The sequence below is a fragment of the Streptomyces sp. NPDC006339 genome (assembly GCF_040612775.1).
Lineage (GTDB): Bacteria > Actinomycetota > Actinomycetes > Streptomycetales > Streptomycetaceae > Streptomyces.
The window spans coordinates 1-55566 of record NZ_JBEXQW010000017.1 but is presented as its reverse complement, the minus strand read 5'-3'; the positions used below and the strand labels follow the sequence as shown (position 1 = coordinate 55566).

Below are 55566 nucleotides of genomic sequence, written 5' to 3'. Positions count from 1 at the left end.
GTCGCCCACCTCGTCGAGCGCCACGCCGGCGCCTTCCCGGCCTGGCTCGCGCCCGTGCAGCTCGTCGTCCTGCCCGTCTCGGACGAGGCCGTCCCGGCCGCCGCCCGCCTCGCCGACCGGTGCGTCGAACGGGGCCTGCGCGCCGAGGTCCTCGCCGCGGACCGCGGCAGCCTGGGCGCCCGGATCCGCGCGTCCCGCCTCGTCCCGTACCAGGCGGTCATCGGCCCGAAGGAGGCCGCCGCCGACCGGGTCTCCGTCCGCCTCCGCGACGGGCGACGGCTCGACCCGCTGCCGGCCGCGGAACTCCTCGACCGGGTGGGTGCGATGGTGGCGGCGCGCTCGACCGGGCTGTGGGACTAGGACGCGGCTTCCTCCGGGAAGAGCGGGGCCAGCGCGGTCATCAGGCGCGTGGTCAGGTCCTGTCGTACGGACGCGGTGTCCGGGTGGTCGTGCGGGAAGCCGTCCCAGTCGACCTCTCGGGCGGCCCTCTCGAACATGCCGAGGTTCAGCGACTCGTTCCGGTAGCCCGGCCACTCGTCCGCCTCGCGCAGCACCGTCTCCAGGAGGCCGAGCGGCATCGTGCAGCTCTCGGCGAGGAGGACGGCGTCGTAGAGGTCCTTGGCCTGGGGGTACGTGTCGCAGCTCAGCCACATGAGCTTCCAGGCCAGGGAGAGCTCGCGGTCCGCCGCCGTCAGCCGCACGCCGGCGACCTCGGCCGGGCGGGGCGGGACGGGGAGGCGCTCGTTGAAGACGAAGTCGAGCTGGACCTGGCCGCCGGGGAGGCCGGGGGCGCTCCAGGGGATGACGAGGCGCCGGCCGGGGACCCGCTCGTACGTCCAGATGTCCTCGGACACGGCCCCCTCGGCGGACAGCCGGATGTCGCCGCGCCGTTCCCGGGCGAGCCGTTCGGCGGCCTCGGCGATGCCGTCGAGGAGGGCGCGGGTGCGGGGCTCCTCGATGTGCCAGGTGTCGGGGACGACGACGAAGTCGATGTCCTTGGGCGCGCGGGCGGCGTCCCCGAACCAGGCCGACATCAGCATGCTGCCGCGCAGCACCAGGGAGTCCGCCCACGACGACCCGGCGACGGCCGCGAGGACGAGGTCGAGGGCCGTACGGCGGGCGGCCTGCCAGCGGGCCCGCAGCGCGGGGTCCTCGACGACCTCGTCGGTGGGCTGGAAGGCTTCGTCGAAGTGCTTGAGGGCGGGGTCGAAGACCCGGTGCCGGACGGCGGCGTCCCCGATGCCCGCGGTCAGGGTGCGGGGCAGCTCTTCCCTGCGGCTCACGTACGCGGCGCGGCTCTCGCCGGTGGTGCCCGGCCCCGCGGGGTTCTCTGTCATGCGGTCTCCTCCAGCCATCCCTCGTCCACGGACAGGTCGCTGTCCGAGAGCACGAACTCCCGCTCCTCCGCGACCACCTCGTATCCGGCGGCCACCAGCGCGGCCAGCAGCCCGTCGCAGGCGCGGCCCGCGGCCGGCGCCGGGCCCGGATGCCGCTGGGTCACGAAACGCTCGTGCCGTCCGCCCGGGCCCGGCAGGACCCGGCGGGCGTTCCACGAGACGTGCGCGCCGTGCGGCACGACGAGGGCTTCGAGCGCGGCACGGTCGTAGGCGGCGGGCAGCGCCAGCTTCAGGTGGTGCTCGTAGTAGCCGCCGCCCGGTCCGGCGGGCTCCTCGCTCCACGGCACCGTCTCGACCTTGACCCGCACCGGTTCGAAACCGGCCGCCCGCAGCCCGGCCACGACCGCCGGATGGCCGGTGCGGTCGGGCAGGGTCAGCATCGGCTGGACGGGCATCCGGCCCCGGGCGAGGACGATGGTGGTCACCTTCAGCCCCCGCTCCGCCGCCCACCCGTCGAGCCGGGCCCGCTCCTCCTCGGTCCGGCAGCGGACCGTCACATGCGTCTCGTACACCTCGCCCCCTCGTACACCGGAGCGAGTGTGTCAGACGGGCCGCCGGCGGATCATCCGGGTTTCCGCGGCCGGCCGTAGGCTCACAGCCGACGGACGACAGGAGATCGGCATGTGGAAGCGGGCCCTCGACCGGGCCGGGATCGGCGCACCCCGGCTGCGACGGGACTACACGGAGCAGCGGCGGGCGGTGCGGCGGTACCGGCCCGCCGAGTACGCGGCGGCGCGGCTGCTGCTGCCCGCCGGGCTGCTGCCGCACGTCGTGGCCGCCGTCGCCTTCATGCACGAGACGGACGACCGGATCGACCGGGGTGCCGAAGAGGAGCGCGCGGGCGCGCTCGCGGAGTGGGAAGGGCTCGTCCGGAAGGCGTTCGCGGAAGGCGACTCGGGGCTGCCGGTGCTGCGCTGCCTGACGCGCACCGCCGAGCGGCACCCGGAGGTGCGCGGGCACGTGGAGGAGTTCCTGCGGGGCAGTGCGCGCGAGGTGGCGTGGCGGACCCTCGCGGACGACGAGGACCTGGAGCGGTACGTACGGGAGTACTCCCTGCCCGGGCTGATGCTGACGGCCTGTCTGCTCGCGCCCGCGGAGCCGTCCGCGCGGGAGGCGTTCACCGCCCACTGCCATGTGCTCATCCGCTCCATGCAGCGCCTCGACTTCCTGGAGGACCTGGCCGAGGACGTGCGCGCGGGCCGGCCCGGCGTCCCGGCCGACGCGGTGGCGCGGCACGGCGCGGACCTGACGCGGCCGGGGCCCGGCCTCGGCCGGCTCGTCGAGGAGCAGGCGGACCGGGCCGCGGCGGACCTGGTGGCGGCGGCCGCGCTCGTGGGCGTGGCCGCTCCGGCGTACCGGCCCTTCGTCCGGGCCCTCACCGGGGTCCAGCGCCTCCGCCTCGACGCGGTGCGCCGCGCCGGACCGGCGCTGGCCGCCCGCCCGTCGGGCCCGCCGGCGCTGCGGGCGGCCGCCCTGCTGCTCCGCGAGACGGCACGGGCCCGGCTCGGTCGGCGGAGCGTGTAGCCGGACGCGGGGGCGGGGGTCCGGGCGGGCCCGGACGGGGGCGTGGACGAGGGCGCGGGCCGCAGCCCGTACGCCCGCGTGATCCCCCCGCCCGGCCGCCCGGCCGCCCGGCCGCCTGACCATCCGGCCGCCTGACCGGCTGACCGCCCGGGACCGTTCCGGCCCCGCCTACGCCCGGGCCGGCTCCAGGACGTCCGCGAGCTCCTCCAGGAGGCGGCGCTTGGGGCGGGCGCCGACCATGGACCGGACGGGCTCGCCGGACCGGAACACCATCAGGGTCGGCATCGACAGGACGCCGTACCGGGTGACCGTCTCCGGGTTGGTGTCCGCGTCGATCTGGACGACCTTCAGCCGGCCGGCCTCCTCCCGGGCCACGGCGCTCAGGACCGGGGCGAGCTGGCGGCAGGGGCCGCACCAGTCCGCGGTGAACTCCAGGAGGACCGGCAGGCCGGCGCCAAGCACCTCCGTCTCGAAGTCGGCGTCGGTGACCTCGGCCACGCCTTCCGCTCGGATCATCGTCCTCGTCCTCCCGTTGTCAGGGGTCCCGTTGTCGGGGGTCCGGGCGCGCTCTCGCGTCCGGTGGGGTGTTCGTGGCCCAGTTGGCAGAGCGGCTCGGGGCCGCCCGGCAGTTCCGCCTCGGCCCGCAGCAACTGCGCGCCGACCTGGGCGCGCACGGTCCGCAGTTGGTCGATGAGCCCGTCGAGCTCGGCGAGCTTGCGCCGGTAGACGGCGATCGACGCGGGACACGCGTCGCCCGCCGGGTGGCCGGCCCGCAGGCACTCCACGAACGGCCGGGTCTCCTCCAGCTCGAACCCGAAGTCCTGCAGGGTCCGGATCTGCTGGAGGAGCCGCAGGTCGTCCTCGTCGTAGTCGCGGTAGCCGTTCTCCGTGCGCCGTGCGGCCAGCAGGCCCCGGGACTCGTAGTAGCGCAGAGTCCGCGTGGTCGTGCCCGCCCGCTCGGCCAGCTCGCCGATTCTCATGTCCCCGAACGTAAGCCTTGACGCCGACGTCAAGGCAAGCAGGGAGGGCTCAGGTCCACTCCCGGAGCAGCGGGAGCACCTGTTCCTCCTCGTACGCGAAGTGCTCCTCCAGCTCCTTCGCGAGCCGGTCGAACTCCCCGCGCAGCGCCGCCGGGTCCGCCTCGTCGAGGCGGGCGAGCAGGGTCTGGAGCTCGTCGAGGGCCCGGGCGACCGTGGCGTGCTCGGCCGCGAGGCGGTCGAGGGCGCCGGCCTTCTCCGGATACTCCCGGGCGAGGTACGGGAAGAGCCCGGCGTCCTCGCCGCCGTGGTGGACGGCGAGGGCGGAGCAGAAGGTGAGGCAGTGCCGGCGCAACCGGACCGTGAGGCCGGGGGCGTCCGCGGTACGGGCGCCGATGCCTGCGCGCAGGGCCGTCAGCTCGCCCCGGAGCCAGTCGTGGATCGCGACCAGCTCGTCGGCGAGGGCGTCGAGCCGGGTGGGCGGGGTGAAGCTGGAAACCGGGTCGCGGTAGAGGGCGACGACGGGCAGGATCCGGTCGGTGGCCTGCTGGTAGTCGGCGTAGCCGGGGGCGGCGGCGACCACCTTCGCGAAGAGCGCGTCGCGTTCGGGGCCGGTGGCGGCGACGGCGGTGCCCTGCCAGGTGTCGATGCCGCCCGGGGCGTCCGCGTCCGGGATCTCCACGGTGACCCGGGGGTTCGCGAGGAGGTTGCGGTACCAGTCGGGGTGCCGATGGGAGCCGCCGGCGGAGCCGACCACGAGGAGGCGTTCGCCGTCCGGGCCGTCCGGGTCGCCGTCGCGGACGAAGCCGAGCGGGGTGGTGTGCGGGTTTCCGGACCGGGCGCCGGTGGTGGTGAGAAGGAGGAGCACCCATCCTTCGAAGGGGCCGCCGAGGCGGCCGGCGTGGGTGCGGAACTCGTCGATGATCTCGGTGTTGAAGTGGAGAGGCAAAGCCGTCCCAACTGTCCTCGTGCCTCCATGTCTCCGCTTTCCAGCGCGGACCGACACGCGACGCGAGTTGCCTCATCTCAACGGGGCGCCCGGGAAGTTGTCAAGCGCCGGGCGGGAGCAGCGGTTTCCGCTCGACCGGCGAGGACAGCACGACGGAGGTGGTGGTGCGGCCGAGGGCGGAGGTCTGTTCCAGGATCTCCTCCAGGTGGACGGTGTCGGTCACGGCGACCTTGAGGATCCAGCAGTCCTCGCCGACCACGTGGTGGACCTCGCGGATCTCGGGGCGGGCGGTGAGTTCCAGGGTGCGGGGATGTCCGAGGGTGTAGCCGCCGTGGGGGTCGACGCGGATGAACGCCTGGATGCCGTAGCCGAGGCGGGCGGGGGCGACGTGGGCGCCGTAGCCGGTGATCGCGCCGCAGCCCTCCAGGCGGCGGACCCGCTCGGTGACGGCGGCGGGGCTGAGCCGGACGCGGCGGCCGAGCTCGCTGAGCTTGATGCGGCCGTCGCTCTGGAGGAGGTCCAGGATCTGCCGGTCGATGGGGTCGAAGGCGCCCGCCGTCGTTTCGACGGTGGCGGGGCGTGGCTGCCGTGGTTCCTTCGGTGGGACGGCCTGGACTCCCATGATTCCCCCTTCAGTTGGCGTGCGCACAACGTAACACTTGAGCCATGGACGTTTTGATCATCGGCGGCAACCGCTATTTCGGAAAGCGCCTGATAACGCGACTGCTCGACGCCGGACATCGGGTGACCGTGTTCAATCGCGGCTCCTCGCCCGCTCCGGAAGGGGTCGTTCCGCTGGTCGCGGACCGGAATGACGAGGCCGCGCTGGAAACGGCGCTCGCCGGGCGGACTTTCGACGTCGTGGTCGATCAGGTCTGTTACACCCCGCGCCAGGCGGACATCGCCCGCAGGGTTTTCGCCGGGCGCACCCGGCGCTATGTGATGACCTCGACGGTGGAGGTGTACGCGTACGAGGACTCCGCGACCCCGGTCACCGAGGACGTGCTCGACCTGGCCGCGCAGCCGGTGGACCTCGGACTTCCGTGGGAGGACCCCGCGTTCCTGGAGGAGCACTACGGGGAGGGGAAGCGGCAGGCGGAGGCGGTGTTCGCGGCGGCCGGTACGGCCTTTCCGTGGGCCTCGGTACGGGTGGCGCACGTGCTGGGCGGCGCCGACGACTTCACCGGGCGGGTCGCGCACTACGCGGAGCGGATCCGCTCGGGCAGTCCCGTCGCGGTGCCGGTGGTGAACCGGCCGGCGACCTATGTGTACGTGGAGGAGATCGCCGCGTTCCTCGCCTGGGCGGCCGTCGGGACCGAATTCACCGGACCGGTGAACGCGCATTCCCACGGTCCGCTGACGACGGCGGACATCTGCCGGGAGATCGAGCGTCTGGTGGGCGGCCGGACGGTTTTCCGGAAAGTGGAGGTGGGCGAGGTGTCGCCGTTCTCCTTCGCCCGCGCCTACGCGATGGACAATTCCCGGGCCGAGGGGCTCGGATTCCGCTTCTCGCATTCCTCGGAATGGCTGGGAACGGCACTCGCCGAAACGCTCACCGCGAGCCCCGCCGAGACGCCGGCGGGCGACGCGACGGAGGTGGAGGTCTGATGCGGTACCGCATGCTCGGCGACACGGCCGTCAGCGCGATCGGGCTCGGTGCGATGCCGCTGTCGATCGAGGGCCGGCCCGACGAGGCCCGCGCCCTCGCCACCGTCCACGCCGCCCTGGACGCGGGCGTGACCCTGCTGGACACCGCGGACTCGTACCACCCGCCGACCGGGGAGCCGGGTGAGAACGAGCGGTTCCTCGCCCGCGCCCTCGCCTCCTACGGCGGCGACCGGGACGCGGTGCTCGTCGCCACCAAGGGCGGGCGGGGCCGGAGCGCCGACGGCGGCTGGACGGTCGACGGCCGCCCGGAGCACCTGCGGCGGGCGGCCGAGGCGTCCGCGCGGCGGCTCGGGCTGCCGGCCATCGGCCTCTACCAGCTCCACAAGCCGGACCCGGCCGTGCCCTACGCCGAATCGCTCGGCGCGATACGGGAGTTGCTGGACGCGGGGACGGTCCGGCTGGCCGGAGTCTCCAACGTGGACCGGGAGCAGATCCTGCTGGCCCGGGAGATCCTGGGCGAGCGTCTCGTCTCCGTACAGAACCGCTACTCGCCGGCCGTCCGCGACGGCGAGGCGGAGTTGCGGTTGTGCGCGGAGCTCGGCCTCGCCTATCTGCCGTGGAGTCCGCTCGGCGGCATCTCCCGCAGCTCCCTCGACGGCGCCTCCGCTCAGGAGGCGGATCCCCGCTTCGGCGCCTTCCACCGGGTGGCGCGGGCCCGCGGGGTGAGCCCGCAGCGGGTGGCGCTCGCCTGGCTCCTGGCCCGCCCGGGGACGGTCGTCCCGATCCCGGGCGCGAGCCGCCCGGAGACCGCCCGCGACTCGGCCGCGGCCGCGGAACTGGTGCTGACCGAGGAGGAGTTGGCCAAGCTAGGCGAGTGAGGTGGAGGGGCGCGGCGCTGTCGAAAGGGAGACCGCGCGGAGCCTGCCGAGGAACGAGGGAGGCGAGCACGGCCGACCGTCGACAGCGACTGAAGCGCCCCGGAGGCGAACCGAGCCACAAAAAAAGGGGAAACGCCCCCGGCGCTCGTGCGCGCGGGGGCGTTCCGCGACCGGGGCCCGGATCCGGCTCAAGGCCCGGGACCCGGGGCTCGTCAGACGCCGGCGCGGGCCTTCTCGTCGCCCTCGTCGGCGCGCTGGTCGGCGCGCCGGCCCGCCATCGCGGACGGGTCGGCGGGATCGGCGGGGGCGCCGTGGCCGTCGTCGACCAGGGTGGTCTCGTCGAAGGGGACGCGGCCGGCCAGCACCTCGGTCACCCGGACCTTGTCGATCTCCTTGGTCCAGGTGCCGACGAGGACGGTGGCGACGGCGTTGCCCGCGAAGTTGGTGAGGGCGCGGGCCTCGCTCATGAAGCGGTCGATGCCGACGATCAGGCCGACGCCGTCGACCAGTTCGGGGCGGTGCGACTGGAGGCCGCCGGCGAGGGTGGCGAGGCCGGCGCCGGTGACGCCCGCCGCACCCTTGGAGGCGATGATCATGAAGACGAGGAGGGAGATCTGCTCGCCGATCGACAGCGGGTCGCCCATGGCCTCGGCGACGAACAGCGAGGCCATCGTCAGATAGATCGCGGTGCCGTCCAGGTTGAAGGAGTAGCCGGTCGGGACGGTGATGCCGACCACCGGCTTGCTGACGCCCAGGTGCTCCATCTTCGCGATCAGGCGCGGCAGCGCCGACTCCGAGGAGGAGGTGGAGAGGATCAGCAGGAACTCGCGGCCCAGGTACTTCAGCAGGGTCAGGATGTTGACGCCCGCGACGAGGCGCAGCAGCGCGCCGAGGACCACGAAGACGAACAGCGCGCAGGTGACGTAGAAGCCGATCATGATGACGGCGAGGGACTTCAGGGCGTCCACGCCAGTCGCGCCGACCACGGCCGCGATGGCGCCGAAGGCACCCACCGGGGCGGCCCACATGATCATGGCGAGGATGCGGAAGACGAGCCGCTGGATGTGCCCGATGCCGCGCAGCACCGGCTCGCCGGCCGCGCCCATGGCCTGGAGCGCGAAGCCCGCGAGGAGCGCGACGAGCAGGGTCTGGAGCACCTCGCCCTCGGTGAAGGCGGAGACCAGGGTCGTGGGGATGATGCCGAGGAGGAAGTCGGCCGTGCCCTCGCTCGCGCCCTCGGCCTGCTTGGCCCCGGCCTCGGCGAGGTCCTTGGTGAGGTGCAGGCTCGAACCGGGCTCCAGGAGGTTGCCGACGAGCAGGCCGATGGCGAGGGCGACGGTCGACATCACCATGAAGTAGCCGAGGGCGAGGCCGCCGACCGCGCCGACCTTGGCGGCCTTGCGCACCGAACCGACGCCGAGCACGATCGTGCAGAAGATGATCGGCGAGATCATCATCTTGATCAGATTGACGAAGCCGGTGCCGAGCGGCTTCAGCTCGACGGCGACTCCGGGCGCCAGGAAGCCGACGGCGATGCCGAGCAGGACGGCGCCGATCACGGCCAGATACAGATAATGGGTGCGGTCCCGTCGTGCGGCCACGGGGTCCTCCTCGTACTCAGGGGTGTCCACGTCCCGGTGGATCCCCGCGACTATCCACCAGCCTGTGACCCGGGTCACCCTTGCGTGCGTTTCGTTCACGGCCGACGCGTTCGTCTCGTTCCAGGAACGATTCGGGTACGCGGTTCGGGGTCCCGCCGCCGGGCCCGGCACACTTGCTCGCATGCGCCTCCACCTGCCCCGACCCCGCAGCCTCGCGGCGCAGCTCTTCGCGATGCAGGTCGTGCTGGTGGCCGCCGTCGTCGCGGGCTGCGCGGTCTTCGCGTACGTGACGGACCGCGCCCAGGCGGAGGAGACCGCGCGCCGCCAGTCGACGGCGACCGCGACGGCCGTCGCCGAGTCGCCCGCGGTGGTGGCGGCGGCCCGTTCGGCGGACCCGACGGCCGCGCTCCAGCCGTACGCGGAGGCGCTGCGGCTTCGCTCCGGCGTCAACTTCGTGGTGATCATGGCACCGGACGGGACGCGCTGGACGCACCCGGAGCCGGAGCAGATCGGCCGGACGTACCTCGGGCACATCGACCCGGCCGTGCGCGGCGAGACCTTCTCCGAGACCCACATGGGCGTGCTCGGCCGCTCCGTCCGCACGGTCGCGCCGGTCGTCGACCACGAGGACGGCGGCCGGGTGATCGCCCTGGTCAGCGCCGGCATCACGATCGAGAAGATCAGCGAGCAGGTGCGCGAGCAGGTCACGGCGCTGCTCGGCATGGCGGGCGCGGCCCTCGCGCTCGGCGGCGCCGGCACGTACGTCATCAACGCCCGGCTGCGCCGGCACACCAAGGGCATGAACGCGACCGAGCTGAGCCGGATGCACGACTACCACGAGGCCGCGCTGCACGCGGTGCGCGAGGGCCTGGTGATGCTGGACGGGCAGCGCCGGATCGCGCTGATCAACGACGGGGCGCGGGAGCTGCTCGGCCTGGCCGGGCCGGACGGCGACGAGGTCGTCGGCCGGCCGGCGGCGGAGCTCGGGCTGCCGGCCTCGCTGACCGGGGCGCTCCTCGCCTCGGAGCCGCGGGTGGACGAACTGCACCTGACCGACGAGCGGGTGCTCGTCGTCAACACCCGGCCGGTGGTGGGAGGCGAGCGCCGTGGCACCGTGGTGACGCTCCGGGACCGCACCGAACTCCAGGCGCTCTCGGGCGAGCTGGACTCCGAGCGCGGCTTCACGGAGGCCCTGCGCTCCCAGGCCCACGAGGCGGCGAACCGGCTCCACACCGTGGTCTCGCTGATCGAACTGGGCCGCGTCGACGAGGCCGTCGGCTTCGCCACGGCCGAACTGGAACTGGCCCAGGCCCTCACCGACCGCGTGGTGACCGCCGTCGGCGAACCGGTCCTCGCCGCCCTCCTCCTCGGCAAGGCCGCGCAGGCCAACGAGCGCGGCGTCGAACTGACCCTGACCGACGACAGCCGCATCGACGACGGCGTCCTGCCGGTGTCCCTGCCCTCCCGCGACCTGGTGACGATCCTCGGCAACCTGATCGACAACGCGGTCGAGGCGGCGGGCGACGGCGCGGCGTCCCCGCCCCCGGTCGGCGCGGTCGGCGCCCGCGGGGTGGGGGCGCTCCGGGAGGCGGCCGCGGACGGGGGCAGGGGCGCCCGGGTCACCGTGACCGCGCTCGCCGAGGACGGGGAGCTGCTGCTCCGGGTCGGGGACAGCGGGCCCGGGGTGCGGCCGGAGGACCGGGAGGCCGTGCTCGACCGCGGGTGGTCCACCCGGGGGCCCGGGCGCGGGCTCGGGCTCGCTCTGGTGCGGCAGGCCGTGACCCGTGCCTGCGGCAGCCTGACCCTCGCGGAGTCCCCGCTCGGCGGCGCGGAGTTCACGGTCAGGCTGCCGCTCGCGGCGACCGCCCCGCGGCGGCCCGCCGTGGAGGTGCGGGCATGAGCGACACCGGCCGGGACATCCGGGTGCTCGTGGTCGAGGACGACCCCGTCGCCGCCGACGCGCACGCCCTGTACGCGGGCCGGGTGCCCGGCTTCGCCGTCGTGGGGGTGGCGCACTCGCGGGCCGCGGCCGTGCGGCTGCTCGACCGGACGCCGGTGGACCTGATCCTGCTCGACCTGTACCTGCCGGACGGGCACGGGCTGCACCTGCTGCGCGCGCTGCGCGCCGCCGGGCACGCGGCCGACGTGATCGCGGTGACCTCGGCGCGGGACCTGGCGATCGTGCGGGAGGGCGTGTCCCTCGGGGTCGTGCAGTACGTCCTGAAGCCGTTCACCTTCGCCACCCTGCGCGACCGGCTGGCCCGGTACGCGGAGTTCCGGGCGACGGCCGGCGAGGCGTCCGGCCAGGACGAGGTGGACCGGGCGCTCGCGACCCTGCGCGCCCCGCAGCCCGCCGCGCTGCCCAAGGGGCTGAGCGGACCGACCCTGGAGGCGGTGACCCGTTCGCTGCGGGCGGCCCCCGAGGGCCTGACCGCGGCGGAGGCGGGCGCGGCCGTCGGGATCTCGCGGATCACGGCCCGCCGCTACCTGGAGCACCTGGTCACGGCGGGCCGGGCGGCCCGCGCCCCGCAGTACGGGCAGATAGGGCGCCCGGAGCTCCAGTACCGTTGGCTCAGCGCGGCCGAGGGGCCCCCGCGCGGTTACTGATCAGTTCCGAGGTTCCTACGACCCTCAGGCTTTGGGTGAACGCACCGTAGCCAATGATCACACTCCGCACCTACGGTGACGGCGTGCACCAACCCTCTCCCCCCTTCCACGCCCTCGCCGCCCGCCGTCTGCGCGAGGGCCTCGGTATGGGCCCCGAACACGTCGCCTACGGCCTGCGGGCCCAGTACGGCCTGTACGTCACGCCCGAGACCGTCGTCGCCTGGGAGCGCGGCCGGCTCGCTCCCACCTCGCAGGAGCTGACCGCTCTCGCCGGCGTGCTGTGGTGCTCCCCCGCCGAGCTCCTCGCCACCGCCACCACCCTGCGCGAACACCGGATGGCCCGGGGCCTCGCCCCGGAGGACCTGGCACGTCGGGTGGGCCTGGACCCGGCCGCGTATCTGCGCATGGAGGAGTCGGGGCGCTGGCGCGGCAACGAGCGCCAGACCGCCGCCCTCGCCGAGGTCCTCGGCCTCGGCCCGCGCGCGCTGCTCACCGCGACCGGCGGCGACCGGCAGCTCGCCGAGCTGCTGCGCGACGCCGCCACGACCCGCTGGCAGGCGTATGTGAAACCGGTCGTGAAGCTGCTGCCGCTGCCGAAGCGGACCGTCGAGAACGCGCTCCAGCGCCTGCACGCCGACTACCACGCCAAGGTGACCGCCAGCAGTAGCTGGGGCGCCTCGGGTGCGACGGCCGAGACGGGCCGCGCGTATCTGGACGAGATCACCGAGCACTTCTGGGCCGCCGTCGGCCCCCAGGGGCCCTAGGGGTGTGTCTCAGGCACCCTCCCTCCGGTCGAAGCTGAAGAGCTGGCCGCGGGCGTCCGGGGTGCAGGGGGCCTGGGCCAGGCGGGACCACTCGGCCGTGCGGTCGCCGACGACGGTCACACAGGTGCCGGGGGTCGCGGAGCCGGCCGGGACGATGCGGTAGCCGGTCACGGGGGTGCCGTGCGGCTCCAGGGTGAAGCGTTCGACGCGGCTGGGGTCGCCGCACTCGGAGTCCTCGAGCGCGGCGTCGGGTATCCGGCCGCCGGAGGGGATGCCGGAGCAGCCGGGACCGAAGTCGGGGTGCCGCGAAACGATCCGCCAGTGGTCGCCGGGGAGCTTCTTCAGCTCGTACGCGGGAAGGTCGGCACCCGCGCAGGCGCGCTGGTGGATCTGGCCGCTCCTGCTGCCCCGCCGTTCGTTCAGGCACAGGTCGGAGCCGATCACCCGGATGTGGACCGGACCTTCGGCGGGGGCGGTGAGCGCGGGCGGGGTGCGGTGGGCGGGGGTGTCCTCGCGGAGGAAGGCGACGACGCTGAGCGTGGCGACGACGAGGCCGGCCACGCCGGTCACGGCGACCAGGGCGCGGTGCAGCCGGGAGCGGGGCCCGGCCGGAGCCTCCGGGGTCCCGGGGTCGTGCGTGTCGGCGGGCGGCTCCTCCCCCTCGGCCCCGGGCCACACCGGCGGCGCCTCCTCGGCGGCCCCGGCGGTTTCGGCGGTTTCGGCCACGGCGGCCTCCGTTCCGGCTCCGGCGGTTTCGGCGGTTTCGGCCACGGCGGCCCCCGTTCCGGCTCCCGTCCCCGCGGCCCCGACCGCCACCGCCCCGGCCGTCGCGGGGGCCTGCGCCGCCCGGTCCGGCTCACCCGCCGGCCGCTCACCCGCGACCCGCTCGTCCGCCCCCGGCTCGTACCGTCCGGGCTCGTACGCCCCCCTGGTCGCGAGCTCCTTCCGTACCGCCTCCCATTCCTGTGCCGCCCCCGGCCCCACCCCGCACGCGCGCACGAACGCGGCGAGGAGCTCCTCGCGCGGGACGGTCGTGCGGGCCAGCATGTTGGCGACGGTGGAGCGGGGCAGCACGTCTCCGCGCGCGTCGGCGCGGGCGGCCAGTTCGCGGTAGGTGAGACCGGACCAGGTCCGCAGGGCCTGGAGCCGCGCGATGAACTCGGCCGGGTTCCGTGCCTCCCGAGGATCGGGAGCCGTCCTCCCCGTGGTCATGCGCGCCGCTCCCCTCCGCCGGGCCCCGGCCCGGACCGGGTCGGGACATGTCCGGGACAGGCTCAAGCCTTGTCGATCCCGGCGCCGGGCTCAAGCATGGATTCGGCCCCGATCGTCCACGGGGGGGGACGATCGGGGCCGGTGACGGGGGACCACCGGGGCCTCGGTCAGAAGACCGACTCGGCCTCGCGCATCCGGTCCGCCGGGACGGTCTTGAGCTGGGTGACGGCCTCGGCGAGCGGCACCATCCGGATGTCGGTGCCGCGCAGCGCGGTCATGTTGCCGAACTCGCCGCGGTGCACGGCCTCCACCGCGTGCCAGCCGAAGCGGGTGGCGAGCACCCGGTCGTACGCGGTCGGCGTGCCGCCGCGCTGGACGTGGCCGAGGATGACGGGCCGGGCCTCCTTGCCGAGGCGCTTCTCCAGCTCGTACGCGAGGGCCGTGCCGATGCCCTGGAAGCGCTCGTGGCCGAACTGGTCGATGGCGCCCTTGCCGTAGTCCATGGTGCCCTCGGCGGGGTGGGCGCCCTCGGCGACGCAGATGACGGCGAACTTCTTGCCGCGGGCGAAGCGCTCCTCGACCAGCTTGACCAGGTCGGCCGGGTCGAAGGGCCGCTCGGGCAGGCAGATGCCGTGGGCGCCGCCGGCCATGCCGGACTCCAGGGCGATCCAGCCGGCGTGCCGGCCCATCACCTCGACGACCATGACGCGCTGGTGGGACTCGGCGGTGGTCTTGAGCCGGTCCATGGCCTCGGTGGCGACGCCGACGGCGGTGTCGAAGCCGAAGGTGCGGTCGGTGGAGGAGATGTCGTTGTCGATGGTCTTCGGGACGCCGACGACGGGCACGCCCACCTCGGAGAGCATCCGGGCGGCGGTGAGGGTGCCCTCGCCGCCGATGGGGACGAGCGCGTCGAAGCCGCTCTTCTCGATCAGTTCCTTGGCGTTGTCGCAGGCCGCGCGGAAGCGGTCGCGCTCCAGGCGGGAGGAGCCGAGAATGGTGCCGCCGCGGGCGAGGATGCCGCTGACGGCGTTCAGGTCGAGGGGGCGGTAGCGCCCGTCGAGCAGGCCCGCGTAGCCGTCCTCGAAGCCGATGACCTCGTCGCCGTAGTGGGTCACGGCCCGGTGCACGATCGACCGGATCACCGCGTTCAGGCCGGGACAGTCGCCGCCCGCTGTCAGAACTCCGATGCGCATGGTGACGTGTCTCCTGCTCGGGTAGTCGTACGTGTGAGCCGCGTCGATTCTCACACGGTCTCCGGGTGCGGGCGCGCTCTCCACGGCCCGCGCGTCCGGGGCCGCGGGGCCCTCCGAGGCCCTTCGTCCCATGGATTCGGGCCCTTCGTCCGGCGGGCGTCGTATCGATCTGCGGGGGTATTGTCAAGAGGGCATTGCCACCCTATCGGGGTTTTTTGAACACACTCGATTGACGCCGGAGTGGTGCCCGATGACACCTGAACGACTTCGAAGGACACAGGAGAACACGGCGTGACGCGCAGCGTGTACGTGACCGGGATCGACCGCGGAGACGGCCGCCAGGTCGTCGAGCTGGGAGTCATGGAGCTCCTGACCCGCCAGGTGGACCGGGTGGGGGTGTTCCGTCCGCTGGTGCACGACGGCCCCGATCGCCTGTTCGACCTCCTGCGGAGCCGCTACCGGCTGAGCCAGGACGCCGCCACCGTGTACGGCATGGACTACCACGAGGCGTCCTCGCTCCAGGCCGAGCGGGGCACCGACGAGCTGGTGTCCCGGCTGGTGGACCGCTTCCACGCGGTCGCCCGGGACTACGAGGTCGTCCTCGTCCTCGGCACCGACTTCGCCGCCACCCAACTGCCCGACGAGCTGGCGCTCAACGCGCGGCTCGCCAACGAGTTCGGCGCCTCCGTGATCCCCGTGGTCGGCGGCAAGGGCCAGCCCGCCGAGTCCGTGCGGGCCGAGGCCCGCAACGCCTTCCGCGCCTACGACGGCCTCGGCTGCGACGTGCTCGCGATGGTGGTCAACCGGGTCGCCGCCGAGGACCGGGCCGCGATCGGGGAGCGGCTCTCGGCCCGGCTGCCGGTGCCCTGCTACGTGCTGCCGGACGACCCGAGCCTCGCCGCGCCGACCGTCGCCCAGATCACCCACGCGCTCGGCGCGACCGTCGTCCTCGGCGACGACGCCGGTCTGGCCCGCGACGCCCTGGACTTCGTCTTCGGCGGCGCGATGCTGCCGAACTTCCTGAACGCGCTGACCCCGGGCTGCCTGGTGGTCACCCCCGGGGACCGGGCCGACCTGGTCGTCGGCGCGCTCGCCGCGCACTCGGCCGGCACCCCGCCGATCGCCGGTGTGCTCCTGACCCTCAACGAGCGGCCCAGCGACGAGATCCTCACCCTGGCCGCCCGCCTCGCGCCGGGCACCCCGGTCATCTCCGTCCCGGGCAACAGCTTCCCCACCGCCGCCGAGCTCTTCGCCCTGGAGGGCAAGCTGAACGCGGCCACCCCGCGCAAGGCGGAGACCGCCCTCGGCCTCTTCGAGCGCCATGTCGACACGGCCGAGCTGCTCGGGCGGCTCTCCGTGGCCCGCAGCGGCCGGGTCACCCCGATGATGTTCGAGCACGAGCTCCTGGAGCAGGCCCGCGCCGACCGCCGCCGGGTCGTCCTGCCCGAGGGCACCGAGGAGCGGGTGCTGCGCGCCGCCGACGTGCTGATCCGGCGCGACGTCTGCGACCTGACGCTGCTCGGCGACGTCGAGGCCATCCGCAGGAAGGCCGCCGACCTGAGCGTGGACCTGCGCGACACGCAGTTGATCGACCCGCAGACCTCGGAGCTGCGGGACTCCTTCGCCGAGAAGTACGCGGCGCTGCGCGCCCACAAGGGCGTCACCGTGGAGCTGGCGTACGACGTGGTGTCGGACGTGAACTACTTCGGCACCCTGATGGTGCAGGAGGGCCTGGCCGACGGCATGGTGTCCGGCTCGGTGCACTCCACGGCGGCGACCATCCGCCCGGCCTTCGAGATCATCAAGACCAAGCCGGACGCGCGGATCGTCTCCTCCGTCTTCTTCATGTGCCTGGCGGACAAGGTGCTGGTGTACGGCGACTGCGCGGTCAACCCGGACCCGAACGCCGAGCAGCTCGCCGACATCGCCGTGCAGTCGGCGGCCACCGCCGCCCGTTTCGGCGTGGAGCCGCGGATCGCGATGCTCTCGTACTCCACCGGCACCTCCGGCTCCGGCGCCGACGTCGACAAGGTGCGCGAGGCGACCAAGCTGGTCCGCGAGAGCCGGCCGGAGCTGAAGATCGAGGGCCCGATCCAGTACGACGCGGCCGTCGAGCCCTCCGTCGCGGCGACCAAGCTGCCCGGCTCGGAGGTGGCCGGCCAGGCCAGCGTGCTGATCTTCCCGGACCTCAACACCGGCAACAACACCTACAAGGCCGTGCAGCGCTCGGCCGGCGCGGTCGCCGTCGGCCCGGTGCTCCAGGGTCTGCGCAAGCCCGTGAACGACCTCTCGCGCGGCGCGCTCGTCAGCGACATCGTCAACACCGTCGCCATCACGGCGATCCAGTCCCAGAACCCCGCCCAGGGTCAGGAGCTCCCCGCATGACCGCCCCCACCCCGTCCCCCGCCCCCTCCCCCACGCGTGTCCTCGTCCTCAACTCCGGCTCCTCGTCGGTGAAGTACCAGTTGCTCGACATGAAGGACGGCAGCCGTCTCGCGGTCGGCCTGGTGGAGCGGATCGGCGAGCCGCGCTCGCGGCTGGTCCACACGCCGCTGCTGGGCGGCGGCGAGAAGCGTGAGCGGAGCGGGGCCGTCGCCGACCACGCGGCGGCCCTGAAGGCGGTCTCCGAGGAGCTGGCGGCCGACGGTCTCGGCCTGGACTCCCCCCAACTGGCCGCGATCGGCCACCGGGTGGTGCACGGCGGCCTGAGGTTCACCGCGCCGACCGTCATCGACGAGGAGGTGCTGGCCGAGATCGAGCGGCTGGTGCCGGTGGCGCCGCTGCACAACCCGGCGAACATCGTCGGCATCCGTACGGCGATGACGCTGCGGCCCGATCTGCCGCAGGTGGCGGTCTTCGACACGGCCTTCCACACCACGATGCCGGAGGCGGCGGCGCGCTACGCGATCGACGTGGAGACCGCCGACACGTACCGGATCCGCCGCTACGGCTTCCACGGCACCTCGCACGCGTACGTCTCCCGGGAGGCGGCGAGGCTGCTCGGCAGGGCGCCGGAGGAGGTGAACGTGATCGTGCTGCACCTGGGCAACGGGGCCTCCGCCTCGGCGGTGGCGGGCGGCCGGTGCGTGGACACCTCGATGGGGCTCACGCCGCTGGAGGGCCTGGTCATGGGCACCCGCTCGGGCGACATCGACCCGGCGGTGACCTTCCACCTCAAGCGGGTGGCCGGGATGACGACGGACGAGATCGACGCCCTGCTGAACAAGCGGTCCGGTCTCGTCGGGCTGTGCGGCGACAACGACATGCGGGAGATCCGGCGCCGGATCGACGAGGGCGACGAGCGGGCGGCGCTGGCCTTCGACGTCTACATCCACCGCCTGAAGAAGTACATCGGGGCGTACTACGCGGTGCTCGGCCGGGTGGACGCGGTGGTGTTCACGGCGGGGGTCGGTGAGAACGCGGCGCCGGTGCGGGAAGCTGCGATCGCGGGCCTGGAGGAGCTGGGCCTGGCGGTGGACGCCGACCTGAACGCCGTGCGCTCCGACGAGGCCCGGATCATCTCGCCGGAGTACGCGCGGGTGGCGGTGGCCGTCGTCCCGACCGACGAGGAGCTGGAGATCGCCCGGCAGAGCTTCGCCCTGGTGCAGGGCGCGCCCGAATCGACGTCCGGAGAAGTGAACGCCTGAGCGGCCCCCCGCCCATTTGTACTTTCCGCCAGACGGAATATTCCGCAGTGAAACAAACCGATAGGATCCGCCTCATGCGCCGTTCCAAAATCGTCTGCACGCTGGGCCCCGCCGTCGACTCGTATGAGCAGCTCAAGGCTCTCATCGAGGCCGGCATGAACGTGGCCCGTTTCAACATGAGCCACGGGACCCAGGCAGAGCACCAGGAGCGGTACGACCGCCTCCGCAGGGCGGTGGCGGACACCGGCCGCGCCGTGGGTGTGCTCGCCGACCTCCAGGGCCCCAAGATCCGTCTGGAGACCTTCGCCGAGGGCCCCGTCGAGCTGGTGCGCGGTGACGAGTTCACCATCACCACCGAGGACGTCCCCGGCGACAAGTCCATCTGCGGCACCACGTACAAGGGCCTGCCCGGGGACGTGTCCAAGGGCGACCAGGTCCTGATCAACGACGGCAACGTCGAGCTGCGCGTCGTCGAGGTCGAGGGCCCGCGGGTGAAGACGATCGTCGTCGAGGGCGGGGTCATCTCCGACCACAAGGGCATCAACCTGCCCGGCGCCGCGGTCAACGTCCCGGCCCTGTCGGAGAAGGACGTCGAGGACCTCCGCTTCGCGCTCCGCATGGGCTGCGACATGGTCGCGCTGTCCTTCGTCCGCAACGCCGACGACGTCAAGGACGTCCACAAGGTGATGGACGAGGAGGGCCGCCGGGTCCCCGTCATCGCCAAGGTGGAGAAGCCGCAGGCGGTCGAGAACATGGCGGACGTCGTCGCCGCCTTCGACGCCGTGATGGTGGCGCGCGGCGACCTCGCCGTGGAGTACCCGCTCGAGAAGGTCCCGATGGTGCAGAAGCGCCTCGTGGAGATGTGCCGCCGCAACGCCAAGCCGGTCATCGTCGCCACCCAGATGATGGAGTCGATGATCACCAACTCGCGGCCGACCCGCGCCGAGGCGAGCGACGTCGCCAACGCGATCCTGGACGGCGCGGACGCGGTCATGCTGTCGGCCGAGTCGAGCGTCGGCGCCTACCCGATCGAGACCGTCAAGACGATGTCGAAGATCGTCGCCGCGGCCGAGGAGGAGCTGCTCGCCAAGGGCCTCCAGCCCCTGGTCCCGGGCAAGAAGCCGCGTACGCAGGGCGGTTCGGTCGCCCGCGCGGCCTGCGAGATCGCGGACTTCCTGAACGGCAAGGCGCTCATCGCCTTCACCCAGTCCGGCGACACCGCCCGCCGGCTCTCGCGCTACCGGGCGCAGCAGCCGATCCTCGCCTTCACGACGGACGAGTCGACCCGCAACCAGCTCACCCTGAGCTGGGGCGTGGAGTCCTTCCTCGTCCCGTTCGTGGAGACCACCGACGCCATGGTCGACCTGGTCGACGCCGAGCTGCTGAAGCTCCAGCGCTACAACGCCGGCGACACCATGGTCATCACGGCCGGCTCGCCCCCCGGCGTCCCCGGCACCACCAACATGGTCCGGGTGCACCACCTCGGGGGCGGCGAGCGCGCCTGACGCCGCTCACCCCCGCGTGACCGTGGCCGCGTCCCCGTCGGGGACGCGGCCACGGTCGTGTGTGCGGGGCCACCGCGCTGCGGGGAGCCGTCGAGCCGTCAGTCGGGCTCGACGGTGTTGCGCAGGCCGGGGACCTTGAGGGTGCCGCCGAACTGACCGGCCTGCTTCACCGTTGCGTCGGAGAAGAAGGCGAAGGGCACGTTCAGCGGCGGCGGGGTCTGCGGGCTGAAGGTGACCGGGATGAGACCGAAGAGGTTGCCCTTCAGCTCCTCCGTGTACATGGTCACCGTGCCGCCGCGCATGGTGGAGGTCGAGCCCTTGTCGGAGCGGACGTGGCCGGTCAGGCCGTCGGAGTGGACGGTGAGCTGGTGCAGGTCCTTGATGTCGATCTCGTCCGCGGTGAACTTGAGGACCTTCTTGACCTTTCCACTGGCCGTCTTGACCTCGACGATGCCCTTGTAGTCCAGGCCGCGCAGGGTGAGCATCGTGGTCCGCAGGGTCCACGCCTCGTCGGGCAGGAGCGGCATGCCGGTCTCCAGCTCCGCCGCGGCGAGGGCCTCCGGGTCCGGCTCGGGGCACGGGAAGCGCGGCTTGGCGCCGTCCGGGATGTCCTCGTCCTTCTTGGCGTCGAGGCCCTTGGCGGAGTCGGGCAGTTCCTCGGTCGTCGCGCCGGCCTCTTCGGCGGCCTTCTCGATGGCCTCCTTGGTGCGGTCGGCGGCCTTGTCGACCGGGGCGGTGGTCTTCGGCGGCGTGCTGCCGGTGGGGGCGGGGGCGGGCGCGCCGGACCCGGTGGCGGTCGGCGTGGGCGTGGGTGTCGGGGCCGTCGTCCCGTCCGGTCCGTCGAGCAGGTCCTTGAGCGCGTCGCCGACGCCCAGCGGGTCGAGCGGGTTGACGGACTTCGTGGCCGTCGGGGTCGGCGAGGGCGTCGCCGTCGGCTCCTCGCGGACCGTCGTGCCGGAGGTCGCCGTCGGCTTCGGCACGGTGGTCGCGGAGGTCTCCGGGCCGGGCTTCTCGGTGGCGGTGGCGCTCGGGGTCGCCGTCGCGCTCGCCGTGGGCTTCGGGCTCGCCGTCTCCGCGGGCTTCGTGCTCTCCTCGGCCGTCGGTTCGTCCGAGCGGGTCACGCAGGGGCCGGGGGCGAAGGGGATGTCCTTCTCGTCGGCGAGGGCGAGCCGGGGGGCCAGGCCCATGCCCACGATCACCGCGGTCGGCATGGCCGCGAGAGCCATCGCCTTGCCCGCCGGCACGTGGATCTTGTTCAGGAAGGACTTGCGAGGGGCCGCGTGGCGCGGTCCTCTCGTCGTCCCGGCCGACTGTGTTTCGTCACCCCGCACTGTTCCTCCCGCCGTTGACTTCGATCGTCGTCTCGGCCACCGGCGCCTCGGAACCCTGCTGCGGGATCAGCGGCTGCGTCGTGCCGTCGTGCATGTGCGCGTGCTCGGCCGGGGCGGTGTCGAACGCGTCCGGGGCGTCGCCCTGCCCGGCGCCCGCCTCCGCGACCCCGGCGGCCCCCGCGGCCTCCGCGGCCTCCGCTTCCTCCGCGGCCGGTTCCGCCGGTGCCCACGAGGCGGACATGCCGCCGCCGATCAGGGCGAAGAGGAAGCCGACGACCAGGCCGCCGAAGTTCGACACGGGGATGGAGATGAGCCCCAGGACGATCGCCGCGACGCCCGCGAAGACCCGGACGACGGGCTGGAACCACATCGTCAGGCCGAGCGTGATGAGCAGGACACCGATGATCAGCGCGCCGGCGCCGGCCGTCGTCGCCATGGCGAGCGTGACGTTGCCGAGCCGCATGTCCCCGTACGGGAGGTAGGCGATCGGAATGCCGCCGATGATGGTGAACAGACCGGCCCAGAAGGGCCGGGTCTGCCGCCAGACACGGAACCGGTTCTCCTGGGGGACTCCGCTGGAAGCAGTGGACTCGGCGCTCATGGAAACAGCTCCCTGAAAGCGGTGTTGCTGAGAAAGAGGGTGAAAAAGGGGGCACGCGGTCGGAGCGGGTGGGGGCCGCGCACGACGGTCCCCCACCCTGAGGCGTCAGTCCTGGAGGGACCGCTGCCTCAGAAGCACTCGACCTTGTCGCCCTTGCCCCGGTGCAGGGACAGGTTGAGGTCGGGCAGCTTGAAGGTGCCGGCGGTGGTCGCCCACGCCTTCTGCTCGACGTTGGAGAGCTTCGCGACCTCGGCGCGCTGGCCGAAGCCGTACGGGTTCGCCTTGGTGTTGGGCTGGATGCCCGGCTTGCCCGGCGCCTTGGCCAGGTTGCCGGCGGCGACGCCGATGTCGATGTTGGTGAACTCGGCGTCGGTCTTGAGCGAGGAGACATCCAGGTAGATGTTCTTCGCGTAGACCTTGTCCTTGCCGGTTCCGGCCGTGAGCTGCAGCGTCACGTCGCCGACGAACGGGACGTGCGGGGTCACCACGGACTGGCACATGTTGGTGATCCACGCCTCGGAGAAGCCGGAGACCGCGACCGGAGCCGCGAAGTCCTTGCCCTCCAGGTCCTTGCCGACGTTCACGCTGCCGTACTGGACGAAGTCGTTACCGACGAGGCTGTCGGTTTTGACCTTGAACTCCTGGCCGGAGATGCTGAAGGACGCGGCGAGCGCGCCCTGGGCCAGGCCGACCCCGATCGCGGCCGTCGCGGCCACGCTCGGCACCATGACGACGGCGAACCGCTTCCATCTGGTCCCGCCACGAACCTGGGACTTCATGAGAATTCCTCCTTCTCGGACGTACATCTCCGGATGGGCCCAGGGCCCGTCCTGGGATGGGAGAAGTGCTACGTCCTCGGGAAGGAGAGCGCCGAAGGCTCAGGCGGCACGATGCGCGTCCGAATCACCGGCGATCACCCCCGAGCGACAACCACTGGCCACGCCGTGTGTGTGGCCGGATTGGACAGGCCCTGCCGGTCAGAGCAGGAACCCCCCTGTCCACGGCCGGCGACGCTGCCGCCGGCCCGCCCGGTGGGGACCCGCCGCCGCCCCGCCGGCGGGTTGCCGGGCTGGTGCGGTGTCGGACCGAGCGTCGCCGATCGTGGTCGATTCCGGGCGCCCGCACAAGGGGGTTCGTTACTCACTAGTAACGGCCTGATAACCCCGGCACGACAGGCTGCCGCCGGATGGCGACACAGGGTGCCGCCACCTGATGCGACAAAGAGCGATGAGGTCGGAGAAATCCGGACAGAAATCCAGGTTCGATTTACTGCAAGTAACAGCGGCCGCGATTACCAAGTTTTGGTAAAGCGCGGCCGCCGAATGTCACTGTGTCGCCAAATCGTCCCCGTACGGACGGGGCGGTCGGCTCAGTACAGGGCCCTCGCCAGGGCCTGGCGGGCCGTCGTCACCCGCGGGTCCTCGGGACCGATGACCTCGAACAGCTCGAGCAGCCGCAGCCGCGCCGCGTCCCGGTCCTCGCCCGCCGTACGGCGCACCGCGTCCACCAGCCGCCCGAAGGCGTCCTGGACATGACCGCCCACCAGATCCAGGTCGGCGGCGGCGATCTGCGCGGTGACGTCCGACGGGTCGTCCGCCGCCTTCTTGCGCACCTCGGCCGGATCCATCGCCTGCACCCGCTGGAGCAGCTCGGCCTGCGCGAGCCCGAGCTTGGCCTCCGGGTGACCCGGGTCGTCCACGAGGACGTTCTTGTACGCCTGGACGGCACCGGCCAGGTCACCCGCGTCGAGCGCGGACATGGCCGCCTCGAGGAGGGCGTCGTACGGACCGGCCGGCACGGAAGCCGCGGCGTGCGGGTCGGCCTCGGGGTCGACCTGGATGCCGGTGAGACCGAAGCGCTCCTCGGCGACCTGGACGAGCTGGTCGAGGGTCTGGCGGATCTGCGCCTCGGGGGCCGCGCCCTGGAAGAGCGGCAGCGCCTGGCCGGCGACCACCGCGAAAACGGCCGGAATTCCCTGGATGCCGAACTGCTGCATCAGCATCTGGTTGGCGTCGACGTCGACCTTGGCGAGCAGGAAGCGGCCGTTGTACTCGACGGCGAGCCGCTCCAGAAGGGGGCCGAGCTGCTTGCACGGCTCGCACCACTCGGCCCAGAAGTCGATGACGACCGGAACCTCGGCGGAACGCTGGAGCACCTCGCGCTCGAAGCCGGCCTCGTCGACGTCGATCACCAGGGCGGAGGGGGCGACGGCCGCCGTCCCGCCCTGCCGGGCCGCCTCGGCGCGCGCCTGCTCCGCCTTCGCCTTGGCCTCACCGGCCGCCTTCACCGCGGCGAGGTCGACGACGCCGCTCATGGACATGTTTCGGGGCTGCATGGCTACATCCTCCCCCTTCCGCGCGCGTAACCGGTAAGCGATGGCCGAACCGCGCCGCCCGCGGGCAGGACGACACGGTCTGCTGTTCGTACGCGCCGGGTCCCCACCCGGCGTGGTGCCGGGTCCCCACCCGGCGCTGTGGTTGTCGCGAGGGGCGTCGAGGGGCGAACCCCGAGCCTTTCGCTACGCGTCGTAGCGTAATCCCCAGGCCCCGATCTTGGGGAGACCCCGGGGGTGAACTGCCTCACACGACCGGCCTCTGGCGCAATACCTACCGGCGGGTATGGTCGACCTCCATGTGCAGCCGTACCCGCTCTCGCGCCCGCCCCGGACGCCCCCGTTCCGCCGAGGCCGACACGGCCATCCTGGAGGCGACCCGGGCGGCCCTGGTGGAGCTGGGCTGGTCCAGGCTGACCATGGGAGACGTGGCGTCCCGGGCCGGGGTCGCCAAGACCACCCTCTACCGGCGCTGGAACAACAAGAACGAGCTCGTCGTCGACGCCGTCGCCGTCCTCTTCGATGAACTCCGGCTGCCCGACCTCGGTTCCCTCCCGGCCGACATCGAGGACGTCGTCCTCCAGTTCGCCGCGCTCCTCGAACGCCCCGAGACCAAGACCGCCCTGATGGCCGTGGTCGCCGAGTCCACCCGCGACGAGCCGCTGCGCGAGCGCATCCGCGCCTCGATCGTGGACCGCCAGAAGCGCCTGGTCCTGGAGGGCCGGCAGCGCGCCCAGGAGCGCGGCGAGCTCCCCGCGGAGCGCGACCCGGCGACCGTCGAGGCCGTCGACGACCTGATCTTCGACGTGGTCGCGGGCGCGGTGGTGCACCGGGCCCTGGTGAGCGCCGAACCGGTGGACCAGGCGTGGGTGCGCCGCCTGACGGCCCTGCTGCTCGGCGGTCTCACGGCGGCGGCCGAGCTGTAGACACCGGCCCCCCCGGAAGAGCCTCGGACGAGTCCGGGCGACGGACACACCGCGGCGCCCCCGCACGACCCGGAGGTCGTACGAGGGCGCCGATGCTCGATGGGGGACGGCTAGAAGCCCGGGGGCTCGGTGTAGACGCCCCACTCGTCGCGGAGCACACCGCAGATCTCGCCGAGCGTGGCCTCCGCCCGCACGGCGTCCAGCATCGGGCCGATCATGTTGGAGCCGTCCCGGGCCGCCGCCAGCATGGCGTCCAGGCAGGACTTCACCTTCGCCTCGTCGCGGCGGCCCTTGCGCTCGCCGAGCACCCGGACCTGCTCCCGCTCGACCTCGTGGCTGACCCGCAGGATCTCCAGGTCGCCGGTGACCGAGCCGTGGTGCACGTTGACGCCGACGACCCGCTTGTCACCCTTCTCCAGGGCCTGCTGGTAGCGGAAGGCCGACTCGGCGATCTCGCCGGTGAACCAGCCGTCCTCGATGCCGCGCAGGATGCCGGAGGTGATCGGACCGATCGGGTGCCGCCCGTCCGGGTGGGCGCGCAGGCCGCGCTCCTTGATCTGGTCGAAGATCTTCTCGGCGTCGGCCTCGATCCGGTCGGTGAGCTGCTCGACGTACCAGGAGCCGCCCAGCGGGTCGGCCACGTTGGCGACGCCGGTCTCCTCCATCAGCACCTGCTGGGTGCGCAGCGCGATCTCGGCGGCCTGCTCGCTGGGGAGCGCGAGGGTCTCGTCGAGGGCGTTGGTGTGCAGCGAGTTGGTGCCGCCGAGGACGGCGGCGAGCGCCTCGACCGCGGTCCGTACGACGTTGTTGTACGGCTGCTGGGCGGTGAGCGAGACACCGGCGGTCTGGGTGTGGAAGCGCAGCCACTGCGCCTTGTCCGTCCTCGCGCCGTAGACCTCCTTCATCCAGCGGGCCCAGATCCGGCGGGCGGCGCGGAACTTGGCGATCTCCTCGAAGAAGTCGACGTGGGCGTCGAAGAAGAAGGAGAGGCCGGGCGCGAAGACGTCCACGTCGAGGCCGCGGGACAGGCCGAGCTCCACGTAGCCGAAGCCGTCGGCGAGGGTGTACGCGAGCTCCTGCGCGGCCGTCGCACCGGCCTCGCGGATGTGGTAGCCGGAGACGGAGAGCGGCTTGTACGCGGGGATCTTCGCCGCGCAGTGCTCCATCAGGTCGCCGATGAGGCGCAGGTGCGGCTCGGGCTGGAAGAGCCACTCCTTCTGCGCGATGTACTCCTTGAAGATGTCGGTCTGGAGCGTGCCGTTGAGCACCGCCGGGTCGACGCCCTGGCGCTCGGCGGCGACCAGGTACATGCAGAAGACCGGGACGGCCGGGCCGGAGATCGTCATGGAGGTGGTGACGTCGCCGAGCGGGATGTCCTTGAAGAGGACCTCCATGTCGGCGGCGGAGTCGATGGCGACACCGCAGTGGCCGACCTCGCCGAGCGAGCGCGGGTCGTCGGAGTCGCGCCCCATGAGGGTCGGCATGTCGAAGGCGACCGAGAGCCCGCCGCCGCCGGCGGCCAGGATCATCTTGTAGCGCTCGTTGGTCTGCTCGGCGTTGCCGAAGCCGGCGAACTGCCGGATGGTCCAGGTCCGGCCGCGGTAGCCGGTCGGGTGCAGGCCGCGGGTGAAGGGGTACTCACCGGGCCAGCCGATCCGCTCGAACCCCTCGTACGTGTCCCCGGGCCGGGGCCCGTAGACCGGGTCGACCGGGTCCCCGGAGAGCGTGGTGAAGTCGGCGTCGCGCTTGCGGGCCTTGTCGTAACGGGCCTGCCAGCGACGGCGGCCTTCCTCGATGGCGTCAGCGTCCATGTCTTCGAATTTACTAGGACGTCCTAGTAAATGTCGATGGCAAACCCCCGCGGGCGAGCCGCGGGGGTGGGGGTCAGACCTTGGCCGGAGCCGGCTGCGCGCCGCTGACCAGCGGAAGCGTCTCGCGGGTGACCTTGCGCTCGACGAAGAAGGCGACGAAGGGAATCGTCCCGGACAGCAAGATCCACAGCAGCTTGCCGAACGGCCAGCGCGCCTTGGAGCCCAGATCGAACGCGAAAACGAGGTACACGATGTAGAGGACGCCGTGGGCCTGGGAGACCGCGAAGGTCAGGTCCTCGCCGGTGTGGAAGCCATACTTGGCGACCATGCATGCACAGAGAATGAGGAGCATGACCGCGGTCACGTACGCCATGACGCGGTAGCGGGTCAGCACGCTGGATTTCATGGCTACGAGCGTAACCGCCCGAAAAATCCCCGCGCTGGCGGGGAGCATGTGATGCTTCTCGTTCTCTGCACCTGAATGGTCGGACCAGCCCCGCACCGGCGGGGAAGGGGCGCCGCCCCGAGCTCAGCTATCCCTCGTCGAAGTCGCCCGCCGCGACCCGCAGCGGGCGCAGCATCGCGAAGATCTCCGCGCACTCCTCCGCGTCGTACGCGCCCAGGCCGAAGTCCATCGCCATCAGGTCGCGGGTGGCGGACTCGACCACCTCGCGGCCCTTCTCGGTGATCGACGCCAGGGTCCCGCGGCCGTCGTTGGGGTTGGGCCGCTTGTCGACCAGGCCGGACCTCACCAGGCGGTCGACCGTGTTGGTCACCGAGGTCGGGTGGACCATCAGCCGCTCGCCGATCTTGGACATGGGCAGCTCGCCGGCCTTGGAGAAGGTGAGCAGCACCAGCGCCTCGTAGCGGGCGAAGGTCAGCCCGTACGGCTTGACCACGGCGTCGACCTCGGCGAGGAGGATCTGGTGCGCGCGCATGATCGAGGTGATCGCGGCCATCGAGGGGACCGGACCCCAGCGCTTCTGCCAGAGTTCGTCGGCGCGGGCGATGGGGTCGAACGGGAGACTGAGCGGCTTCGGCACGCGTCGACCTTACCCACTGGTCATATGGCGGTCAGCCGCGTCTCGCCTTTCGGTCGCCCGGACTTCGGCGGCGAGGCCGAGGAGGCAGAGCAGGGCCAGGACGCCGGTCGCGGTGACCACGGTGTGGACGGGGGTCTGCGGCGAGTCCCGCGCCCGCCATGCCGACGCCGGGTCTGCTGGCCTCGCGCCGGTACGGGCACCAGGTGCTGTACGAGCGGACGCCGCTGGGGATCGCGCCGGCGGTGTCGCAGCCGCACACCGACTGACCGTTATGCCAGGATGACCCGGTCTGTCGCGTATGTCCGCGCGGCGGGCCCTGCCGTCCCGTAGCCGACCCTGGGGGCCGGATGTCCCGTCGTTCCCTTGCCACTGTCGTGCTCGCCACCGCGCTGCTGCTCACCGGATGCGGCGAGGAGGAGCCCGTCTCCCCCGTGGGGCCGCCCGCCTCGCGCGGCGAGGCGCCGCCGCCGACGCCCGCCTCGCCGTTCTGGGTCGACCCGGACAGCGACGCGGCCCGGCAGGTGAAGGAGTACGAGAAGCAGGGCCGTACGGAGGACGCCCGGATCATGCGGCGGATCGCGGACCGGCCGGCGGCCCAGTGGCCGGCCGGCGACGATCCCGTACCGGACGTCACGAAGGCGGTGCAGGGCGCCGCGCCCGAGGGGCGGACGGTGGTCCTCGTCGCGTACAACATCCCGCACCGCGACTGCGGGATGTACTCGGCCGGCGGGGCGCGCGACGCGCGGTCCTACCGCGACTGGGTGGACGCCTTCGCCTCCGCGATCGGGGACGCGCCCGCGATCGTCGTCCTGGAGCCGGACGCGGTGCCGCACATCGTGGACGGCTGCACCCCGGCCCAGTACCACGACGAGCGGCTGGGGCTGCTCGCCGAGGCGGTCGAGCGCTTCAAGCGGCAGCCGCGCACCCGGGTCTATCTGGACGCCGGCAACCCGGCCTGGATCGACGCCCCGGCCAAGCTGGTGGAGCCGCTGCGCCGGGCCGGCGTCGCGCGGGCGGACGGCTTCGCGCTCAACGTGTCCAACTTCCAGACGAACGACGTGGTGCGCGGCTTCGGCGCGGGGCTTTCGCGGCTGCTCGGCGGCACCCACTTCACGGTGGACACCAGCCGCAACGGCCTCGGCCCGCTGCCGGGCGACCGGGCGGACGCGTGGTGCAATCCGCCGGGCCGGGCGCTCGGCGTGCCGCCGACCGACCGGACCGGGGACGAGCTGGTCGACGCGTATCTGTGGATCAAGCGGCCCGGCGAGTCGGACGGCACCTGCCGGGGCGGCCCGGCCGCCGGGACCTGGTGGCCCGACTACGCGCTGGGCCTCGCCCGCCGCGCGAAAGCCTGACGCGCACCGCCGCGCGACGACCTGGCGCCCCGCCGGGCGGGGGCGTGACGCGCGCCGCGCCCCCGGCGTCGTCACTCCACCTGGATCCACTTCGCCTCGGACGGGACCCCGTCCCGGTCGGTCACGAACAGCATGTACCAGCCGGGCGGCACCAGGGTGCGGTCCGTGGGGGCCTGGACGGTGACGGTCGTCCCGTCCGGCGCCTTCGTCAGGCCGAGCTCCACCGAGCGCTGTTCGACGTCGGTGGTGTGGGTGACGGCGCTCGGCCGCATGAGGCGGGCCTTGGTGATCCGGGCGGCGTCCTTCGTCCTGAAGGTGGCGCGGCCGTTCTGGTCGAGTTCCCGCGGGCCGTCGCCGAGGGCCGGCCGGTCGGCACCGCCCCGGTGCAGGGCGGGCGGGGTGAAGACCTCGATGCGCTGTTCGAAGGTGCCGAGCTTGGTGTTGTCGACGTCGTCGAAGAGCGGGTCGGAGCCGAAGGTGGCGACCCGGCCGTCGGGCAGCAGCAGGGCCTCGGAGTGGTAGTTGCGGCCGATGGTGGGGTCGGCGGCCTCGGCGAAGGCGTTGGCCTTCGGGTCGTAGAACTGGGCCTTGAGGATGTCGCTGCCGCCGCGGCCCCGGTAGTCGCCGGAGCCGCCGCTGGTGAAGACGGTGTCGTCGGGCATGAGCACGCTGCTGAGGTAGCGGGTGCCCTGGGGGAGCGAGGGCCCGTCGGTGAAGACGGGGCTGTCCTTGGACAGGTCGATGATCGAGGTGCGGGCGGTGGAGGCGGGTGACTCGCCGACCCCGCCGCCGCCGAGGACCATCACCTTCTGCTGCTGGACGGGCGGCAGCATGAGGGAGGCGGAGGTCTCGAGCTGGTCGGGGTCGGTGAGGCCGCGGAGCTTGGTGAAGGAGTTCTTCTTCAGGTCCCACAGGCCCGGCTCGCGGCCCTTGTCGGCGGGCCCGTAGCCGGCGTTGGAGCCGGTGTAGAGGAGTTTGCCGCCCTTGGTGAGGAAGAGCGCGGGGTAGGTGGGGAAGTAGCGGAAGGGGCCCTTGGACCACTTCTTGGTGGCGGGGTCGTAGATCTCGTTGTCGCCGGGGACGACGTCGCCGACGTCGTTGAGTCCGGAGACGGCGAGCACCTTGCCGTCCTCCAGGGTGACGAGGGTGGGGTACCAGCGGGCGTCCTTCATGGGGGCGACGGGGATGTAGCGCTCGGCCTTGGGGTCGAACTCGTAGGCGGCCTTGATGCCCTGGAAGTCCTGCTTCTCGGTGGTGAGCTTCTGGGCGAGGCCGTAGACGTTGTCCGCGTCGTCGCCCTTGAGGCCGACGATCTCGTACTGCGCGGCCTCGGTGGTGAGGGCCTGGGGGCCCTCCTTCCTCGCCTCGACGAAGACCCGGACCTCGGCGGCGGTGACCTTGGTCTTCCAGGGCTTCATCTGGCCGCTCTTGAAGTACGAGATCTCGAACTCGCGCTTGGCCTTGGGGACGGTGACGTCGGACGTGGAGACGTACTCGACGCCGGACGGGGAGCGGAAGACGGTCCCCTTCTTGAGGGTGACGGCCTTGTCGGGGCTCTCGTTCTTGACCCGCATGCCGCCGCCGGCCCGCTTGACCTCGCCGTCGAGGACCTCGTAGCGGGCGGTGCCGCCGGCGACGAGCAGGCGGCCGTCGGCGAGCTGGGTGTGGCCGGAGCAGAAGAAGTCCTCGGGGGTGGGGATGGACTTGAAGGTGTTCTTCGCCGGGTCCCAGAGGATGGTCTCGAAGGTGCCGGCGTCGAACTTCTTCTGGTCGTTGCCGGAGCCGGCGATGAGCAGCACCTTGCCGGTGTGGAGCAGGGCCGCGTGGATGGCGTTGACGCGGTACTGCTCGGGGACGTCGATCACGGCCCAGGAGCCGTACTTCTTCTTGTAGCCGGGCTGGGCGATCTTGTAGGCGTGGTACTTCTCGGTGGCGAAGGAGACGGCCGCGGGGGCGTTGAGGGCCGCGAGGACGATGACGGCACCACTGCCGAACAGGGTCTTCTTGAACTGCTTGGACGGCCGGTAGGCCATGGCTCAGTTCCCTCCGGTCGTCGTGGGCGCGGGTGCCGGGCCGGGCGACGGCGCGCCGGTGGTCGTCGCGGGGGTGGTGACGAGGGTGACGCCCTGGGCGGCGTCGGTCCGGCCGCGGGCCCGGGCCCGTGCCCTGGCCTGTGCGCGGACCCGGACGCGGAGGGCCAGGCGCCGCTTGTCGCGCAGGCCGGTGAAGGCCCATATGCCGACGGGGGCGAGGGCGATGACGAGGGCGAGGACCGCCCAGGTGCGCATGGCGGCGTGGGTGTGGCCGAGGGGGACGGAGGCGATGAGCGAGGCGAGGAGGACGGCGGCCCAGGAGAGGTGGATGCGGAAGGTGAGGAGGCGGTCGGGGCTGGCCGCGCCGCCCTTGGGGGTGACGACGAACCGGCCGCTGGTGCGCAGGATCGCGGAGCCGAGGGACTTGAGGTAGATCGGCGCGGAGAGCGCGGACATCGCCATGCCGGCGAGACCGCCGGAGCCCTCGGGTTCGTGGGGCGAGACGTTGTGGCGCCGGTTCCACAGGTAGAGGCCGATTTGGAGGGCGACGGCGTCGCTGTAGATCATCAGCCAGACCGAGGAGGAGACCTGGGTGCCGGAGGCGCCGAGCCACAGGAACAGGACGCAGGAGAGCACGCCGAGGAACCAGTTGACGGCCGTCATCGGGTAGTAGACGAGCATCAGCGTGTAGTTGAGGAGGCGGCCCGGCGGAGTGCGGAAGGGCGCCTTCCAGTACTGCTTGAGCAGCGTCTCGTAGGTGCCGCGTGACCAGCGCAGTTGCTGGGTGAAGAAGTCGGTCCAGGAGGCCGGCCCCTCCCCCACGGCGAGCACGTCGGGGGTGTAGACGGAGCGCCAGTGGCGGCCGGTCCTCGGATTCCTGGTCCGGTGCAGCTCGAAGCCGGTGGCCATGTCCTCGGTGACGGAGTCGTAGAGGCCGCCGATCTGCTTCAGGGCGGTGATCCGCACGACGTTGTTGGTGCCGACGAACATGGGGGCGCGGTAGCGGTTGCCGGCCCGCTGGATGAGGGCGTGGAAGAGGAACTGCTGGGACTCGGCGGCCTTGGTGACGGCGGAGGTGTAGTTGCCGTAGACCTGCGGTCCGACGACGAAGGCGACGTCCGGGTCGCGGAAGTAGCCGAGCATCCGCTCCAGGAAGCCCGGCAGCGGCACGTGGTCGGTGTCGACGGAGGCGAAGAAGTCGTAGCCGTCGCCGTGCATGGCGAGCCAGGCGTTGTAGTTGCCGTGCTTGGTGCGGGCCTTGTGGACGCCCTTGGCGCGGTTCCAGGCGGGGACGCCGGCGCGGGTGAAGTGGCGGACGCCCAGCTCCGCGCACAGGGCCTTCGCGGCGGCGTCGTCGCCCTCGTCGAGCAGCCAGACGTCGAGGGGGCCGTCGTGCCGGAGCCGTACGGCGCCTTCGAGGGTGGCCCGGACCATGGAGAGCGGTTCCTTGCCGGGCACGTAGGTGGTGAGGAAGGCGACCCGGGTGCCGGGCTCGGGGCGGACGGGCACGGGGTCGCGGGCCATGAGGGTGGCGTGGGCGATCGAGGTGACGTTCACCAGCATGAAGAAGCAGATGAGCCCGATCGAGACCAGCATCACGGTGTCGAAGCGGACCAGCCACTGTGCCCCGCCCTCGCGGACGGTCCAATGGCTCGGCCAGACCAGGTAGACGAGGAGCAGCGCGGAGAGGACGGGCGCGAGCCCCATGAGGAGGACGGCGCGTATTCGGTGCGGCTCCTTCGAGAGCAGGCTCCGGTACCGCACCGTGTAGGAGCCGTCCCCCGGCTCCGGTTCCGTGAGGGGACCGGCGAGTCGGCTGTAGGTGTCGTAGTCGTAGCCTCCCGGCCGCACGGTGCCTCCAGCAGTCGTCGAACAGGTCGATAGCCCCACAAAAGGGGACTTTCAACGACGTGTCGACTGGAGGCGTCCGAGTGAGGGTTTTTACGAAGAACCACTCTTCCGGCGCAACGCGTACCGCACCGCCTTCTGGGTGACGGGCCCGAGCTCGTCGAGCGCGGCCATCAGTCCGCCGAGGTGTTCGAGCGTGTCGAGGGCGGCGTCGGCACCCGCCGGGTCCACCCCCTCGTACAGCTCCATCCCCACGAAGGAGGCGGCGAGGGCCCGCGCGAGCCCCGCCGGGTCGACGAGCCCGTCGAGCGGGCCGCCGGCGAGCACCCGCCGCAGCACCCCCTCCAGCTCCTCGACCCACAGGTCGAGCCCGGCGGCCGTGGCCGGGGCGAGCCGCGGATGGGTCTGCGCACCGGCGAGCAACTGGCCGAGCACGGCGACATGGCCCGCCGCGCGCTCCTCGGCGTGCATCTCGCGCCCGAAGGCGAGGAGTTCGGAGAGGCTGCCGACCGCGCGCAGCCGCTCGCGGTGCCGGGCCACCCGCTGCTCGGCGCCGTGCCGGCAGGCGGCCGCGAGCAGCTCGTCGACCGAGCCGAAGTGGTAGAAGATCAGCGCCTGGTTGACGCCCGCGGCGGCGGCCACGGAGCGGGCCGAGGTCTTGGCGATGCCCTGCTCGACGAGGCTGCGCAGCGCGCCCTCCAGGAGCCGGGTCCGGGTGTCCTCCGCGCTCACGCCCGCGCCTCCTCGCGGACGGGACGCAGCCCGTGCCGCACGCCGCGTTCGCGGACCGGCGCGTACGAGGCGGTGAAGGACCCCTCGTAGCCGAACAGCGGCCCCAGGAGACGGTTGACGACCCGCACCCGGATGCGGAAGCGGCCGGTGCGCTCGTCGAAGGACTCCCGCACCTCCGCGTCCCCGCCGAGGAGTTCGGGCACCCGCACGTCCACCGGCCCTTCGCGGAAGCGGTGTTCGCCGGAGCGGATGAGCAGCGAGCCGTCCGCCTCGGCGGTCATGCGCAGTTCGCTGGCGAGGTGTTGGTGGGTGCCGAGGTAGTCGAGCACACAGCCGCGCGCGGGGCTGTGCACCATCGTGGCGTCGAAGCGGCGCGGCCCGCCGGGCAGCGCGAAGGTCCGTACGAAGGTGACGGTCTCCCGCCCGTACGAGTCGAGGTACGGGGTGTTCTCGATGACGAAGGGCACGTCGTGGCCGGTGCGCGGCAGCAGGATGTTGCGCGTGCCGCCGAGCGCGAGGAACGGTCTGAGGAGCGGACGGGTGAGGCCCCTGCCGTGCCAGATCCGGTCCATGACGCCCCGTCCGACGCACAGCTCCCCGCTCGCGAGTCCGACCGAGAAGCGCCGCCGCAGCTCCGGGTGCAGCCGCTCGAAGGCGGCGTCGCCCATGGCGGTGCGGAAGATCGAGGTCATGGCCTCTCCAGGGTGGCGAGGAGCCGCGGCGCGCGGCTCCGCTCGGGCGGGGTGCGCAGACAGCGGCGGGCGGCGGGCGTCCGCGGCGACGGCGGTACGAGGAGGGCGACGGCGCAGGCGGCGGCCAGGGCGACGGGGTGCGGCGCGCAGAGGGCCACGAGCAGGGCCCGGGCGGCCAGTTCGAGGAGCCAGTGGGCGCGGGCGCGCTCCGGGGTGAGGCCGTGCTCGCACCACAGGCGCAGCCGGTCGAAGGACCAGGCGGTCGCCCATCCCATCAGCGGCCGGAAGGCCAGGCGGTCGGCGAAGCGGCCGAAGCGGCCCCAGCGCGGACGGTAGTCGTAGCCGGTGAGAAAGCGGATCCCGTCCTCCGCAGGGACGTACCGCCAGTAGCCGCTGCCCTCGGCGAGCGGCGACAGCGGATGCGGCGAGGCGAACCGCAGGGCGGACACCCGGTCGCCGCCGGCCCGGTGGCGCTCCCCCGCGGAGACACCGGTGCCGGCGACGGCCGGAAAGGGCGGCACGCGCACGGCGTACCGGAACCGTCGGGGTCCGCCCTCGACGCCCGGCTCCGCCGGCAGGTACGCGATCTCGGTGAACCGCAGATCCCACCGCTGGTGCTCCGCCGGATCCTGGGTCCGCTCCCAGAGCGTGTCCAGGTCGACGCGGACGCGCGTCTCGACGTAGAGGCCCATGACTGTGCCCTTCCCCCGTTTTGAGCGACCGCTCAACACGGGGCTCGTCGAGGACAGTAGCGAGTTTTGAGCAGATGCTCAAGATCGAACGCGGGTTCGTCCGGCCGTGCCAGACTCTGCGGCATGGCGAACGAGCACACGCGGGCCACGCTGAGCGTCGGCCACCGCGACGCGGCCCTCGACGAACGGCTGTCCCGGGGACTCGACGAGATCAACTTCCCCGCCACGGGCACGACCGCGGCCGACCAGGGCGCGCTGACGGTGAAGGCCGTCGACGAGGCCGGCGAGATCGTGGGGGGCCTGTCCGCCTGGACGTGGGGAGGGCTGCTCGGCATCGAGATGCTGTGGGTCCGCGAGGACAGCCGCGGCGACGGCTGGGGCGGCGAGCTCCTCCTCGCCGCGGAGGAGGAGGCCCGCCGCCGGGGCTGCGACCGCGCCTGCGTCTCGTCGTTCACGTTCCAGGCCCCGGCCTTCTACCAGCGGCACGGCTACGTGGAGACGGGCAGGACCCTGGGCATCCCCGGCGGGGCCGAGGACGTCCACATGTACAAGAAGCTGGCCTGAGGCGGCTCTCAGGAGCCGAGGTGGCGCTCCACGGTCTCGACCTTCGAGGTCAGACCGTCGGTGACACCGGGGCGGATGTCCGCCTTCAGGACGAGGGAGACGCGCGGGGCGCGTGCCTCCACGGCGGCGACGGCGCGCTTGACGACGTCCATGACCTCGTCCCACTCGCCCTCGATCGACGTGAACATCGCGTCGGTGCGGTTCGGCAGGCCCGACTCGCGCACGACCCGTACGGCGTCGGCGACGTACTCGCCGACCTCCTCGCCCACGCCCAGCGGGGTCACGGAGAAGGCGACGATCATGCGTTCACCGTGCCCTCGCGGCGGGCGCGGGAGGCGATGACGGCGGCCTCGGCCTCGGCCTTCAGCTTGCGCTCCGCGAAGAAGCCGCCGAAGGGCAGGACGGAGAGGACGAAGTAGAGGGCGGCCGTCTTGAAGGACCACTTGGTGCGGTTCCAGGCGTCCAGCCAGAACAGCACGTAGAGGATGAAGAGGATGCCGTGGATCGCGCCCATCACCGGCACCGCGTTGAAGTCCGTGGTCCGCTTCAGCACGGAGCAGACGAGCAGGAGCAGGAACGACACCGCTTCGGGCGCGGAGACGAGCCGGAGCCGGTGCAGAGAGGAAGCGGTCTTGATGTCCACGACAGGGGTCACCTTCGTTCGATCTTGTGAACGGATGCACAAGGGCCGTCCTATTGTGCACGGCGACTTTGCAGTCCCTTTAACCGGGGGGCAAGTACCGTCCCTACGTGGCAACGTTCCGACTCCAGGGCAGCAAAGTGCTCGCCGTGACCATGACCGGCGACGCCGTCAAGGCGAAAAACGGCTCGATGGTCGCCTACGACGGCCAGATGGCCTTCAAGAAGATGTCCGGCGGCGGTGAGGGCCTGCGCGGCATGGTGACCCGCCGGCTCACCGGTGAGCAGATGGAGGTGATGGAGGTCCGCGGCCAGGGCACCTGCTGGTTCGCCGACCGCGCCTCCGAGATCAATCTGGTGCGGTTGCACGGCGACAAGCTGTTCGTCGAGGCGAGCAATCTGCTCTGCACCGACGCCGGACTGCGCACGGGCACGACCTTCACCGGTCTGCGCGGCGGCGCCACCGGCAACGGCCTGTTCACGACGACCGTCGAGGGCACCGGCCAGGCCGCGATCATGTCCGACGGCCCGGCGGTGGTGCTGCGGGTGACCCCGCAGTACCCGCTGTCCGTCGACCCCGGCGCGTACATCGCCCACCAGGGCAACCTCCAGCAGAGCTTCCAGTCCGGTGTGACCTTCCGCACGTTCATGGGCGAGGGCGGCGGCGAGGCGTTCCAGATCCGCTTCGAGGGCGACGGGCTGGTCTACGTGCAGCCGAGCGAGCGGAACACGATCGGTGGGGATGTCTGATGCCGTTCCGTGAGATCAACTCCAAGATGGTCGAGGCCACGGTCGTGCCGGGGCAGCGCATGTTCAGCCAGCGCGGCGCGATGCTGGCCTACCGCGGCGACGTCACTTTCACGCCGAACATCGCCGGCGGCCAGGGCGGCCTGATGTCGATGATCGGGCGCCGGGTGGCCGGCGAGGCGACCCCGCTGATGACCGTCGAGGGCAACGGCACGGTGATGTTCGGGCACGGCGGGCACCACATCGAGGTCATCGCCCTGACCGGCGACACCCTGTACGTGGAGGCCGACCGGCTCCTCGCCTTCGACGGCACGCTGGAGCAGGGCACGATGTTCATGGGCGCGCAGGGCGGCGTGATGGGGATGGTGCGCGGTCAGGTGACGGGCCAGGGCCTGTTCACGACCACGCTGAAGGGGCACGGCTCGGTGGCGGTCATGGCCCACGGCGGGGTCATCCGGCTGCCGATCACGCCGGACCGTCCGGTCCATGTGGACCCCCAGGCGTACGTGGCCCACCACGGCGACGTGCGCAACAAGCTGTCGACCGCCCTCGGCTGGCGCGACATGGTGGGCCGCGGCTCGGGCGAGGCGTTCCAACTGGAGCTGAGCGGAAGCGGTGCGGTGTACGTCCAGGCCTCGGAGGAGAAGCTGTGAGCGCCCCGGTGATGCATGACCCGATGACGCTGCCGTCGGACGACAACGTCAATCCGTACACCTTCTGCGTGGAGCTCAAGGGCTCCCAGTGGTTCCTGCAGAAGGGCAAGATGATCGCCTACTACGGGCGGATCGAGTTCAACGGGATCGGGCACGGCCGGCTCGACCGGCTGGTGCGGACCTCCTTCCATTCGCCGCTGCACGCGAGCGACTGGGTGGTGGCGGAGGGCAGCGGCAAGATGCTGCTGGCGGACCGGGCCTTCGACGTGAACTCCTTCGACCTGGACGAGGGCAACCTGACGATCCGGTCGGGCAATCTGCTGGCGTACCAGCCCTCGCTGGCGCTGAAGCAGTCGATCGTGCCGGGCTTCGTGACGCTGATCGGCACCGGCAAGTTCGTCGCCGCGTCCAACGGCCCGGTGGTCTTCATGGAGCCGCCGCTGCGGGTGGATCCGCAGGCGCTGGTCGGCTGGGCGGACTGCCCCTCCCCCTGCCACCACTACGACCACGGCTACATGACGGGCGTGATGGGCGGCGTACGGGCGCTGACGGGCATCGGGGGCACCTCGGGCGAGGAGCACCAGTTCGAGTTCGTGGGGGCGGGCACGGTGCTGCTCCAGTCGACGGAGCTGCTGATGCCGGAGCGGGCGATCGGGGCACCGGGTGCGCAGCCGGGCGTGCCGGGCGGTCACGGGGGTGCGGGAGCGCATGGATCCGGCCAGGGCGGGGCGGGTTCCGTACCGCGTCTTCCCGGTCAGCTCGGGGACCTGCAGCGTCGCTTCGGCCTGTGAGCGGTAGTCTGCGGAGAGTGACGCGTCGAACACACTCCCAGCATTCGTCAAGTATTCAACTTCTTAGGTAGAATCCATATATGGAGACCGAGACGGCCATCCCCTGGCTCACCGATGCCGAACAGTGCGCCTGGCGCACTTATCTGGACGTCAACAGGATGCTGATGTACCAGCTTGAGAAGGACCTCCAGCCCTTCGGCCTGACGATCAACGACTACGAGATCCTGGTGAACCTCTCGGAGTCGGCGGAGCGGCGTCTGCGGATGAGCGACCTGGCGTCGGCCACCCTCCAGTCCAAGAGCCGGCTCTCCCACCAGATCACCAGGATGGAGAACGCCGGCCTGGTCCGGCGCGAGAACTGCGAGTCCGACCGGCGCGGGCTGTACGCGGTGCTCACCGACCAGGGCATGGAGACCATGCACAAGGTCGCCCCGCACCACGTCGAGTCGGTCCGCAAGCACTTCATCGACCAGCTCAGCCCGGAGGCCCTGGACGCCCTCCACGACTCGCTGAAGCCCATCTCCGAGCAGTTGCGCGGCCGGCGCGGCAAGCCCTGACCCGGCTGACCTGACACATTCGGCGCCGATCGCGAGCAGGGCCTTCCCGGACGACCGGGAAGGCCCTGCTGCTTGTTCTGGCCGGCTCAGTTCGCCTGCGCCGCTCGAGCCGCTCAGTTGCCCGTGAGGCTCGCGACCAGCTCGTCGGAGGCCGCGTACGGGTCGAGCTCGCCGGCCGTGATGCGCTCGGCGAGGGCGTCGAGACGGCGGTCGCCGTGCAGGTCGCCGATCCGCTCGCGCAGGGCCGTGATCGTGATCGTCTCGACCTCGCGGGCCGCGCGGGAGCGGCGGCGCTCGGCGAGGACGCCGTGCTCCTCCATCCACGCGCGGTGCTTCTCCAGGGCCTCCACGACCTCGTCCACGCCCTCGCCGCGCGCCGCGACCGTCTTCACGATCGGCGGCCGCCAGTCGCCCGGGGCGCGCGCCTCGCCGAGGCCCAGCATGTGGTTGAGCTCGCGGGCGGTGGCGTCGGCCCCGTCCCGGTCGGCCTTGTTGACCACGTACACGTCGCCGATCTCCAGGATGCCCGCCTTCGCGGCCTGGATGCCGTCGCCCATGCCCGGCGCGAGCAGCACCACCGAGGTGTCGGCCTGCGAGGCGATCTCCACCTCGGACTGCCCGACGCCGACGGTCTCCACGAGGATCACCTCGCAGCCGGCCGCGTCCAGGACGCGGATGGCCTGCGGGGCGGCCCAGGCGAGGCCGCCGAGGTGGCCGCGGGTGGCCATGGAGCGGATGTAGACGCCCGGGTCGGAGGCGTGCTCCGACATCCGCACCCGGTCACCGAGGAGCGCGCCGCCGCTGAACGGCGAGGACGGGTCGACGGCGAGCACGCCGACCCGCTTGCCCGCCCTGCGGTACGCGGAGACCAGCGCCGACGTCGACGTGGACTTGCCCACGCCGGGCGAGCCGGTCAGGCCCACCACGTAGGCGCCGCCGGTGAGCGGGGCGAGCGCCGCCATCACCTCGCGAAGCTGCGGGGACGCCCCCTCCACGAGCGAGATCAACCGGGCCACGGCGCGCGGCCGGCCCTCCCGTGCCTGGGCGACCAGAGCGGGGACGTCCACCATCAGTCGAGCTCCTTGCGCTTGCGTAGGTGACTTACTTACCCGGGACGCGGAGGATCAGCGCGTCGCCCTGACCGCCGCCGCCGCACAGGGCCGCCGCGCCGATGCCGCCGCCGCGCCGCTTGAGCTCCAGGGCGAGGTGCAGCACCACACGGGCGCCGGACATGCCGATGGGGTGGCCGAGCGCGATGGCGCCGCCGTTGACGTTCACCTTTTCGGGGGTCACGCCGAGGTCCTTCATCGACTGGTGGGCGACCGCGGCGAATGCCTCGTTGATCTCGATCAGGTCGAGGTCCTCGACCTCCAGGCCCTCCTTCTTCAGGGCGTGGCGGATCGCGTTGGAGGGCTGCGACTGGAGGGAGTTGTCCGGGCCGGCGACGTTGCCGTGGGCGCCGATCTCGGCGATCCACTCCAGGCCGAGCTCCTGGGCCTTGGCCTTGCTCATCACGACCACGGCGGCGGCGCCGTCGGAGATCTGCGAGGAGGTGCCGGCGGTGATGGTGCCGTCCTTGGCGAAGGCCGGGCGGAGCTTGCCGAGGGACTCGACGGTGGTCTCGCCGCGGATGCCCTCGTCCTGGGAGAAGACGACCGGTTCGCCCTTGCGCTGCGGGATCTCGACCGGGGTGATCTCGGCCTCGAAGATGCCGTTCTTCTGGGCGGCGGCGGCGCGCTGGTGCGAGAGGGCGGCGATCTCGTCCTGCACCTCGCGCGGGATGCCCAGGCGGGTGTTGTGCTTCTCCGTGGACTCGCCCATGGCGATGCCCTCGAAGGAGTCGGTGAGGCCGTCGTACGCCATGGCGTCGAGCATCTCGATGGCGCCGTACTTGTAGCCCTCGCGGGACTTCGGCAGCAGGTGCGGGGCGTTGGTCATGGACTCCTGGCCGCCGGCGACGATCACGTCGAACTCGCCCGCGCGGATCAACTGGTCGGCGAGCGCGATGGCGTCCAGACCCGAGAGGCACACCTTGTTGACGGTGAGGGCGGGGACGTTCATCGGGATGCCGGCCTTGACGGCGGCCTGACGGGCGGGGATCTGCCCGGCGCCCGCCTGGAGCACCTGGCCCATGATCACGTACTGCACCTGGTCGCCGCCGATGCCGGCGCGGTCCAGGGCGGCCTTGATGGCGAATCCGCCGAGGTCGGCGCCGGAGAAGGACTTGAGCGAGCCCAGCAGGCGACCCATGGGCGTGCGGGCGCCCGCGACGATCACTGAGGTGGTACCGGTCGTTCCAGACATGAGGCACGGCCCCTTGGGATGAGGAGTGAACGAGGGTTTACCTTCAATGTACTGAGCGGTGCGTCACCGGGTCACCGGCCTGCCGGTGTGATCGCGCGCACGTTGCGTAACCATGTTTCCGGCGCTGCACTGGAGGCATGCTGACGCGAATCGACCACATCGGGATCGCCTGCCGGAACCTCGACGAGACCGTCGAGTTCTACCGGGCCACGTACGGCTTCGAGGTCTTCCACGAGGAGGTCAACGAGGAGCAGGGCGTGCGCGAGGCCATGCTCAAGATCAACGAGACCTCCGACGGCGGAGCCTCGTACCTCCAGCTCCTGGAGCCCACCCGGGAGGACTCGGCGGTGGGCAAGTGGCTCGCCAAGAACGGCGAGGGCGTGCACCACATCGCCTTCGGGACGGCGGACGTCGACGGTGATGCCGAGGCCATCCGTTCCAAGGGCGTCCGGGTGCTCTACGACGAGCCGCGGATCGGCTCCATGGGCTCCCGGATCACCTTCCTCCACCCCAAGGACTGCCACGGCGTGCTGACGGAACTGGTCACCTCGGCGAAGCCGTCGGCTGACCACTCCTCAGCGGAGCACTGACCTCCGGATTCCCGGCCCGGTAGAGTGGGCCACTCCGGGCCGGGGCCGGTCGGAGCCGTGCGCGCACGGCGCCGAAGTCGGGATGTCGGGGTCGTCCGATCTGCCACGATTCCCCGGGGGGCCGTTCTGTCCGGTGAACGGTGCTCGTTGGAGTTGCGAGCAGGGTTGGGGTCTCCCCTGCTCGGAGAGCTCGGGGAAGGATGGACCGCGCAGTGCGGGGCTACGAACGCCAGGAGAGCCACCGAGCTGAAGACGACCATCTTTCGCGGTTCGAAGCCGAGATGGACCGGCTGAAGAAGGAGCGAGAGAAGGCCGTCCAGCACGCCGAGGACCTCGGGTACCAGGTCGAGGTGTTGCGCGCCAAGCTCCACGAGGCGCGTCGCACCCTCGCGACCCGTCCCGCCTACGACAGCGCGGACATCGGCTACCAGGCCGAACAGATGCTGCGCAACGCGCAGATGCAGGCCGAGCAGTTGCGCCAGGACGCCGAGCGCGAGCTGCGCGAGGCCCGTGCCCAGACGCAGCGGATCCTCCAGGAGCACGCCGAGCAGCAGGCCCGCCTCCAGGCGGAGCTGCACAACGAGGCCGTCCAGCGCCGCCAGCAGCTCGACCAGGAGCTGAGCGAGCGCCGCCAGACCGTCGAGTCGCACGTCAACGAGAACGTGGCCTGGGCCGAGCAGCTCCGCGCCCGCACCGAGGCCCAGGCCCGGCGCCTGATGGAGGAGTCCCGCGCCGAGGCCGAGCAGTCGCTCGCCGCCGCGCGCGCCGAGGCGGCCCGGATCGCCGAGGAGACCCGCCGCCGGGTGGGCACCGAGGCCGAGGCGGCCCGTGCCGAGGCCGAAGCGATTCTGCTGCGCGCCCGCAAGGACGCCGAGCGGCTGCTCAACGCCGCCTCCAGCCAGGCGCAGGAGGCCACCAGCCACGCCGAGCAGCTCCGCTCCTCCACCACCGCCGAGACCGAGCAGGCCCGCCGCCGGGCCGCCGAGCTGTCCCGCGCGGCCGAGGTGCGCGTCCAGGAGGCCGAGGAGAAGCTGCGCGAGGCCCGCGCCGAGGCCGAGCGGACCCTCGCCGAGGCCAAGGAGGCGGCGGCCAAGCAGCTCGCCACCGCCGAGTCCGTCAACGAGCAGCGCACCCGTACCGCCAAGACCGAGATCGCCCGGCTCGTCGGCGAGGCCACCAAGGAGGCCGAGGCCCTCAAGGAGCAGGCCGAGGAGAAGCTTCGCGAGGCGACCGCCGAGGCCGAGAAGATGGTCGCGGAGGCCGCCGAGAAGGCCCGTACGGCCGCCGCCGAGGACTCCGCCGCCGCGCTCGCCAAGGCCGCCCGCACCGCCGAGGAGGTCCTGTCCAAGGCGTCCGCGGACGCCCAGGAGACCACCCGCAAGGCCGCCGAGGAGGCGGAGCGGATCCGCCGGGAGGCGGAGGCGGAGGCCGACCGGCTGCGGCTGCGGGCCGAGGAGCAGGCCGACGAGCTGCTCGGTTCGGCGAAGGACGACACCAAGGAGTACCGCGCCAAGACGGTCGAGCTGCAGGAGGAGGCGCGCCGGCTGCGCGGCGAGGCCGAGCACCTGCGCGCCGAGGCCGTCGCCGAGGGCGAGCGGATCCGCGGCGAGGCGCGGCGCGAGGCCGTCCAGCAGATCGAGGAGGCGGCGAAGACCGCCGAGGAGCTGCTCGCCAAGGCCCGCAAGGACGCCGACGAGCTGCGCACGAGCGCGGGCGCCGAGAGCGAGCGGGTGCGCGGCGAGGCCATGGAGCGCGCGCAGACGCTGCGCACGCAGGCCGAGGAGACCCTGGAGCGGACCCGCGCCGAGGCCGAGCGGCTGCGGGCCGAGGCCGAGGAGCAGGCCGAGTCGGTCAAGGAGGCGGCGGAGGCCGCCGCGGCCCGGCTGCGCGAGGAGGCCGAGCGGGCCGCCGCGGCCCGGCAGGCGGAGGCGGCCGAGGAGCTGGCCCGGCTGCACACCGAGGCCGAGACGAAGCTGTCGACGGCCGGTCAGGAGCTTCACGACGCGCGCGCCGAGGGCGAGCGGATCCGCCGCGAGGCCGCCGAGGAGACCGAGCGGCTGCGCACCGAGGCCGCCGAGCGGATCCGTACGCTCCAGGCGCAGGCCGAGCAGGAGGCCGAGCGGCTGCGCGCCGAGGCCGCCGCGGACGCGTCCACCGCCCGTTCCGAGGCGGAGGCCGCGGCCACCGCCCTGCGGGAGGAGGCCCGGACCGAGGCCGAGCGGCTGCGGTCCGAGGCGCAGGAGACCGCCGACCGGGTACGGGCCGAGGCCGCGGCCGCGGCCGAGCGGATCGCCGCCGAGGCCGCGGAGGCGCTGGCCGCCGCGCAGGAGGAGGCCAACCGGCGCCGCCGGGAGGCCGAGGAGACGCTGGACTCGGCCCGTTCCGAGGCCGGCCGGGAGCGCGAGCTCGCCCGCGCGCAGTCCGAGGAGCTGCTGGCCTCCGCCCGCAAGCGGGTCGAGGAGGCGCAGGCCGAGGCGCAGCGGCTGGTCGAGGAGGCGGACGCCCGGGCCACCGAGATGGTGTCGGCGGCCGAGCAGACCGCGCAGGAGGTGCGCGACTCGGTCGCGGGTCTGCGCGAGGCGGCCGAGGAGGAGATCGCCGGGCTGCGCAGCGCGGCCGAGCACGCGGCCGAGCGCACCCGCACCGAGGCGCAGGAGGAGGCGGACCGGGTCCGCGCCGACGCGTACGAGGAGCGGGAGCGGGCCACCGAGGACGCGAACCGGGTGCGCGAGCGCGCCCAGGAGGAGTCCGAGGCGGCGAAGGCGCTGGCCGAGCGGACGGTCACGGACGCGCTGGCCGAGGCGGAGAAGCTGCGGGCGGACACCGCCGAGTACGCGCAGCGGGTACGGACCGAGGCGACGGACGCCCTGGCGTCGGCCGAGCAGGACGCGGCCCGCACCCGTGCGGACGCCCGCGAGGACGCCAACCGGATCCGTTCGGAGGCGGCCGCACAGGCGGAGACCGTGGTCGGCGAGGCCCGCACGGAGGCGGAGCGGATCGGCGCCGAGGCCGAGCAGGTCCTGGACGAGGCCCGCAAGGCCGCCGACAAGCGGCGTGCCGACGCCGCCGAGCAGGCCGACGCCCTCATCGGCGAGGCGACCGCGGAGGCCGAGCGCATCAACGCCGAGGCCGAACGCCTCCTCACCGAGGCCGAGCAGGTCAAGGCCGACGGCGAAGCCGAGGCCGAAGCCCTCCGCGCCGCCGCCCGCGCCGACGGCGAACAGGTCCTCGACGAAGCCCGCAAGGCCGCCGACAAGCGGCGTGCCGACGCCGCCGAACAGGCCGACACCCTCATCGGCGAGGCCACCGCCGAAGCCGAGCGCATCAACGCCGAGGCCGAACGCCTCCTCACCGAGGCCGAGCAGGTCAAGGCCGACGGCGAAGCCGAGGCCGAAGCCCTCCGCGCCGCCGCCCGCGCCGACGGCGAACAGGTCCTCGACGAAGCCCGCAAGGCCGCCGACAAGCGCCGCGCGGACGCCGCCGAACAGGCCGACACCCTCATCGGCGAGGCCACCGCCGAAGCCGAGCGGCTCACCACGGAGGCCGCCGAGCTGCTCGAGTCGACGGAGCAGGAGGCGCTGCGGCTGCGGACCGAGGCCGAGCAGGTCAAGGTGGACGGCGAGGCGCACGCGCAGGCGCTGCGCAGTGCCGCGCTCGCGGACGCCGAACGGATCCTGGACGAGGCCCGCAAGGCCGCCGACAAGCGGCGTGCCGACGCCGCCGAGCAGGCCGACGCCCTCATCGGCGAGGCGACGGCGGAGGCGGAGCGGATCGCCGCCGAGGCCGCGCGGGTCAAGGCGGAGGCGGAGGCCGCGGCCGAGGAGATGCGGGCCGACGCGCGCGCCGAGGCCGACCGTACGCTCGACGAGGCCCGGGAGGCCGGCGCGAAGCGGCGTGCGGACGCGGCCGAGCAGGCCGACCAGTTGATGGCCAAGGCCCAGGAGGAGGCGCTGCGCGCCACCACCGAGGCGGAGACGCAGGCCGACACGATGGTCGGCGCGGCCCGCAAGGAGGCCGAGCGGATCGTCGCCGAGGCGACCATCGAGGGCAACTCGCTGGTGGAGAAGGCCCGTACGGACGCCGACGAGCTCCTTGTCGGGGCGCGCAGCGACGCGACCGCCATAAGGGAGCGGGCGGAGGAGCTGCGGGCCCGGGTCGAGGGCGAGATCGAGGAGCTGCACGAGCGGGCCCGGCGCGAGACGGCCGAGCAGATGAAGACGGCCGGCGAGCGCGTGGACAAGCTGGTGAAGGCCGCCGAGGAGCAGCGGGCGGAGGCCGAGGAGAAGGCCAAGCGGCTGGTCTCGGAGGCGAGTTCGGAGGCGAGCAAGGTCCGTATCGCCGCCGTGAAGAAGGCCGAGGCGCTGCTCAAGGAGGCCGAGCAGAAGAAGGCGTCGCTCGTCGCGGAGGCGGAGCGGATCAAGGCGGAGGCCGAGCGCGAGGCCGAGCAGCTCGTGTCGGAGGGCAAGCGCGAGCTGGACGTGCTGGTTCGCCGGCGCGAGGACATCAATGCCGAGATCTCCCGTGTCCAGGACGTCCTGGAAGCGTTGGAGTCTTTCGAGACGCCGCCGGGCGGTGACAAGTCCGCCGGGCGGGAAGGGGCCAAGGCAGCCGCGTCCGCGGGGGCCACTCGTTCGGGTGGCAAGTCCTCGGACGGCTAGCCACTCAAAAGGCTGGACATTCTCCAGATCAAACGGGCATACGCTCGATGACACGCCGCTTCGACCCCTAGGATTCCCTCTAACACCTCACCGGTCTCATTCGACAGGAACCCCATGAGCGACACTTCCTCCCCCTTCGGCTTCGAGCTCGTGCGGCGTGGTTACGACCGCGGTCAGGTGGACGACCGCATTACCAAGCTCGTCGCCGACCGTGACAGTGCTCTGGCCCGAATCACCTCTCTGGAAAAGCGCATCGAGGAACTGCACCTCGAAACGCAGAACGCCCAGGCGCAGGTCACCGACGCGGAGCCGTCGTACGCCGGTCTCGGCGCCCGCGTCGAGAAGATCCTCCGGCTGGCCGAGGAGGAGGCGAAGGACCTGCGCGAGGAGGCCCGTCGCGCCGCCGAGCAGCACCGTGAGCTGGCCGAGTCCGCCGCCCAGCAGGTCCGCAACGACGCCGAGGCGTTCGCGGCCGAGCGCAAGGCGAAGGCCGAGGACGAGGGCGTCCGGATCGTCGAGAAGGCGCAGGGCGAGGCGAACTCGCTGCGTGCCGAGGCCCAGAAGGACGCGCAGTCGAAGCGCGAGGAGGCCGACGCGCTCTTCGAGGAGACCCGCGCCAAGGCCGCCCAGGCCGCCGCGGACTTCGAGACCAACCTGGCCAAGCGCCGCGAGCAGTCGGAGCGGGACCTGGCCTCGCGTCAGGCGAAGGCGGAGAAGCGCCTCGCCGAGATCGAGCACCGGGCGGAGCAGCTCCGCCTGGAGGCCGAGAAGCTGCGGACGGACGCGGAGCGCCGGGCCCGTCAGACGGTGGAGACCGCGCAGCGCCAGGCCGAGGACATCGTGGCCGACGCGAACGCCAAGGCGGACCGGATCCGCAGCGAATCGGAGCGCGAGCTGGCGGCGCTGACGAACCGCCGCGACTCGATCAACGCGCAGCTCACCAACGTCCGCGAGATGCTGGCCACGCTGACCGGTGCCGCGGTGGCCGCGGCCGGCTCGCCGATCGACGACGAGCGGAGCGCGGGCGTCCCGGCCCAGCAGTCGCGCTGAGCCCGGCCGTCGCGCCGAGCCCGGTCGTCGCGCCGATCCCGGCGGTCGTGCCGGCCGGCTCCCTCGGGCGGCTCTGACGCGAGAAAAGACCCCCTGTCATTCCGGTGGCGGGGGGTTTTGCGTGCCCGTAGGTTGGTACGCATGATCGAGCTTGAGGGCCTCACCAAGCGCTACGGGCAGAAGACGGCGGTCGACCATCTCACCTTCACCGTACGGCCGGGCGTGGTCACCGGCTTCCTGGGGCCGAACGGGGCGGGCAAGTCGACCACGATGCGGATGATGCTGGACCTGGACAACCCGACGAGCGGGACGGTCCGGATCGACGGCAGGCACTACCGGGAGCTCCAGGAGCCGCTGAAGTACATCGGGGCGCTGCTCGACGCCAAGGCGATGCACGGCGGCCGCTCCGCGTACAACAACCTGCTGTGTCTGGCCCAGTCGAACCGCATTCCGGAGCGGCGGGTCGGCGAGGTGCTGGATCTGGTGGGTCTGACGCCGGTCGCGAGGAAGAAGTCGAAGGGCTTCTCGCTCGGCATGGGCCAACGGCTAGGAATCGCCTCGGCGTTGCTCGGTGATCCCGAGATCCTGATGTTCGACGAACCCGTCAATGGTCTGGACCCCGAGGGAATTCACTGGATCCGCAATCTGATGAAGGCGCTGGCCGCGGAGGGCCGGACGATCTTCGTTTCCAGCCATCTGATGAGTGAAATGGCGCTGACGGCCGATCATCTGATCGTGATCGGGCAGGGAAAGCTGCTGGCAGACACGTCGATGGCGGATTTCATCCAGCAGAATTCACGGAGTTACGTGCGGCTGCGCTCTCCACAGCAGGAACGCCTGCGGGACGTGCTGCACACGAGCGGTTTTGTCGCGGTCGAGGCGGGCGGCGGGGTCCTGGAGGTCGACGGGACGACGACGGAGAAGCTGGGCGAGCTGGCGGCCGCGCACCAGATCGTGCTGCACGAGCTGAGCTCCCAGCGGGCCTCGCTGGAAGAGGCGTTCATGCAGATGACGGCGGGCGCGGTGGAGTACCACGCGCACGGGACGGACGTCCACGGCGGCGGGCCGGCCGGGCAGCCCGCCGGGCCCCGCTGGGGCGAGAGCTTCGAGGGAGCCTGATCGATGGCAACGGCATCCGCGGTCCTCCAGTCGGAATGGACCAAGATCCGCACGGTCTCGTCGACGGTGTGGACGCTGGCGTCCGCCCTGCTGGTGACGGTGGCGATGAGCGCGGCGCTGTGCGCGCTGATGAGCTCGGAGTTCGACAACCTCTCCGACGTGGAGCGGGCGACCTTCGACCCGACCTTCCTCAGCTTCTCCGGGATGATGCTCGGGCAACTGGCGATGGTGGTCTTCGGTGTCCTCGTGGTGGGCACCGAGTACTCGTCGGGCATGATCCGCACCTCGCTGGCCGCCGTTCCGCAGCGGGCGAGCTTCCTCTTCTCGAAGATCGCGGTGGCCGGTGCGCTGGCCCTGGTCGTGGGCCTCGCGACCAGCTTCCTGTCCTTCTTCCTCGGTCAGGCCCTGCTCGGCGAGCACCGCACCACGCTGGGCGCGGACAACGTGCTGCGGGCGGTGATCGGCGGCGGGCTCTACATGGGCCTGATCGCGATCTTCTCGATGGGTGTGGCGACGATGCTGCGCTCCTCGATGCTGTCGCTCGGCATCCTCGTGCCGTTCTTCTTCCTGATCTCGCAGATCCTGTCGGCGGTGCCGAAGGCCAAGGAGGTCGCGCGTTACTTCCCCGACCAGGCCGGCTCGAAGATCATGCAGGTGGTGCCGGACGCGATGGGCTCGGAGAAGGCGCCGTACGGCCCGTGGGGCGGCCTCGGGATCATGCTGATCTGGGTGGCGGCCGCGCTGATCGGCGGCTATCTGGTGCTCAAGAAGCGCGACGCCTGACCGGACCCGGAGAAAACCCCGATCCGTCCCGGGGGGAGACCCCGATCCCTCCCGGGGAAGACCCTGGCCCGCCCCCGAGGTCACGATTCACACATCGGCGGAACCGTGAACGGCTGGATAAGCTCTTCGCTCGTACGGGGGGCTCCGGCCGCCGGCCGTGACGCCCCGACGACGACCTGACCTGTCGATGGGGCTGGAGAATGATCGAGGCAGTCGGCCTGACGAAGCGCTACGGCGCCAAGACGGCCGTGTACAACCTTTCCTTCCAGGTGAGGCCCGGGCACGTCACGGGCTTCCTCGGCCCCAACGGCTCGGGCAAGTCGACGACCATGCGGATGATCCTCGGCCTGGACCGGCCGACGTCCGGGCATGTCACCATCGGCGGACACCCCTTCCGGCAGCTCCCGAACGCGCCCCGGCAGGTCGGCGCGCTGCTCGACGCGAAGGCCGTGCACGGCGGCCGCAGCGCTCGCAACCACCTCCTGTCGCTGGCCCAGCTCGCCGGCATCCCGGCGCAGCGGGTCGACGAGGTGCTCGGCGTGGTCGGCCTCCAGGACGTCGCCCGGCGCCGCTCCAAGGGCTTCTCGCTCGGCATGGGGCAGCGGCTCGGGATCGCGGCGGCGCTGCTCGGCGACCCGCAGGTGCTGCTCTTCGACGAGCCGGTCAACGGGCTCGACCCGGAGGGCATCCTCTGGGTCCGCAACCTGATGAAGAAGCTGGCCGCCGAGGGCCGGACCGTCTTCGTCTCCAGCCATCTGATGAGCGAGATGGCGCTGACCGCGGACCACCTGATCGTGATCGGCCGCGGACAACTGCTCGCCGACATGAGCGTGAAGGACTTCATCTCGGCGAACTCGGCGGACTTCGCCCGGGTGCGCACCCCGCAGACCGAGCCGCAGCAGCGGGAGAAGCTGAGCGCGGCGCTCACCGAGGCCGGCGGCCGTGTGCTGTCCGAGCCGGACGGGGCGCTGCGGGTGACCGGGCTGCCGCTGCCGCGGATCAGCGACCTGGCGCACGAGGCGGACGTACGGCTGTGGGAGCTCTCCCCGCACCAGGCGTCGCTGGAGGAGGCGTACATGCGGATGACGCAGGGCGCCGTGGACTACCGCTCCACCGACGACCGGCTGGCCCACCTCCAGCCGCCGCTGCCGCCGCACCAGCAGCAGCCGCAGGAGCAGGGGTACGTGATCCCGGAGGTGCCGCAGCAGGGCTGGTACGCCCCGCCGCCGCCCGGACAGAACCCGTACGCGCAGAACCCGGCCCCGAGCCAGAACCCCGAGGACGCCCGATGACCACCCCGCCGCCGACCCCGTACGCGTACGTCTCCCCCATCCCGGTCCGCAAGGCGCACCTCGGTGACGCGCTCGCCTCGGAGTGGACCAAGATCCGCTCGGTGCGCTCCACGATGTGGACCGTCGGCGTCATGGTGCTGCTGATGCTCGGCATCGGCCTCGGGGTGGGCGCGGTCGCCGCCGCCGCGGGCCAGGAGATGTCGCAGGAGTCCGCCCTCGGCCTCGGTTTCTTCGGCATGCTGCCGGCCTCGATCTGCGTGATGACGCTGGGCGTGCTCAGCATCAGCTCCGAGTACGGCACGGGCATGATCCGTACGACGCTGACCGCCTGCCCGAGCCGGACGCGGGTGCTCACCGCGAAGGCGATCGTCTTCTTCGCGGTGGTCTTCTCGCTCGTCACAGTGATGGCGGCGGTGGTCGGCGCGGCCCAGGTCGCCATGGTCGACGCGGTCGACCCGAGCGGCGCGCAGTGGCTGCGGGCCACCGTCGGCGTGGGCCTGTTCCTGGCGCTGCTCGGTCTGCTCGCGATGGGCGTCGGCGCGATCATGCGGCACTCGGCGGGCGCGATCACGGTGATGATCGGAGTGCTGCTGCTGCCGCTGGTGGCGGCGCTGTTCATGTTCTCCGAGGCGCTGCGTTCGGTGCAGGAGGCGCTGTTCATGTACGCGATCCCCTCGCAGATGATCGCGCTCTACAGCGACGCGGCGCCGTTCAACAACGAGGGGCCGGCCGGCTGGGAGCCGGTGGTGATCATCGCGGGGCTCACGGCGGCCGTGCTCGGAGGCGCGTACGCGCTGCTCAACAGCAGGGACGTGTAGCCGGCGCGGTGGCCGTGGGGCCGGGGCGTCCGGCCCGGCCCTTCAGTACCGAGGCGCGTTGCGGGACCGCTGCACCCGGGTGGTGCGGCGGTCCTTCGCGTTCCAGCACGCCTTGTGCCAGTGGCGGCGGTCGTCGACACCGCCGTACTCCGGCCAGGCCACCAGGTGCGGGGCGCCGCCCGGGATCTCCTGGTCGCAGCCCGGGCAGCGGTAGCGCTTGCCGGGGGTGCTCGCCCCGGCGACATGGCGCACGCACCACTCCTCGCCCTGCCAGGTCTCGGTGCGCTGCACGCCGCCGTACCGGTCGCCCGGATCGCCCTGCTGGACCGGCTTCGCGCCGCCACGGGGGCGGTTGTGGCGCGGGGACACTTCGACACCTCACTGGGGGGTACGGGAACACGGACCGTTCCGTCCAGCGTACGGGCCGCGACGGGGTGGCCCGTCCCCCGCCCGGCGCGGATCAGCGGAAAATCGCAAGAACTTGGGGAACGGCCGTTGCCTTTGGCACGTGTCAGACGTTGTTGCCAGTGCGTGGGGGAGTTCATGGGGAAGTCCGAGGGGGAGACGCGCCGTCCGCGAGGAGGCAGAAACGATGCGCGTGGGTACGTTCGTACTGGCCGCCCAGTTCCCGGGCCAGGGCCAGGGGGAAGCACTGCACCGCGCGGTGCGGACCGCCGAGGTCGCCGACGAGGCGGGACTCGACTCCGTCTGGCTGGCCGAGCACCACTTCGTGCCGTACGGGGTGTGCCCCTCGGCCGTGACGCTGGCGGCGCTGCTCCTGGGCCGCACCCGGCGGATCCGGGTCGGCACGGCGGTCAGCGTGCTGCCGAGCGTCCACCCGGTGGGGCTGGGCGAGCAGGCGGCGCTGCTGCACGTGACCTCGGGCGGCCGGTTCACCCTCGGGGTGGGCCGCGGCGGGCCGTGGGTCGATCTTGAGGTCTTCGGATCGGGACTTCCCGCGTACGAGCGGGACTTCCCCGAGTCGCTCGATCTGCTGCTGCGCTGGCTCAGCGAGCCCCGGGTCGGCGCCGAGGGGGAACGATTCGCTTTCCGCGAGGTGGCGGTCGTGCCCGCCCCCGGCGAGCTGATCGGCGGGCCGGCCGCCCCTGAGGTGGTGCTCGCCTGCACCTCGCCGAAGAGCGTGCGGCTCGCCGCCGAGCGGGGCCTGCCGATGCTGCTCGGCATGCACTGCGGGGACGAGGAGAAGGCCGAGATGGTGGCCTGCTGGCAGCGGTCCGCGCGGGAGGCCGGGCACAGCCCGGACGAGATCGCCCGGATCGGGACCGGCCATGTGTCGGCCGGCGTGGTCCAGCTCGCGGATCGCGGCGCGGACGCGGCGGAGGCCCTGCTGAAGGCGATGCCCGGCTGGCTGAAGCAGGGGCTGGACGCCCATGTGACGGTGGACGGCCGGCGCCGCGCGATGCGCGACCCGGTCGCGTACACGGAGCTGCTGTGCGGGCTGCACCCGGTGGGCACGCCCCGGCTCGCGGCGGACCGGCTCGCGGCGACCGCCGAGCGCACGGGCATCACCCGCTTCGCGCTGCTCGCGGAGGGCTCGGGCGACCTCGCGGCCACGGAGGAGAACGTACGGCGGCTGGGCGCCGACGTGCTGCCGCTCCTGGTGTGACGGCTCACGGTGGTGTGCGGGACCGTGCCGCCGCTCCGGCATCCCTTCGTTCTCCCGCGATGCGGAGCGGCGGTACCAGTCCTGTCAGCAGTCGCGCAGTTCCGGCGACTGGTTGAGAAGCTGCCCCCGTACGGAGGTGAAGCGGGCGAGCCGCTCGTCCACCGACGGGTCCAGCGGGAAGACCGCCACCCGGTGGCAGTTCTGGAAGGCGAGACGCACCCCGAAGTGGCGCTGCAGCGCACCGCGGATGGCATCGCTCGCGAGTGCACGCAGTAGCTGACCACGTGCCTGCTCGTTCGGCGGCGGCGTCTGGTTGTCGGCGAACTCTCCGCCGTCGACCTTGAGCTGTGCCACCAGAGAACTGATCATCTCCCATGCGTAGGGCAGGGAGGTCCGGACGCAGTCGACGAAGTCGGCTTCGTCGACCTCGCCTCGCTCGGCCTGTTCCAACAGAGCCGGTGAGACGTCGAGCGACATGGGTTCTCCTCTCGCGACCCCGCGAGCGGGGTCTTGCGGGCAGGGACAGGGGCCGGCGGCGCGCACGCAGCGTGCACGGGCGACGACCTCCTGTCCTCCACGGTAAGCGCCGGGTCCTGACCGCACCAGGAGATTGGGCACACAACCGGCCAATAACCGACGGGTGTTGGGCGTACGCCGGGCGGGCGTTACGGGCCGAATCGCGTAGAGGAGCGTCCGTCTTGTAGCGTTGCGGACCATGCGTCTCGTCATTGCCCGTTGTTCCGTGGACTACGCGGGCCGGCTCACGGCCCACCTGCCCTCCGCACCCCGTCTGATCCTGGTCAAGGCCGACGGCAGCGTCTCGATCCACGCGGACGACCGGGCGTACAAACCGCTCAACTGGATGTCCCCGCCCTGCACGCTGAAGGAATCCGTCGACGGCGAGGCCGTCGAGAACGGCGCGGCGGCGGTCTGGACCGTGATCAACAAAGCGGGCGAGAAACTGATCATCACGATGGAGGAGATCCTCCACGACTCCTCGCACGAACTGGGCGTCGACCCGGGTCTCATCAAGGACGGCGTGGAAGCGCACCTCCAGGAGCTCCTCGCGGACCGCATCGAGACGCTGGGCGAGGGCTGGACGCTGATCCGCCGCGAGTACCCGACGGCCATCGGGCCGGTGGACATCCTGTGCCGGGACGCCGACGGGGCGACGGTCGCGGTGGAGATCAAGCGGCGCGGCGAGATCGACGGCGTGGAGCAGCTCACCCGCTATCTGGAGCTGCTCAACCGCGACCCGCACCTGGCGCCGGTGAAGGGCATCTTCGCGGCCCAGGAGATCAAGCCGCAGGCGCGGGTACTGGCGACGGACCGCGGGATCGACTGCGTGGTGCTCGACTACGACGCGCTGCGCGGGATCGAGGACGACAAGCTGCGGCTGTTCTGAGCCCCCGTCCGTATGTACGGATACGCGGGAAGGCCCGGGTGCGGTGGACGCGCCCGGGCCTTCGGCGTACGCGGGGTCAGGCCGGGGAGCCGGTCTGGGTGGAGGAGGCGGACTGGGAGCCGGAGGCGGAGCTGGACGTGGAGCCGCTGGGGGTGCCGGTGCTGGCCGACGGCGAAGGCGAGGTGCTGGGCGAGTTCGTGGGCGACTGGCTGGGCGTGGGAGACGTCGACGGCGAGGAGCTCGAAGACGACGGCTTCGGCGACTGCGACATCGTCGGGCGCGGCGGCGTCTTCGTCGGGTCGTCCGGCTCACGGGTGTCCGTCGCGGACGGCGAGGACGTCGGGTCCGGCGCGCCGCCGGTCGGGCCGGTCCCGCCCGGGGCCGACGTACCGGTCGGGCCCGGGGACGACGGGTCGGAGGGCGTGTCGGTGGTGTCCTCGGTGGGCTCGGGCTCGCCGCCGGTGCCGTCGTCCGTGCCGTCCGGGCTCGCGCTGCGGTCGGTGGTGACCCGGTCGGCGCCGGGGTCGGTGGCGTCGCCGGAGGTGGCGCCGAGGGTCACGACGGTGCCGAGTACGGCGACGAGGAGCGCGCCCGCGCCGACGGCGGCCAGGTTGCGGCTCGACGCTCTCTGCCGCGAACGCGCCGAACGCTCCGGCGAGCTCCAGTACCTCCTCGAACCCGACCTCAAGGAGGCCCGCGGCGGCCTGCGCG

General features: G+C 72.4%; 54 protein-coding genes (1 of these 54 only partly in view). 27 read left to right on the top strand and 27 right to left on the bottom strand.

Annotated elements, in window-relative coordinates:
* Positions 1-360 carry the final stretch of a threonine--tRNA ligase gene (gene thrS, locus ABZ135_RS16055; protein WP_356696044.1) on the top strand. 873 nt of this gene lie to the left of the window's left edge, so only the last 360 of its 1233 coding nucleotides appear in the window; the start codon falls outside the window, past its left edge; it ends in the stop codon at positions 358-360.
* Here the strand turns inward: thrS and ABZ135_RS16050 are convergent.
* On the bottom strand, positions 357-1337 hold the full coding sequence (locus tag ABZ135_RS16050; RefSeq protein WP_356696042.1) for a nucleotidyl transferase AbiEii/AbiGii toxin family protein: 981 nt from the start codon (positions 1335-1337) through the stop codon (positions 357-359). The two genes, thrS and ABZ135_RS16050, sit on opposite strands and share 4 nt — an antisense overlap.
* Complete coding sequence (locus ABZ135_RS16045; protein ID WP_356696040.1) at positions 1334-1909, bottom strand: hypothetical protein; 576 nt, start codon at positions 1907-1909, stop codon at positions 1334-1336. The genes ABZ135_RS16050 and ABZ135_RS16045 overlap by 4 nt, the downstream gene beginning before the upstream one ends.
* 109 nt (positions 1910-2018) lie before the next feature.
* Here ABZ135_RS16045 and ABZ135_RS16040 point away from each other — a divergent pair, with 109 nt between their 5' ends.
* Entirely contained in the window at positions 2019-2921 is a 903-nt protein-coding gene (locus ABZ135_RS16040) for a squalene/phytoene synthase family protein (RefSeq protein WP_356696038.1), read from the top strand.
* Positions 2922-3089: 168 nt separating this feature from the next.
* Here ABZ135_RS16040 and ABZ135_RS16035 read toward each other — a convergent pair whose 3' ends face one another.
* From ABZ135_RS16035 to ABZ135_RS16020, 4 genes are all read right to left on the bottom strand, one after another.
* On the bottom strand, positions 3090-3437 hold the full coding sequence (locus ABZ135_RS16035) for a thioredoxin domain-containing protein (protein ID WP_356696036.1): 348 nt from the start codon (positions 3435-3437) through the stop codon (positions 3090-3092).
* Positions 3434-3901 carry a MerR family transcriptional regulator gene (locus ABZ135_RS16030; protein WP_356696034.1) on the bottom strand — a complete coding sequence of 156 codons (468 nt, stop codon included), beginning with the start codon at positions 3899-3901 and terminating at the stop codon, positions 3434-3436. The genes ABZ135_RS16035 and ABZ135_RS16030 overlap by 4 nt, the downstream gene beginning before the upstream one ends.
* A 49-nt stretch (positions 3902-3950) precedes the next feature.
* Positions 3951-4847 carry a nitroreductase/quinone reductase family protein gene (locus ABZ135_RS16025; protein WP_356696032.1) on the bottom strand — a complete coding sequence of 299 codons (897 nt, stop codon included), beginning with the start codon at positions 4845-4847 and terminating at the stop codon, positions 3951-3953.
* A gap of 100 nt (positions 4848-4947) precedes the next feature.
* Positions 4948-5469, bottom strand: a complete 522-nt coding sequence (locus ABZ135_RS16020; protein WP_356696030.1) for an Lrp/AsnC family transcriptional regulator — start codon at positions 5467-5469, stop codon at positions 4948-4950.
* A 44-nt stretch (positions 5470-5513) separates the two neighbouring features.
* Between ABZ135_RS16020 and ABZ135_RS16015 the strand changes: the two genes are divergently transcribed.
* Together ABZ135_RS16015 and ABZ135_RS16010 are read left to right on the top strand one after the other, a co-directional pair.
* The gene (locus ABZ135_RS16015; RefSeq protein ID WP_356696028.1) at positions 5514-6455 is read left to right on the top strand and encodes an NAD-dependent epimerase/dehydratase family protein; all 942 of its coding nucleotides are present in this window, start codon (positions 5514-5516) and stop codon (positions 6453-6455) included.
* Positions 6455-7333, top strand: coding sequence for an aldo/keto reductase (locus ABZ135_RS16010; RefSeq protein ID WP_356696026.1), 879 nt, complete (start codon positions 6455-6457; stop codon positions 7331-7333). The genes ABZ135_RS16015 and ABZ135_RS16010 overlap by 1 nt, the downstream gene beginning before the upstream one ends.
* Before the next feature lie 212 nt (positions 7334-7545).
* Here the strand turns inward: ABZ135_RS16010 and ABZ135_RS16005 are convergent, their stop codons facing one another.
* Positions 7546-8964, bottom strand: coding sequence for a cation:dicarboxylase symporter family transporter (locus tag ABZ135_RS16005; RefSeq protein ID WP_356696024.1), 1419 nt, complete (start codon positions 8962-8964; stop codon positions 7546-7548).
* Between the two features lie 151 nt (positions 8965-9115).
* Between ABZ135_RS16005 and ABZ135_RS16000 the strand changes: the two genes are divergently transcribed.
* From ABZ135_RS16000 to ABZ135_RS15990, 3 genes are all read left to right on the top strand, one after another.
* Complete coding sequence (locus ABZ135_RS16000) at positions 9116-10834, top strand: sensor histidine kinase (protein ID WP_356696022.1); 1719 nt, start codon at positions 9116-9118, stop codon at positions 10832-10834.
* Entirely contained in the window at positions 10831-11541 is a 711-nt protein-coding gene (locus ABZ135_RS15995) for a response regulator (RefSeq protein WP_356696020.1), read from the top strand. The genes ABZ135_RS16000 and ABZ135_RS15995 overlap by 4 nt, the downstream gene beginning before the upstream one ends.
* Positions 11542-11687: 146 nt before the next feature.
* Positions 11688-12305: a helix-turn-helix domain-containing protein gene (locus tag ABZ135_RS15990; RefSeq protein WP_356696171.1), complete on the top strand. Its 618-nt coding sequence runs from the start codon at positions 11688-11690 to the stop codon at positions 12303-12305.
* A 9-nt stretch (positions 12306-12314) separates the two neighbouring features.
* Here the strand turns inward: ABZ135_RS15990 and ABZ135_RS15985 are convergent, their stop codons facing one another.
* Complete coding sequence (locus ABZ135_RS15985) at positions 12315-13517, bottom strand: helix-turn-helix transcriptional regulator (protein ID WP_356696018.1); 1203 nt, start codon at positions 13515-13517, stop codon at positions 12315-12317.
* Between the two features lie 167 nt (positions 13518-13684).
* Positions 13685-14710 carry a 6-phosphofructokinase gene (locus ABZ135_RS15980; RefSeq protein ID WP_356696016.1) on the bottom strand — a complete coding sequence of 342 codons (1026 nt, stop codon included), beginning with the start codon at positions 14708-14710 and terminating at the stop codon, positions 13685-13687.
* Between the two features lie 291 nt (positions 14711-15001).
* Here ABZ135_RS15980 and pta point away from each other — a divergent pair, with 291 nt between their 5' ends.
* From pta to pyk, 3 genes are all read left to right on the top strand, one after another.
* A complete protein-coding gene (gene pta / locus ABZ135_RS15975) occupies positions 15002-17095 on the top strand; it encodes a phosphate acetyltransferase (protein ID WP_356696014.1) in 2094 nt (697 codons plus the stop codon).
* Positions 17092-18357: an acetate kinase gene (locus ABZ135_RS15970; RefSeq protein ID WP_356696012.1), complete on the top strand. Its 1266-nt coding sequence runs from the start codon at positions 17092-17094 to the stop codon at positions 18355-18357. The genes pta and ABZ135_RS15970 overlap by 4 nt, the downstream gene beginning before the upstream one ends.
* A 74-nt stretch (positions 18358-18431) precedes the next feature.
* A complete protein-coding gene (pyk, locus tag ABZ135_RS15965) occupies positions 18432-19862 on the top strand; it encodes a pyruvate kinase (RefSeq protein WP_356696010.1) in 1431 nt (476 codons plus the stop codon).
* 98 nt (positions 19863-19960) lie between these two features.
* Here pyk and ABZ135_RS15960 read toward each other — a convergent pair whose 3' ends face one another.
* From ABZ135_RS15960 to ABZ135_RS15945, 4 genes are all read right to left on the bottom strand, one after another.
* Positions 19961-21193, bottom strand: a complete 1233-nt coding sequence (locus tag ABZ135_RS15960; RefSeq protein WP_356696008.1) for a hypothetical protein — start codon at positions 21191-21193, stop codon at positions 19961-19963.
* On the bottom strand, positions 21183-21794 hold the full coding sequence (locus tag ABZ135_RS15955) for a DUF6114 domain-containing protein (RefSeq protein ID WP_356696006.1): 612 nt from the start codon (positions 21792-21794) through the stop codon (positions 21183-21185). The genes ABZ135_RS15960 and ABZ135_RS15955 overlap by 11 nt, the downstream gene beginning before the upstream one ends.
* 128 nt (positions 21795-21922) lie before the next feature.
* The gene (locus ABZ135_RS15950; protein WP_356696004.1) at positions 21923-22573 is read right to left on the bottom strand and encodes a DUF6230 family protein; all 651 of its coding nucleotides are present in this window, start codon (positions 22571-22573) and stop codon (positions 21923-21925) included.
* Positions 22574-23163: 590 nt separating this feature from the next.
* Positions 23164-24129 (bottom strand): tetratricopeptide repeat protein, encoded by a 966-nt coding sequence (locus ABZ135_RS15945; RefSeq protein WP_356696002.1) that lies wholly within the window; start codon positions 24127-24129, stop codon positions 23164-23166.
* 296 nt (positions 24130-24425) lie between these two features.
* Between ABZ135_RS15945 and ABZ135_RS15940 the strand changes: the two genes are divergently transcribed.
* Entirely contained in the window at positions 24426-25052 is a 627-nt protein-coding gene (locus ABZ135_RS15940) for a TetR/AcrR family transcriptional regulator (protein ID WP_356696000.1), read from the top strand.
* A 110-nt stretch (positions 25053-25162) separates the two neighbouring features.
* Here ABZ135_RS15940 and ABZ135_RS15935 read toward each other — a convergent pair whose 3' ends face one another.
* The 3 genes from ABZ135_RS15935 to ABZ135_RS15925 form a co-directional block, all read right to left on the bottom strand.
* A complete protein-coding gene (locus tag ABZ135_RS15935) occupies positions 25163-26863 on the bottom strand; it encodes a methylmalonyl-CoA mutase family protein (protein ID WP_356695998.1) in 1701 nt (566 codons plus the stop codon).
* A gap of 73 nt (positions 26864-26936) precedes the next feature.
* On the bottom strand, positions 26937-27269 hold the full coding sequence (locus tag ABZ135_RS15930) for a DUF3817 domain-containing protein (protein ID WP_356695996.1): 333 nt from the start codon (positions 27267-27269) through the stop codon (positions 26937-26939).
* A gap of 127 nt (positions 27270-27396) precedes the next feature.
* On the bottom strand, positions 27397-27906 hold the full coding sequence (locus ABZ135_RS15925) for a MarR family transcriptional regulator (protein ID WP_356695994.1): 510 nt from the start codon (positions 27904-27906) through the stop codon (positions 27397-27399).
* 347 nt (positions 27907-28253) lie between these two features.
* Here ABZ135_RS15925 and ABZ135_RS15920 point away from each other — a divergent pair, with 347 nt between their 5' ends.
* Positions 28254-29261 carry a glycoside hydrolase family 6 protein gene (locus ABZ135_RS15920; RefSeq protein ID WP_356695992.1) on the top strand — a complete coding sequence of 336 codons (1008 nt, stop codon included), beginning with the start codon at positions 28254-28256 and terminating at the stop codon, positions 29259-29261.
* A 71-nt stretch (positions 29262-29332) separates the two neighbouring features.
* On the opposite strand, the gene ABZ135_RS15915 is transcribed toward ABZ135_RS15920, so the two are convergent.
* From ABZ135_RS15915 to ABZ135_RS15895, 5 genes are all read right to left on the bottom strand, one after another.
* A complete protein-coding gene (locus ABZ135_RS15915; RefSeq protein ID WP_356695990.1) occupies positions 29333-31294 on the bottom strand; it encodes a kelch motif-containing protein in 1962 nt (653 codons plus the stop codon).
* Between the two features lie 3 nt (positions 31295-31297).
* Positions 31298-33145: a cellulose synthase catalytic subunit gene (locus ABZ135_RS15910; protein WP_356695988.1), complete on the bottom strand. Its 1848-nt coding sequence runs from the start codon at positions 33143-33145 to the stop codon at positions 31298-31300.
* A 90-nt stretch (positions 33146-33235) separates the two neighbouring features.
* Positions 33236-33874, bottom strand: coding sequence for a TetR/AcrR family transcriptional regulator (locus tag ABZ135_RS15905; RefSeq protein ID WP_356695986.1), 639 nt, complete (start codon positions 33872-33874; stop codon positions 33236-33238).
* Positions 33871-34566, bottom strand: coding sequence for a DUF4166 domain-containing protein (locus ABZ135_RS15900; RefSeq protein WP_356695984.1), 696 nt, complete (start codon positions 34564-34566; stop codon positions 33871-33873). The genes ABZ135_RS15905 and ABZ135_RS15900 overlap by 4 nt, the downstream gene beginning before the upstream one ends.
* Positions 34563-35258, bottom strand: coding sequence for a hypothetical protein (locus tag ABZ135_RS15895; RefSeq protein ID WP_356695982.1), 696 nt, complete (start codon positions 35256-35258; stop codon positions 34563-34565). Before ABZ135_RS15895 ends, ABZ135_RS15900 begins: the two co-directional genes overlap by 4 nt.
* A 123-nt stretch (positions 35259-35381) precedes the next feature.
* Here ABZ135_RS15895 and ABZ135_RS15890 point away from each other — a divergent pair, with 123 nt between their 5' ends.
* Positions 35382-35822 (top strand): GNAT family N-acetyltransferase, encoded by a 441-nt coding sequence (locus ABZ135_RS15890; protein WP_356695980.1) that lies wholly within the window; start codon positions 35382-35384, stop codon positions 35820-35822.
* 8 nt (positions 35823-35830) lie between these two features.
* Here the strand turns inward: ABZ135_RS15890 and ABZ135_RS15885 are convergent, their stop codons facing one another.
* Together ABZ135_RS15885 and ABZ135_RS15880 are read right to left on the bottom strand one after the other, a co-directional pair.
* Positions 35831-36124 carry an MTH1187 family thiamine-binding protein gene (locus ABZ135_RS15885; protein ID WP_356695978.1) on the bottom strand — a complete coding sequence of 98 codons (294 nt, stop codon included), beginning with the start codon at positions 36122-36124 and terminating at the stop codon, positions 35831-35833.
* Positions 36121-36465, bottom strand: coding sequence for a DUF3817 domain-containing protein (locus ABZ135_RS15880; RefSeq protein ID WP_352076235.1), 345 nt, complete (start codon positions 36463-36465; stop codon positions 36121-36123). The genes ABZ135_RS15885 and ABZ135_RS15880 overlap by 4 nt, the downstream gene beginning before the upstream one ends.
* A 107-nt stretch (positions 36466-36572) precedes the next feature.
* Here ABZ135_RS15880 and ABZ135_RS15875 point away from each other — a divergent pair, with 107 nt between their 5' ends.
* From ABZ135_RS15875 to ABZ135_RS15860, 4 genes are all read left to right on the top strand, one after another.
* Positions 36573-37211, top strand: coding sequence for an AIM24 family protein (locus tag ABZ135_RS15875; RefSeq protein WP_356695976.1), 639 nt, complete (start codon positions 36573-36575; stop codon positions 37209-37211).
* Complete coding sequence (locus ABZ135_RS15870; protein ID WP_356695974.1) at positions 37211-37861, top strand: AIM24 family protein; 651 nt, start codon at positions 37211-37213, stop codon at positions 37859-37861. Before ABZ135_RS15875 ends, ABZ135_RS15870 begins: the two co-directional genes overlap by 1 nt.
* Positions 37858-38652, top strand: a complete 795-nt coding sequence (locus tag ABZ135_RS15865; protein WP_356695972.1) for an AIM24 family protein — start codon at positions 37858-37860, stop codon at positions 38650-38652. Before ABZ135_RS15870 ends, ABZ135_RS15865 begins: the two co-directional genes overlap by 4 nt.
* A gap of 80 nt (positions 38653-38732) precedes the next feature.
* A complete protein-coding gene (locus tag ABZ135_RS15860) occupies positions 38733-39209 on the top strand; it encodes a MarR family transcriptional regulator (protein WP_356695970.1) in 477 nt (158 codons plus the stop codon).
* A gap of 113 nt (positions 39210-39322) precedes the next feature.
* Here the strand turns inward: ABZ135_RS15860 and meaB are convergent, their stop codons facing one another.
* Both meaB and ABZ135_RS15850 read right to left on the bottom strand, forming a co-directional pair.
* Positions 39323-40279 carry a methylmalonyl Co-A mutase-associated GTPase MeaB gene (gene meaB / locus ABZ135_RS15855; RefSeq protein ID WP_356695968.1) on the bottom strand — a complete coding sequence of 319 codons (957 nt, stop codon included), beginning with the start codon at positions 40277-40279 and terminating at the stop codon, positions 39323-39325.
* Between the two features lie 31 nt (positions 40280-40310).
* Positions 40311-41513, bottom strand: coding sequence for an acetyl-CoA C-acetyltransferase (locus tag ABZ135_RS15850; RefSeq protein WP_356695966.1), 1203 nt, complete (start codon positions 41511-41513; stop codon positions 40311-40313).
* A gap of 137 nt (positions 41514-41650) precedes the next feature.
* Between ABZ135_RS15850 and mce the strand changes: the two genes are divergently transcribed.
* The 7 genes from mce to ABZ135_RS15815 all read left to right on the top strand — a co-directional run bounded on the left by mce (position 41651) and on the right by ABZ135_RS15815 (position 51823).
* Positions 41651-42103 carry a methylmalonyl-CoA epimerase gene (mce, locus tag ABZ135_RS15845; protein WP_345485589.1) on the top strand — a complete coding sequence of 151 codons (453 nt, stop codon included), beginning with the start codon at positions 41651-41653 and terminating at the stop codon, positions 42101-42103.
* 200 nt (positions 42104-42303) lie between these two features.
* A complete protein-coding gene (gene scy / locus ABZ135_RS15840) occupies positions 42304-46761 on the top strand; it encodes a polarized growth protein Scy (protein WP_356695964.1) in 4458 nt (1485 codons plus the stop codon).
* A 114-nt stretch (positions 46762-46875) separates the two neighbouring features.
* Positions 46876-47811, top strand: a complete 936-nt coding sequence (locus ABZ135_RS15835) for a cellulose-binding protein (protein WP_356695962.1) — start codon at positions 46876-46878, stop codon at positions 47809-47811.
* Between the two features lie 141 nt (positions 47812-47952).
* The gene (locus tag ABZ135_RS15830) at positions 47953-48930 is read left to right on the top strand and encodes an ATP-binding cassette domain-containing protein (RefSeq protein WP_356695960.1); all 978 of its coding nucleotides are present in this window, start codon (positions 47953-47955) and stop codon (positions 48928-48930) included.
* 3 nt (positions 48931-48933) lie between these two features.
* Positions 48934-49713, top strand: coding sequence for an ABC transporter permease (locus ABZ135_RS15825; RefSeq protein WP_356695958.1), 780 nt, complete (start codon positions 48934-48936; stop codon positions 49711-49713).
* Between the two features lie 200 nt (positions 49714-49913).
* Entirely contained in the window at positions 49914-51005 is a 1092-nt protein-coding gene (locus ABZ135_RS15820; protein ID WP_356695956.1) for an ABC transporter ATP-binding protein, read from the top strand.
* Positions 51002-51823, top strand: coding sequence for an ABC transporter permease (locus ABZ135_RS15815; protein ID WP_356695954.1), 822 nt, complete (start codon positions 51002-51004; stop codon positions 51821-51823). Before ABZ135_RS15820 ends, ABZ135_RS15815 begins: the two co-directional genes overlap by 4 nt.
* A 42-nt stretch (positions 51824-51865) precedes the next feature.
* Here ABZ135_RS15815 and ABZ135_RS15810 read toward each other — a convergent pair whose 3' ends face one another.
* Positions 51866-52192, bottom strand: coding sequence for an ATP/GTP-binding protein (locus tag ABZ135_RS15810; protein WP_356695952.1), 327 nt, complete (start codon positions 52190-52192; stop codon positions 51866-51868).
* 223 nt (positions 52193-52415) lie between these two features.
* Here ABZ135_RS15810 and ABZ135_RS15805 point away from each other — a divergent pair, with 223 nt between their 5' ends.
* On the top strand, positions 52416-53450 hold the full coding sequence (locus ABZ135_RS15805) for an LLM class flavin-dependent oxidoreductase (RefSeq protein WP_356695950.1): 1035 nt from the start codon (positions 52416-52418) through the stop codon (positions 53448-53450).
* Positions 53451-53534: 84 nt separating this feature from the next.
* Here the strand turns inward: ABZ135_RS15805 and ABZ135_RS15800 are convergent, their stop codons facing one another.
* The gene (locus tag ABZ135_RS15800; RefSeq protein WP_015036224.1) at positions 53535-53927 is read right to left on the bottom strand and encodes an SCO5389 family protein; all 393 of its coding nucleotides are present in this window, start codon (positions 53925-53927) and stop codon (positions 53535-53537) included.
* Positions 53928-54165: 238 nt separating this feature from the next.
* On the opposite strand from ABZ135_RS15800, the gene nucS reads away from it, so the two are divergent.
* Positions 54166-54855: an endonuclease NucS gene (gene nucS / locus ABZ135_RS15795; RefSeq protein ID WP_356695948.1), complete on the top strand. Its 690-nt coding sequence runs from the start codon at positions 54166-54168 to the stop codon at positions 54853-54855.
* A gap of 98 nt (positions 54856-54953) precedes the next feature.
* On the top strand, positions 54954-55566 hold a 613-nt coding region (locus ABZ135_RS15790; RefSeq protein WP_356695946.1), incomplete at its 3' end, for a hypothetical protein.

What these genes read in the sequence shown, in the direction of transcription:
- ABZ135_RS16050 (WP_356696042.1), bottom strand. Translation starts at nt 1,337, where the DNA reads ATGACAGAGAACCCCGCGGGGCCGGGCACCACCGGCGAGAGCCGCGCC.
- ABZ135_RS16040 (WP_356696038.1), top strand. Translation starts at nt 2,019, where the DNA reads ATGTGGAAGCGGGCCCTCGACCGGGCCGGGATCGGCGCACCCCGGCTG.
- ABZ135_RS16035 (WP_356696036.1), bottom strand. Translation starts at nt 3,437, where the DNA reads ATGATCCGAGCGGAAGGCGTGGCCGAGGTCACCGACGCCGACTTCGAG.
- ABZ135_RS16030 (WP_356696034.1), bottom strand. Translation starts at nt 3,901, where the DNA reads ATGAGAATCGGCGAGCTGGCCGAGCGGGCGGGCACGACCACGCGGACT.
- ABZ135_RS16020 (WP_356696030.1), bottom strand. Translation starts at nt 5,469, where the DNA reads ATGGGAGTCCAGGCCGTCCCACCGAAGGAACCACGGCAGCCACGCCCC.
- ABZ135_RS16015 (WP_356696028.1), top strand. Translation starts at nt 5,514, where the DNA reads ATGGACGTTTTGATCATCGGCGGCAACCGCTATTTCGGAAAGCGCCTG.
- ABZ135_RS16010 (WP_356696026.1), top strand. Translation starts at nt 6,455, where the DNA reads ATGCGGTACCGCATGCTCGGCGACACGGCCGTCAGCGCGATCGGGCTC.
- ABZ135_RS16000 (WP_356696022.1), top strand. Translation starts at nt 9,116, where the DNA reads ATGCGCCTCCACCTGCCCCGACCCCGCAGCCTCGCGGCGCAGCTCTTC.
- ABZ135_RS15995 (WP_356696020.1), top strand. Translation starts at nt 10,831, where the DNA reads ATGAGCGACACCGGCCGGGACATCCGGGTGCTCGTGGTCGAGGACGAC.
- ABZ135_RS15990 (WP_356696171.1), top strand. Translation starts at nt 11,688, where the DNA reads ATGGGCCCCGAACACGTCGCCTACGGCCTGCGGGCCCAGTACGGCCTG.
- ABZ135_RS15985 (WP_356696018.1), bottom strand. Translation starts at nt 13,517, where the DNA reads ATGACCACGGGGAGGACGGCTCCCGATCCTCGGGAGGCACGGAACCCG.
- ABZ135_RS15980 (WP_356696016.1), bottom strand. Translation starts at nt 14,710, where the DNA reads ATGCGCATCGGAGTTCTGACAGCGGGCGGCGACTGTCCCGGCCTGAAC.
- ABZ135_RS15970 (WP_356696012.1), top strand. Translation starts at nt 17,092, where the DNA reads ATGACCGCCCCCACCCCGTCCCCCGCCCCCTCCCCCACGCGTGTCCTC.
- pyk (WP_356696010.1), top strand. Translation starts at nt 18,432, where the DNA reads ATGCGCCGTTCCAAAATCGTCTGCACGCTGGGCCCCGCCGTCGACTCG.
- ABZ135_RS15955 (WP_356696006.1), bottom strand. Translation starts at nt 21,794, where the DNA reads ATGAGCGCCGAGTCCACTGCTTCCAGCGGAGTCCCCCAGGAGAACCGG.
- ABZ135_RS15950 (WP_356696004.1), bottom strand. Translation starts at nt 22,573, where the DNA reads ATGAAGTCCCAGGTTCGTGGCGGGACCAGATGGAAGCGGTTCGCCGTC.
- ABZ135_RS15945 (WP_356696002.1), bottom strand. Translation starts at nt 24,129, where the DNA reads ATGCAGCCCCGAAACATGTCCATGAGCGGCGTCGTCGACCTCGCCGCG.
- ABZ135_RS15940 (WP_356696000.1), top strand. Translation starts at nt 24,426, where the DNA reads ATGTGCAGCCGTACCCGCTCTCGCGCCCGCCCCGGACGCCCCCGTTCC.
- ABZ135_RS15935 (WP_356695998.1), bottom strand. Translation starts at nt 26,863, where the DNA reads ATGGACGCTGACGCCATCGAGGAAGGCCGCCGTCGCTGGCAGGCCCGT.
- ABZ135_RS15930 (WP_356695996.1), bottom strand. Translation starts at nt 27,269, where the DNA reads ATGAAATCCAGCGTGCTGACCCGCTACCGCGTCATGGCGTACGTGACC.
- ABZ135_RS15920 (WP_356695992.1), top strand. Translation starts at nt 28,254, where the DNA reads ATGTCCCGTCGTTCCCTTGCCACTGTCGTGCTCGCCACCGCGCTGCTG.
- ABZ135_RS15915 (WP_356695990.1), bottom strand. Translation starts at nt 31,294, where the DNA reads ATGGCCTACCGGCCGTCCAAGCAGTTCAAGAAGACCCTGTTCGGCAGT.
- ABZ135_RS15900 (WP_356695984.1), bottom strand. Translation starts at nt 34,566, where the DNA reads ATGACCTCGATCTTCCGCACCGCCATGGGCGACGCCGCCTTCGAGCGG.
- ABZ135_RS15895 (WP_356695982.1), bottom strand. Translation starts at nt 35,258, where the DNA reads ATGGGCCTCTACGTCGAGACGCGCGTCCGCGTCGACCTGGACACGCTC.
- ABZ135_RS15890 (WP_356695980.1), top strand. Translation starts at nt 35,382, where the DNA reads ATGGCGAACGAGCACACGCGGGCCACGCTGAGCGTCGGCCACCGCGAC.
- ABZ135_RS15885 (WP_356695978.1), bottom strand. Translation starts at nt 36,124, where the DNA reads ATGATCGTCGCCTTCTCCGTGACCCCGCTGGGCGTGGGCGAGGAGGTC.
- ABZ135_RS15870 (WP_356695974.1), top strand. Translation starts at nt 37,211, where the DNA reads ATGCCGTTCCGTGAGATCAACTCCAAGATGGTCGAGGCCACGGTCGTG.
- ABZ135_RS15860 (WP_356695970.1), top strand. Translation starts at nt 38,733, where the DNA reads ATGGAGACCGAGACGGCCATCCCCTGGCTCACCGATGCCGAACAGTGC.
- meaB (WP_356695968.1), bottom strand. Translation starts at nt 40,279, where the DNA reads ATGGTGGACGTCCCCGCTCTGGTCGCCCAGGCACGGGAGGGCCGGCCG.
- ABZ135_RS15850 (WP_356695966.1), bottom strand. Translation starts at nt 41,513, where the DNA reads ATGTCTGGAACGACCGGTACCACCTCAGTGATCGTCGCGGGCGCCCGC.
- mce (WP_345485589.1), top strand. Translation starts at nt 41,651, where the DNA reads ATGCTGACGCGAATCGACCACATCGGGATCGCCTGCCGGAACCTCGAC.
- scy (WP_356695964.1), top strand. Translation starts at nt 42,304, where the DNA reads ATGGACCGCGCAGTGCGGGGCTACGAACGCCAGGAGAGCCACCGAGCT.
- ABZ135_RS15835 (WP_356695962.1), top strand. Translation starts at nt 46,876, where the DNA reads ATGAGCGACACTTCCTCCCCCTTCGGCTTCGAGCTCGTGCGGCGTGGT.
- ABZ135_RS15830 (WP_356695960.1), top strand. Translation starts at nt 47,953, where the DNA reads ATGATCGAGCTTGAGGGCCTCACCAAGCGCTACGGGCAGAAGACGGCG.
- ABZ135_RS15825 (WP_356695958.1), top strand. Translation starts at nt 48,934, where the DNA reads ATGGCAACGGCATCCGCGGTCCTCCAGTCGGAATGGACCAAGATCCGC.
- ABZ135_RS15820 (WP_356695956.1), top strand. Translation starts at nt 49,914, where the DNA reads ATGATCGAGGCAGTCGGCCTGACGAAGCGCTACGGCGCCAAGACGGCC.
- ABZ135_RS15815 (WP_356695954.1), top strand. Translation starts at nt 51,002, where the DNA reads ATGACCACCCCGCCGCCGACCCCGTACGCGTACGTCTCCCCCATCCCG.
- ABZ135_RS15805 (WP_356695950.1), top strand. Translation starts at nt 52,416, where the DNA reads ATGCGCGTGGGTACGTTCGTACTGGCCGCCCAGTTCCCGGGCCAGGGC.
- ABZ135_RS15800 (WP_015036224.1), bottom strand. Translation starts at nt 53,927, where the DNA reads ATGTCGCTCGACGTCTCACCGGCTCTGTTGGAACAGGCCGAGCGAGGC.
- nucS (WP_356695948.1), top strand. Translation starts at nt 54,166, where the DNA reads ATGCGTCTCGTCATTGCCCGTTGTTCCGTGGACTACGCGGGCCGGCTC.